This window comes from Pseudomonas sp. LS-2, from assembly GCF_003605735.1.
Lineage (GTDB): Bacteria > Pseudomonadota > Gammaproteobacteria > Pseudomonadales > Pseudomonadaceae > Aquipseudomonas.
Window position 1 is genome coordinate 173,810 of record NZ_QXTJ01000022.1, and the last position, 54,106, is coordinate 227,915.

Genomic DNA, 54,106 nt, shown 5'->3' on the forward strand with positions numbered 1-54,106 from the left:
TATTGTTCATGTGCCGCGACACATCGACGACGATGCCGTCGGTCAACGACTGGCCGTTGGTCCCGGTCCCGCCGCCGCGAGGGGTCAGCTTGATCTGCTGGAAACGCGGCTCGGCCATCAGGGTAGCGATGCGCGCCACGTCGTCGGCGTCCAGCGGAAACACCGCCGCCTGGGGCAGTCGCTGGTAGATGGAGTTATCGGTCGCCAGCACGGTGCGCGTGGCGTAGTCGGCACTGAGCTGGCCGCGGAAACCGCTGGCGCGCAGGGCGTCGAGAAAATCGGGGTACTGTGCCGCAGGTTTAACGGTAGGCAGTTGGGCGATCATCGTGGGATGGCCTCTTGTCGGTCTGATCACGGAGAACAGCAAAATACTTGTCGCCCGGGCATTAATCGGTCAGCCTCGGGTCGTTGTTTGCGCCAATGATCCCGCAGGTTCTGGCGCGGTACAAACAGATATTCCTGCCGCTATCGATGACTTTTCCGAATGAATTACCGACACCTCACGCCCTCCATGTCATTGCTGCTGGCTTTTGAAGCCGCGGCACGCCATGAGAGCTACACCCGCGCGGCCGTCGAGCTGTCCCTGACCCAGAGTGCAGTGAGTCGACAGGTTCAGGCGCTGGAACAGCAATTGGGCCTGACGCTGTTTCGTCGCGAGGGGCGACAAGTGCAACTGACCGATGTCGGGCGCCTGTATCAACGAGAAATGAGCGACGCCCTCGGACGCATCCGCAGCGCCACGTTGCAGGCGATGGCCTATCAATCCGGCGGCGGAACGCTGCGTCTGGCCACGCTGCCGACCTTTGGTTCGAAATGGCTGCTGCCGCGCCTGCACGACTTTTACAAGACCCATCCCGGCATGCTGGTGCACATCAATTCGCGGATTGACGCCATCGATTTCGAAACCAGTGGCATCGATGCGGCCATCGTCGTCGGCCGCAGCGATCTGCCGGGGCTGATCAGCCATCGCCTGCACGCCGAAGAACTGGTGGTGGTGATCTCACCGCAAACGGCGGGGACCCGTGCCGACTGGACCCCGGAACTCATCGCTGGAGAAATGCTGCTCAACGTGGCGAATAACCCCAATGTCTGGGGTGACTGGTTCAGCCATCATCGCCTGCCGCACCGAATGATGCGGCTGGGGGCAAGTTTCGAACTGACGTCGCACTTGATCCAGGCGGTCAGGGCCGGCATCGGCATCGGCCTGGTGCCACGGATTCTGGTGGCAGACGAACTGGCGAACGGCGAGTTGCTCAGCCTCGATCTTCCGTTCGCCAGCCAGCGCAGTTATTACCTGACCTATCCGCCGCGCAACGAGATGCTGCCTTCGTTGCAGGCGTTTCGCGCCTGGTTGCTGGAGCAGATCTGAGCGTTGGGGGCGTGTTCAGGACAGCCGCGAACTGGAGCGGCGAATGATCTTGATCGAGTGTTTGACGTTCGGCTTGCGGGTCACGCTGATGGCTCGCTGGGTCACGGTGTCGATGGTGATGTTCCAGAAGCCAGTGCTCGGGACGACGATTTTCGCTGGAAAACGATCGAAGGCGCCGCCGTGGTACGTGTGGCGTCCGCCATTCTTGAAGCTGCGAAAGTTGGCATCGCTCATGAGGCGGATATTGCAGGTGTTCGAACACTCGATCACCACGATATCGTCTTCGTTGAGGTGCTCGCGCTGGTGGATGAATTTCACTGAGGTTCCATAGGGGTCATGGCTAAAGCGCAAGGATATCACTCAAGCGCGCTAGACCGGAGGCGGCACGTCCTGTTCAGACCGACCGTCTACCTTGCGACCGTTCTGACGGCCGCAAAAAAGCCTGATCGGCAGAGGCGATCAGGCTCAGGGTTTCAGTCTTCCTCTTTGACGGTTGCCACCTCATCGGCGCGGACCTTCACGGTCTTGCCGGAGATGTCCTGAAACTCGTAGAAACCGTCCTTGCTCTTGGTCTTCGGTGCGTCCTTGGTCACATACTGCGTGCCGTTCTGCAATGTCACCACTGTGGACGTCGAGCACCCGACCAATACAGCGCTGCACGCCAAGGCGGCAAGCAGCCCCAACCCTTTGATGTTCATGCCGACTCCTCCATTTATTTCCGGTCACCGCAAACTCAATCGCCAACACAGCATCAGATTCACCTGATCGATTTTGGTTCGCTGGCCGGATTTCGCTCGCCGAAATTTGTCGGACGCACTTCGCTCGCTAGACAAGGGTATGAAAAATCTTCTAGCTGACATACCAGCCAAGTTTGTCCTACGCCAGTGTTGCGAAACGTCCCACACTGAAATACTGTATGCGCATACAGCAAAAACAAGGGATCACTTTCGTGTCTACATCCGCCGCTTCAGCCCCTGCGCTACCTGGCCCTTACGAACGTCTGGGCATTCGCATTCAGAAGATCATCAATTCTCCCACCGCGCAGAAATCCCGCTCGGCGTTGATCTTTCGTCTCGCTGACGAACTGGAAGACGACTGGAATCAGTTGCTGGAAGAAATTGCCGAAAACGATAACGTCACGCTCGCTTATAGAGACGATGGCGGCGTGCAGATCTTCTGGACCGTACCCAAGGAAGATTGAGCCAACGCCCTCGATTCCCCTCCCCGCATTCGAATTCGTAATCCGCCTCACTGGCGAGACGTGTCCGTCTCGCCTTCGCGTCAATCAGCCCGTCGTTGGAAAACCATGTTCAGATTTCTCGTTCCATTCCTGTTGGCCCTTTCTTTCCTGCAAAACGCTTACGCCGACGTCACTATCGGCACCTGGAACCTGGAGCACCTCAGCGTGCGACCCAACAAGGATTTTCAAGGCATCGCCAAGGTCGCTCAGAAAGCCGACTTCCTCGCCGTGCAGGAGTTGATGAACGAAGACGCGCTTGAAGCGCTGGCCAAGGAATTGACCAGACAGACCGGCAAGCACTGGAGCGCCATGGCTTCCCACGCGGTGGGTCGAAAGTCTTATAAGGAAATGTATGGATTTGTCTGGCGTGACGATGTGGTCGCCTACGAAGACGGCGCGGTGACCTATCTGGACCGCCACGACACTTTCGAGCGCGAGCCCTATTCTGCGCGGTTCAAGTCGCTCAAGGACGGCACAACGTTCGTGGTCGCAACCGTGCACATTCTGTACGGCAAGAGCCAGGCTGACCGCGCCTCGGAAATCACTGCGCTGTCCGACTACTGGAGCTGGCTGAAGGACACATACCCCGGCAACAACCAAATCATGCTGATGGGCGACTTCAACACACCACCGACCTCGCCCGCCTGGGACAATCTGGATGCCAGCGCCAAGCCGTTGGTACTCAACGGGGCCAGCACGCTATCGACCACTGACGGCAAGTTCGCCAATCTCTACGACAACATTTTCGTCAGCAAGAACACGGCGATTCGGGTGAACGACGTCCAGGTGTTCAACTACCCGAAGTTTCTGGGGATGACCCATGCCAAAGGGCGAGACAGCGTCTCAGATCATGCGCCAATCTTTCTCAAGGCCAGTCTCAGCGGTGGCAGCCCTTCGACAGCTTCCGCACAGCCACGAACGGCCCTGACCAATCCCATGAAGCCTGCTGCCGCGCCAAGTGGCAGCGGGAAGAACCTGACCGTGGCGATTCGAGGCAACAAGAAAACCATGATTTACCATCGCCCGGATTGCCCTTCGTATAACGCGATCTCCGAGAAGAACCGGGTCGAATTCGATACGGCGGCAGCCGCCGAAGCCCAACACTACCACCTGGCTGGCAATTGCCACTAACCCGCAAGCAGGATGCGTCTTGAGGAAACTCAGGGCCTCGATACGTTCTGTAGCAGCCCGGCTCGCCGGCGGCAGGGATCTCAACAACATCTCACCGACGAGCCGGACGGCTAAACCGTTTTTACTTGCGCGCCAGATCATGCTGAACACAGCCCTCGTAGTAGGTCTGTTTCACCGCCGCAGGCTTGAGACGTGAGGGGCTCTGGTAAGTTTGTTCGGTGATTCCAACTGCCATCTTGCGCATCCATGGCTTGGAGAATTTTCTGCCCTGCAGTTTCTTCCGTGCGCTGTACAGCGTAGTGCCCGAGAGTTTGGACTGCTGGGCCGCGCCTGCCATACCAGCGCCCCACTTGCACACTTCCAGGTCATTCTTGCTGATGCTTCGGGCCTGAGCAGGTAACGCTGCCGCCATCACGATCAATGCCAATACCCCTAACCCCACTCTGCGCATACGCCCTCGTCCCGGAATCGCCTGAAAAGAAAGGATTTTTCCAGAAAACCAGACGTTCGCGGGCCATCAGATTGCCTCTTTCCACAAAAGGTTTTTTCATTGCAACCTGTCACAGCGTGAGGAAAGGGACAGAGCCATCACCAACCCCCAAAAACGGGTATTTCACTGACGCTCCACCGCTCTGGAGAGGTGGGCTCACTCAAACAGATATGGCACATCGCCGCTGATCGGGAGGCGATTCAAAAGGTCATCAAACAGTGCAATTCTCTCGCTGTCGGTGGCCCGCGCAGCATGCGCAGGCCACTCGTCTCAGGCAGAGAAAACGCATCACGATCCCAGGCCCATGATGTATCAAGCATGCCTGTATCGGTCTCGAAATGAAGTGACGGCACCGCTGATTCACTGGGCGGTCATCCTGTCAGGTACATGGGGAAGTACTCAATTTCAGAGCGGCGTGCACGACGCCCAACAGGCCAGATGACAATGAATGAAGCTAAGGGTTTTGAAATTCATTACCGGTTTTTAGGCGAACCTAGGCACTTTTCTCACCATGCCAATCACCTGTGCGAGAGCGAAGCCTTGCATTTCGCAACCCTGCACGCAGGTGTCGGCAGTCTCGAAGGCAGCGTGGCCGCCGGTCCTCTCAGACTGGCCATGCTTCAAGCGGAGGGACTGGGCGTGACTCAGGTCAAGTGGAAACGGACCTGAGACGATAAAACTTCAAACAAACCCCTCACCTCGTGGTCGGTATTTACATGCAGCGCTCATGAACCAGCAAAGCGAGGTAAATATGACCATTGATAACGCGCTCAAGAAAGAAGTCCTGACCCGACTGTTGCACGCTCACCCGACCGGTCTCGGGAAAGAGGTGCTGGACAATTACAGAGGGGGCAATGCTGTGGCTGACACCCTCGAGCATTTGCAGAAAGCGGGGTTGATCCATGACGGCTGTGTCGACACCCCGGCCAAGGGCGAACGGCTGCTGAAATACCCGGTCAAGCTGAGTTCAGCCGGCGTCGATGCGGCGAAGCAATTGCAAGACTGAATGTGCGCACACAAAAAAACCGGCTTCGGCCGGTTTTTTCATGAAGAGGGGTTGGTGTTCTCCCCAAGTGCTGCCGATCTGATCATCCATGAGCCGGTCAGGCAGCAGCACTACAGGGGAACGAGAAGGAGCCTACAAGGTGCGTCGCTGTTCCGTCACTTACCCAATTGTGACTTTATTCGTCCAAATGTGAATTCGCCTTACACCGTCGGGTAGTCACCGGTGCCGTCCGGCCAGGGTGTCAGCAGTTCAAAGCCAGTGTGCGTCACTGCTACCATGTGCTCCCACTGTGCAGAGAGCGACTGATCTCGTGTGAGCACGGTCCAGCCGTCATCCAGCACGTGCGTCCCGGGTTTGCCAGCGTTGATCATCGGCTCGATGGTGAAGACCATTCCGGGCTTGAGCCTGAGGCCCTTGCCTGCGGCGCCATAGTGCAGCACCTGCGGTTCTTCATGGTATTTGCGACCGATGCCGTGGCCGCAGTATTCGCGCACCACGCTGAAGCCTTCCCGATAAGCCACCGTCTGTATCGCGTTGCCGATGTCGCCCAGCGTGGCGCCGGGCTTGACGGCATGGATGCCTGCCAGGGTGGCCTCGTAGGTGGTTTCCACCAGACGCCGGGCCAGCGGGCTGACTTCACCGACGTAGTACATGCGACTGGTGTCGCCATACCAGCCGTCCTTGATCACCGCGACATCGATATTGATGATGTCGCCATCCTTGAGAATATCGTCCGCCGACGGGATGCCATGGCAGACCACCGGGTTCGGCGAAATACAGGTGGNGTTCGTTGACGATGTAAGCGTTGCAGATATCATCCAGCGCTTCAGTGCTGATACCGGCCTTCACATACGGACCGATCATCGCCAATACATCGGCAGCCAAGCGCCCCGCCACTCGAAGCCCGACCAGATCGGCTTCGCTCTTGATACTGATGCTCATCGCGCCACCGCCCTGACTGGAACTTCGTTGGAGACAGCCTCGTCTGGCTGCGCGCTCAGCGACACATCGCCCGCTGCTTCGGCGCGGATCAGCAATTGGCAGATATCGCTATAATTCAAACCGGGATTGAGCTCGGCGAGCATTCCGACGCGCATCCAGTGCTCGGCCTGAGCGTTGATGGAACGGCTCAACGCTGCGCTGGCCGAGCGGATATTGTCGTGCATCTGTTCTGAAATCTTGACCAGCCCCATACGTTTGACCTCGCGAATAATATACGAAGCATATACATCTCATATATTCGTTCGCAAGGGGGCGGTCGCAGCGCCAAGCAGGCCATTCACGCGGAGGGCGACGCGGAACCCTCCATCGCGCATTCGGACAGCGAAGTGGCCAATTGCGAAATCGCTTCCCGATCATCCTCGCTGAGCGCCCGATAATGGGTGATGATCGCCCGCTCGGCGTCATTCAGGGTATCGGTGGAAATGGGTGTTCGCTTTCCGGAGAGCACATAGAGGACGTCGACCCCCTTCTTGCCCAACGCCGCAAGGTAGTCGGAACGCGGGATGCGCTCACCGCTTTCGTACTTGCCCTGGGCATTGGCCTCCACCCCGCCAATCGCACCAAACTCCTGTTGCGACAGTCCGAGGCTTTTACGTTCTTCCTTAAGGCGTGAACCAAGATCTTTCATAAACATGGGCCTCGAATTTGACTATGTTTAATGCAAGACCCCATTGGTCCGGGGGAGTTGCGGTCTACCCGACATTTGTTCAAGCTGCGCGCTTTTCGGCCTCAGGATATGCCTGGGGTGGCCGATAGACTCGATGGACAGCTTGTCATTTTTTCATGGCAACCCGATTTCTGCAGTTCGGAGAACCAGACGTGATTACATTTTTGCTCGGTTGGTGCGTTCTATCGGTCATCGGGACTCTGATTGCCCTGAGCCTGATCAGAACCGGCAAACAGCGCCAGCCTGAAGCCGACAGCCTCCCGGCTCAGGAAGGCGCGGTGACCTCAGCCTCGCCTTGCAAGTCTTGAGTGAACATTAGAGGTTCTTCACCCTAAGCCTGTTGAGTCCTCGAGGGTGAAATCATTCCGCTGCGTACGGTCCAGCCTCGGTGGCAGCGGGCGCTCCCATGGAGACCGATGACAGGTCGACTTGAGTCGCGCTGAACTGGCGCACGCCGGCGGCCAGCGCGAGAAAATCCTCTCGCTGCATTTCGTTGCCCCATACGCTGCTGAAGGTGGGCTCTGCGGTCCGAACGGCCGCCTGAACGGTGAAGGCAAAGCGGGTGTCGGCTTGATTCATCTGCATGATCGGTCCCTTTCTCACTGGATACTGTTTGGATATACAGTATTTTTATCAGCTTCCAAACGCAAGCCTCGAATCGACGAGTGGTCATTCCTTTGCCTGATGTCCGGGATAAGCAGAGGGCGTGCGCATTCCATCAGTGCATGGACCTGAAGCAGCATCAGGCAAGAACCGTGCAGTATTCGAATACCGCTTGCACCGTCCTCGCCAGTAGCCTGCAACAGATGACCGGCCGCCCTGCTGATCCCAGCCCCCTCGCCGGTCCGGGAGGCACGACCATGAAAACCCTCATCGCGTTTGTCGTAACGCTGATGCTCGCCGCCGTCAGCGCCAGCGCCCTGGCAATGCCATGCGGCAAAGCAAGCAGATCATCTGGAGAAGTACTCGACAGCCAGCACCTGATGCCGCTGCACGTGGCCCAGCAAGGCCCGGTTGCGCTGAAGCGCCCGGGCAGGTTGCCCAAGCTTGCGAGCTAGACACTGGCCAGCGCTTTGAGACGCGCCAGATCATCCGCTGACAGAACGATGCCCTCGGCCAGGCATTTTTCCCGCTGGCGATAGCGACGATCACCTGGCATGCGTTGTTGACCGACGCCATGCATCTGCCTGACCAGCGATTCGCTGCGCTGGGCGAAAGCCTGGCCGCTGCCCTTGTCGGGGTCGATGACGATGATCGTCTGTCCGGTCCATGGCGTCTGCGCACCGGGTTTGCTGGACATGTCGAATTCAAACGAGAAATTGCCCCCCGTCAGTGCAGCCGACAGCAGTTCGACCATCATCGACAGCGCCGAGCCTTTGTACCCTCCGAACGGCAACAACGCTCCGCCGTCGAGAATCGCCTTGGGGTCTTCGGTCGGCTGACCGTCGCGATCCACCCCCATGCCCGGGGGTAACAGGCGCCCTTCCCTGGCTGCGATCTGCACATCACCGTGGGCGATGGCGCTGGTGGCCATGTCAAACACGATGGGCTGCCCGTCGGCCCTTGGGGCGGCAAAGGCGATGGGGTTGGTGCCGAACAGCGGCTTGTGGGCATCGTGGGGCACCACGCAGGTCATGCTGTTGACCACACTCAAGGCGACCAGGCCTTGCTGGGCAAACGGTTCGACGTCTGGCCACAAGGCTGCAAAGTGGTGGGAGTTGCGGATCGCCAGAATCGCGATCCCTGCCGTTCTGGCCTTTTCGATCAACAGACTCTTGGCCGCCTGCATCGCCGGTTGAGCGAATCCGCCACCCGCGTCCACCCGTACGAAACCGGCACCGACGTCTTCGATCACCGGCACTGCCTGACCGTCAACCCAGCCCGCCGCCAGCGACGACAGATACCCTTTGATGCGAAAGATCCCGTGACTGTGCGAACCGTCGCGCTCGGCACTGGCGCAGTTCTCGGCGAGCACGGCCGCCACGTCTGCCGAGGTGCCATGGCGCAGGAAGATCTGGCGCAGCAGCTCGGTCAAGTCGTTGAAAGCGATCGTCTGGGTTGCATCGGGTTCACGGGTTGAGGACATCTGAAGCTCCGGTGTGATTATTGGAAGTGGAAGCCAAACAGAACGCAAACAGGCGCTCGGAGATTACTGCTCCCCAGGCGTCGGGTAAACCGCATCCGTTGTGTGCCCACCCACGCCTGTGGCGTTGCGGGGCGCTACGAGCCCCTTGCCTTGCGCTCGGGTGTGTCTGGCAATTATTCCGATTTCACCTGCAAGCCTCAGGCCAGAGGGTTCGCCCAGGGGCTCCTGATTCCGATCACCCAAGACGCTTCTGGAAAAACAGCCGCTGATGCCCCGGCGGGTAGTCGGTCAGATGACCGAACGCCTCATAGCCGTGTTTGCGATAGAAGTCAGGGGCCTGGAAGTCGAAGGTGTCGAGCCAGATACCCACGCAGTTGCGCTCGCGGGCGAAGTCTTCAGCCATCTCCATCAGTTGGCTACCCAGGCGTTGGCCACGTACCTGCTCGGGCACCACCAGCAGTTCGATGAACAACCAGCGATAGAGGATTCGCCCGTGGAGGCCGCCGAGCACTGCATCGGTGAGTTCGTCGCGTACGAAGAACGCGAACTTCTCCGACAGCCCGTCGCCCGCCATTGCGGCGTTGTAAGCCCTCAGGGGTTCAAGGATCTGTAGACGTTCGTCTTCGCTGGGGTTGCTCTTGAATTCAATCCGGGCACGCATGCGTCGCTTCCTGCTGACGGGGAATGGGAACGCAAGGGTGTCGGATTCGCAGAAGCGCGTAAAGGGAGAGCAGTGGGAGTCACCGGGCGGTGCTCCCACGCGGGGATCGGGACGCAGGTAAATCAGTCCTTTTGATCGCGCACGATGTTGCCGGAGGTGCCATCGATGCGGAATTCGTAGGTCAGGCTGTCGGCCTTGCGACCCTCACCTTCCCAGTAGCCATTGTCATCGGCTTCGATCTTGTAGATCTCGGTATAACCCGACGACTTGGCTTTTTCGATCGCTTTCTCGATGGTGATCCAGCCTGGGCCTGGTTTATCGGCCAGCGCGAACGGGGCAGTGGCCAGAGCGGCGGTGGCAAGGACGGCAGCGGCGACGCTTTTCAAGTTGATGGTCTTGATCATTTTTGAACTCCATTTCCCTTTGCGGGCTTTATGACATGCGATTTTTTGGGGTTCAGGGGGCAAAAAATAGTTCAGGCGAGGTTGTGTAACGGCGTGATGCAAATGCGCCACCGAAGACCGAGTCAAAGCGGCCCTCTCAACACAACCCCGCACAAACGAACTATCAGTGCTTGACCTTGCGACGCAGAATGCCGTTCAACACGACCACGACCACCGCGACGAAGATAGCGATGTATTGAAAGGTCTTCTCGTCGAGCACGCCGATGCTCTGCAAGTGCGACAGGCCGAGCATGATTACCAGCACGCTCAAGGCAATGATGATCGAGTAAATCAGACGCTGTTTGTTGGTCATTACGGGTTTCCTGAAAACGGGTCGAGATCAATTGCACGGCGCAAACGCGCCCGACATGTTACGCCGTCACGGCGCCGCTGGCACGTCGTCGCACTCGGGGCAACCTGCGGCGAAGCGTCTCGGTCGAGGTTCGTTGTCACCTTGGCGTGGTTTAATACGCGCATCTTGTGAGAAATTACCCAGTTTTGTAAGGAGTTCCCAATGCCCCATGAAGGCAGCCTGTTGCAGGCCGCAGTCGTGTTTTTGCTCGCCGCCGTCGTGACCGTCCCCTTGGCCAAGCGCCTGCAACTGGGCGCCGTGATCGGTTATCTGATCGCAGGCGTGATCATCGGCCCCGCAGGTCTGGGTCTGATCGGTAACCCCGAAAGCGTCGCGCACTTTTCTGAACTCGGCGTGGTGTTGCTGCTGTTCATCATCGGCCTGGAGCTGTCGCCCAAGCGTTTGTGGGTCATGCGCAAGTCCGTGTTTGGCGTCGGCCTGGCACAGGTGCTGCTCACCGGGGTGGTGATCGGCACTGTCGCCCTCCTCGGTTTCGGCCAGCCGCTGAACACGTCGGTGGTGCTGGGTCTGGGCCTGGCGCTGTCGTCCACCGCATTCGGCCTGCAGAGCCTGGCCGAGCGCAAGGAATTGAACGCCCCACATGGCAGGCTGGCCTTCGCCATTCTGCTGTTTCAGGACATCGCCGCCATTCCGCTGATCGCACTGGTTCCGATGCTTGCGGGCGGTGAACACAACCCCACTTCCGCCGACTCGCTGCGTCACGGCCTGGAAGTCCTCGGCGGCATCGCGGTGGTGGTGATCGGCGGGCGGTATCTGCTGCGACCGGTCTTTCGCATCGTCGCCAAGACCGGCCTGCAGGAAGTGTCCACCGCCACCGCGTTGCTGGTGGTGATCGGCACCGCGTGGCTGATGGATCTGGTGGGCGTTTCCATGGCCCTTGGCGCCTTCCTCGCCGGCTTGCTGCTGGCTGATTCGGAATACCGCCACGAGCTGGAATCGCAGATCGAACCCTTCAAGGGACTTCTGCTGGGGCTGTTCTTTATCAGCGTCGGCATGGGCGCCAACCTCAGTTTGCTGTTCGATTCGCCAGTCACGGTACTGGCCTTGACCCTGCTGTTGATCGCGCTCAAATTCCCGCTGCTGTTCTTCGTCGGGCGTCTGGCGGGAGGGCTGGGTAAGCAGAGCGCGCTGCGCTTGGGGCTGGTACTCGCGGCGGGGGGTGAATTCGCCTTCGTGGTCTTCAGCATCGGCCGCGATAAAGGGCTGTTCGATGCCAACCTCTACGACACGCTGGTGCTGACCATTACCCTGTCGATGGCCCTCACTCCGCTGCTGTTGCTGGTGATGGCGCGCTGGCTCAAGCCCAAGCCGGTGGTCAAGGAAGTGCCCGAGGCGTACCGGGAAATCGAGTCCGACGACCCGCGTGTGGTCATCGCCGGCATGGGCCGGATGGGCCAGATCGTGGCGCGTATCCTGCGCGCCCAGAACATCCCGTTCGTTGCGCTGGACACGTCGGTGGAAACCATCGAATTCACCCGCAGTTTCGGCAATGTCCCGGTGTTCTACGGCGACCCGCTGCGCCCTGAAATCCTGCGTGCAGCCAAGGTCGATCAGGCGGAATTCTTCGTGATCGCCACCGACGATCCCGACACCAACATCAAGACCGCCGAACTGGTGCGCAAGCTCTATCCGCACCTGAAGATCATTGCCCGGGCCCGTAACCGTCAGCACGTTCACCGTCTGCTGGACCTGGACGCCCAGGCCGTGCGGGAAACCTTCTACTCAAGCCTCGAGATGACCCGCCGTACGTTGATCGGTCTGGGGCTGAGCGAGGCTCAGGCAGCGGCGCGGATCAACCGCTTCAAGCGTCACGACGAACAGGTGCTCAACCGTCAGCACCTGATCTACGACGACGCAGCGAAGGTCATGCAGAGCGCACTGGAAGCAAGAACCGAACTGGCGCAACTGTTCGAGTCCGACCGCATGGACGAGGAAGCCGAAGCCGCTAAACACTAGAGCGGCTCAGCGGCTCAGCGCGACCACGAATTCGAGAAAGGCGCGCACCTTGGCCGGGGGCAAGTGCCGCGACGGGTACAACGCATACAGCGGAAAGTACTCGTCCGGCCAGTCCGGGAACAGCTCGATCAATCGGCCCTCGCGCACCGCCGATTCCACTCCCAGTTCCAGCACCTGCGCCACTGCCTGGCCTTCCTCGCACACCCTGTGCATGGTTCCGACATCGTTGACCATCAAGCGCCTACGGGTGTTGACGAACAATCGCTCGGCCCCTCGATGAAACTCCCACGGATACGGTCGGCCGGTCTGTGAATCGCGAAAATCAATGCAGACATGCTCCGGGCTTTCCAGGTCGGTGGGATGCTGGGGTCTGCCGTGTTTCTTAAGATAGGCGGGGGACGCCACGGTCAATACACGGGTCTTGAGCAACTGCCGACCAATCAGCGAAGAAGACGGTTGCTCGCCGAAGCGCACCGCCAGATCAACGCCATCGGCTACCAGATCTCCCAACTGCTCGCGGGTGACCAGATCCAGCTCCAGCTCAGGATAGGTGGCCATGAAATCGCCCAGCGCCGGGGCCAGAATCAATCGCGAAAAGTACGGATCGACGTTCACCCGCAGGCGACCGCGAACCGCCGTAGCGCTGCCGGACGCCAGCGAAGCCGCCTCTTCAAGCCCCGCCAACAATGGCGCAATTTCTTCATAGAGGCGCCGACCTTCGTCGGTCAACTTGACCGAGCGCGTGGTCCGATCAAACAGGCGAATTCCCAGTCGGGTTTCGAGCCGGGCTATGGCGCGGCTGACGCCAGACTGAGTCATGTCCAGTACGTCAGCGGCCTTGACGAAGCTGCCGGTATCGACCACCGCCGACAACACACCCATGCCACTGGCCAAGCGTCCATCGAAGCTCATTAATGATTCCCCGGCATGTATTCAATGACATCCATGCTATCGGAGAACCAGGGCCCACGATGCAATAATTCTCGCAACGGCGGCGGTGCGTCGCCCTTCCTGAGGAGTTGGCATGTACACGATCATGGGCGTTACCGGGCAAGTGGGCAGTGTAGTGGCGAACCACCTGCTGGGCGCAGGCAAGCCGGTCCGGGCGGTGGTTCGCAGCGCTGAAAAAGGCCAGGCATGGGCCGCCAAGGGCTGTACAACGGCGATTGCGGATGTCGACGATGTGTCGGCCTTGACCCGCGCGTTTCAGAACAGCACAGCGGTGTTCGTCCTCTTGCCGCCCAACTTCTCACCCACAGAGGGCTTCCCGGAAACCCGCAAAGTCATCGCCAACATTCATGAGGCACTGGCCAACACCCAGCCTGGCAAAGTCGTGTGTATTTCCACCATCGGCGCTCAGGCCACGCAACCCAATCTGCTCAATCAGCTACAACTGCTGGAAAAAAGCTTGAGCATGCTGGAACTGCCGGTGACTTTTCTGCGCCCCGGCTGGTTCATGGAAAATTGCCTGTGGGACGTCGAACCGGCAATCCAGACCGGAGTGATCCCCAGTTTTCTGCAACCGTTGGACAAGCCGGTACCGATGATCGCCACCGCCGACGTCGGTCGGGTCGCGGCCGAGCTTCTGCAGGAGCAATGGTTCGGCAAACGGATTGTCGAGTTGGAGGGTGAAACACCGGTCACACCGAACCAGATCGCCGAGACCTTCAGCGAATTATTGGGCAAACCGGTCAAGATGCAGAGCGTGCCTCGTGAGACCTGGCAGGCGCTGTTCACCGCTCAGGGCATGAGCAATCCAGTGCCGCGCATGCAAATGCTTGACGGTTTCAACGAAGGCTGGATTCGTTTTGAGGGCCTGCCGCGTAAAGGCCGCGTCGATCTGACGAGCGTGCTGAAAGGGCTGCTCGCACGCCAGGCATGATCAAGCCTCGCGCGACGCCTTCACATGTTCGATGAAGCGCGTGACCGCCGGCGCTTTTTCGTAGCGCCGGTGGATCAGCGACAGGTATGAAGTCGGGTGACAGTCTTCGATGCGCCTGAACACTACGTTCGGCAAGTTGATGTGATCGACGACCGACTCTGGCACCACCGCCACGCCCTGCCCCAGGCTGACCAACGCGACCACCNCCGCCTTGGGCCGCGACGTCGAGCGTCCCGGAAATCTGCTCGGGGAGGATGAAGGTCTCGTTCTGCAAATGCATCGCGCTGATCGTCTTGAGCTTGCACAGCCAGGAGCTGTCCGGCAGTGCCAGGGCAAACCCTTCGGTCAACAGCTTCACCGCGCTGACAGAGTCTGGCAGGCTCATGGGTGAGCGAATGAAGCCCACGTCCAGCCGTCCTTCCTCGATCATCCGTGGCAAGGCCGGCATCAGGTATTCGGTGATATTGAAATCGACGTCGCTGTAGCGCTGACGAAACTCGCCCACCTGGCGTTGCAACACGCCCGAAAACACCGCCGAGGCCACGTACCCCAGTTCGATTTTCCCCGCCTCGCCACGCCCGGCGCGCTGCACGTTGTACTGCGCGGTTTCGAACTGACGCACCGCCAGCTCCGCTTCGATCTGCAAGGCGCGACCTGCGTCGGTCAGGCGCACCTCCCGTTGTTCGCGCACGAACAGGCGAGTGCCGAGGGCGCTTTCCAGATCCTGAATCTGCCGTGTCAGGGTCGGCGGCGCGATGCCCAGCTGTTCGGCGGCACGGGTGAAATGTCGATGCCGGGCAACGGCGAGAAAATAGCGAAAGTGACGGATTTCCATGAGTCGTTACCTGACAGGTAATGAAATTGCTGGATGCGGGTAACGAAGCATAAGCCATCCCGGAATATCCTGTGTGCAGCGCGCAACATCTAGCGCAGCCAGGGGTGACGGCCGCCGCATCAGTGACAACGCCGCCGGCCATGCGGGCTGCTACAGAACAAAGCGCACCGAGAGAGATCACGCCTGGATATTAGCTGAAACCTAACAGCTGTCGGAGTTACCGCTATGCCTGCTCACAAACCCAGCCCACGCATGACGTTGCTGACCGCCTCCGGCGTGTGCGCGCTGATCGTGCTCGACACCAACATCGTCGCCGTCACCCTGCCGAGCATCGCCCGCGATCTGGGTGCCGGGTTTGCCGACATCGAATGGGTGGTCAGTGCCTACATGCTGGCGTTCGCCGCGCTGTTGTTGCCAGCGGGCAGTCTGGCGGACCGCTTCGGCCGCAAGAAGACGCTGCTCGCCGGGCTGACGCTGTTCATTCTCGCCTCGGTGGGCTGCGGCGCGGCACCGAATATCCTGTTTCTCGACATTGCCCGCGCCATCAAAGGTATTGGCGCGGCACTGCTGTTGACCTCGGCATTGGCGACGATCGGCCACGTTTTCCATGACGAAGTCGAACGGGCCAAGGCCTGGGCGTTCTGGGGCGCGTGCATGGGGGTGGCAATGACAGCCGCGCCCACCGTCGGCGGGCTGATCGCCGAACTAGTGGGCTGGCGCTGGATTTTCTACCTCAACCTGCCGGTCGGCCTGGTGCTGCTGGCCCTGGTGATGCGCAACATCGAAGAATCTCGCAACGAACAATCGGCGCGCCTCGATCCCTGGGGCAGCCTGTTTTTCAGTGCCAGTCTGCTGAGTCTGATCTGGGGCCTGATCGAGGCCAACCGGATCGGCTGGGACAGCCCGCTGACCTTTGCCCGCTTGTTGGGGGGTGGCCTGCTGCTGGCGCTGTTTTTACTGGCCGAACGTCTGCAACGGCGCCCGATGGTGGATTTGCAGCTGTTCAAGTACCCGCGTTTCATCGGCGCCTTGCTGGGCATGTTCGCCTACGCCTGCTGCGCCCAGGTCATGATGACGTTGTTGCCGTTCTACTTACAGAACGGCCTGGGTTTCAGTGCCATCGCTTCAGGGCTGGGCATGCTGCCTTTCGCGATCACAATGTTGCTGCTGCCGCGCATGGGGCCGAGGCTGTCTCGTCATCTTTCACCGGCGGCGATGATGGCGCTGGGGCTCACCCTGGTCAGCGTCGGCAATCTGTTGTGCGCATGGGCGACATCCATTGGCGGCTATCCTGTCTTCGCCTTGGCCATGGCTGTCACGGGGGCCGGCGCTGGCCTGCTCAATGGCGACACGCAGAAAAACATCATGGCCTGCGTACCTCGCGAGCGCACCGGCATGGCGTCGGGTATGAGCACCACCATGCGTTTCAGTGCGATCATGCTGGCGGTCGGCGTGTACGGCGCGCTGCTTGCCAGCCACACGCTGGACGCGCTCGACCTCAACCTGCGCAACACCGCGCCGGACTGGCTCGATCAGGCCCAATACATAGCGTCCCGAGTCGTGGCCGGTGATATGAACGCTGCCTTGCAAGGCGTCAACGCAGGGGCGCGGGAGGTGGTCCAGCCACTGGCGCAACAGGCCTTCGTCACAGGCTTCGGCTCGGTGTTGTGGGTCGCCGGATATGTCGGGTTGTTCGCCGCCGCGCTGGTGGGGACGCTGATGCGCAAACCGATTCCGGTGATGCAGCTTAAGGTGGCTTGATCCCACGGCCAATCTCCTGTGGGCGTGGCGTCGGTCATCGAGGATTGCGAATCTTTAGGTATCGGCGATGGAATAACCTTTCCCGTGCTTCGTCATACGGGCTCAAGAAAGTCATTCCAGCCGATATGAAGGAAGCCTCCATGAAAACCACGTTGATTGCCCTGACCCTGACCGCCGTGAGCGCATTCACCCTGACTGCCAACGCCGACATGAAGAACATGCCGCAGGTTCAGGAATACACCTACGGCACCAAGGTCGACATCGCCGAAGTGACCAAGACCCCCAACCTGAATTTCTGCGGCGTTCGCCCGGTGGATCTGGGTTACGTCGACCACATGGGCAAGGCGCACACGCTGCGCTACGAAACCAACGGCAATGCCTGCCTGGGGGATAATTGATACACCGCCTTCACCCCCTCACGAGACGGGCTGCTTGCGAGGCGGCATTGAAATCCCGACCTGGCGTGGACTGCGTCCGGACGATCACGCCTGGTCAGGTCAGGTACTTTTGTGCAGCATGGCAGACCGCATTCGCGACCCTCGTAACCTCGGATTGCTCCTACAGAGATCGCGGTGGCCCGCGATCAGCGCGCAGCCAAAGCCCATACCCGCGCCAGATCCCGTGCGCGATCATGCAGCAGGGTCGCGGCGTTGCGGCAGGCCTGTTCGAGGGTCATCGGGCCGCTGGTGAGGGCGAATGCGGCGCTGATGCCGTGCTCGTAGAGATCGGCATAACCGTCGCCCAAGGTCCCTGCCAGCACGATCACCGGCACATTTTTGCGCTGAGCGATCTTCGCCACCCCGAACGGCGTTTTGCCCCGCAGGGTCTGAGCGTCGAAACGGCCCTCCCCGGTGATCACCAGATCCGCCGCTTCCAGCGCCTCGGCCAGCCCTGTGAGGTCGGCCACCACTTCCACGCCCGGGCGGAACGAGGCATTGAGATACGCCTTGGCCGCAAAGCCCATGCCGCCTGCCGCGCCACTCCCAGGGTGTTCGCTTTCGTCCTTGCCCAGCACCTGCGCCGAGCGTTCGGCGAAATGTCCAAGCGCCGCGTCAAGCGCCAGCACCTGCTCAGGCGATGCGCCTTTCTGCGGACCAAAGATATGCGAAGCCCCCTGAGGGCCGCACAGCGGGTTGTTGACGTCGGCGGCGACTTCGAACTGCACGTCCTTGAGGCGCGAGTCCAGCCCGTCGATGTCGATTCGCTCCACCTTGCTCAGCGCCAGACCACCCGAAGGCAAAGGCTCATCGTTGCTGTCGAGAAAACGTGCGCCCAATGCGGCGAGCATGCCGGTGCCGGCGTCGTTAGTGGCGCTGCCGCCGATGGCCAGGATCACCCGTTGCGCCCCGGCTTGCAGCGCAGCGGCAATGAGTTCACCGGTGCCGTAGGACGTCGTGACGGTGGCGTCCCGTTGTTCGAGCGTCAGCAGTTGCAGACCGCTGGCCATGGCCATTTCGATGATCGCAGTACGGGTTTCGGCCACCCAGCCCCACTGAGCCTCGACGGGTTCGCCCAAAGGGCCGGTAACACGATTTTTCATCCATTGTCCGTCGCAGGCCGCCAGCACCGCCTCGATGGTGCCTTCACCGCCATCGGCCATCGGGCATTCGATCAGACGGGCATCCGGCCAGACTTCGCGCAGGCCGGTTGCGATGGCCTGGGCCACACCTTGAGCGCTGAGGCTGTCCTTGAAGGAATCCGGGGCGATGACGATTTTCATGTTGTTCTCCTTATCGATAGTCGCGATCTTCTCATCACTGCCTGAAATTTCCGCCAGCCCTTCGCACAATGGCTGAATCGGCGCGTTGTTCATACGAACAAAAATCCCGCGACCGCCCTCGCCGATGGACAGCCGTCAGGATATTGAGGCGTTGCTGCGCTCGGCGGACAAGGCGCTGGATCGCGCAAGCACATCACTCCTACAGTGGGTTTGGAGAGCAGACACTTGCGGGCAAGGCCATGGCGCTTACCTCGCCACCATCTGCATCCCCAAATACAGGCGCAGCACATCATCGGTGCGATAGGGATCGCAGCCGCTGACCTCGGCGATCTTTTCCAGACGATAACGCAGGCTGTTGCGGTGTATGCCCAACGCCTCAGCGCAGGCCTGACTTTCGCCGCTGTAATCGAACCAGGCGCGCAAGGTTTCGAGCAGTTGTCCGTTGCCTTGCAGCAGCCTCACGGGCTCGGCAACACCTTCGGCCAGCCAGTCGTGGCGATTGCGCCAGAACAGCACCGACAGCCGATGATTGGCCAGACGCAAAAGCTTGAGTTGGGGTTGAACATGGCGAGCGTAATCGAGCAGATCGCGAGCGGCGGCGCAGGCATTGCGCAAGGCTTCGAGATCGCTGGAAGGCTCGACCGTCGCCATTCGCCGCGCCGGCCAGCCCTGCTCTTCGAATTGCTCCAGCAGCAAGGCGTCGTCGCGGTCCTTGCCCGCCGCCCGACACCAATAGACCAGACTCGGCTCGCAGGACACGCACCAACTGTTGGCGTAACGGCCGTTGAGCCAGGCGGCAAGTTGCCCGGCGTAAGTCGTGTCGGCAGGTAGCTCGATCAATACCGCCTGACGCGGCAACTGCGGCTGCAAACCCAGCTGCTCGGCCTCCTCCACAAGATGCTCCGCGCTGTCGCCCAGCAGCAAGCGCGACAGCAAATCCTCACTGCGCTGATGCCGCCACTGCTGATCGGCCTGCTGACGCCGGTGTTCCATCAACATCTCGGCGGTCATCTTCACCAGCTCGGCGTAAACCCGCACCTCGTCAGGTTCGCCGGTGATGCCCAGCACACCCACCAGTTTCCGATCGAGCATCAAGGGCAGATTCACACCGGGCCGCACACCGCTCAACTGCCTGGCGGTATGGGAGTCGATCTCCACCACCCGGCTGTTCGCGAGCACCAGCTGCGCGCCCTCATGCCGCGTATACAACCGCTCCGCCTCACCGCTGCCAATGATGATCCCCAGGTAATCCATCACATTGACGTTGCACGGCAAGATCGCCATCGCCCGATCAACGATGTCCTGGGCCAGGGCATGATCAAGGGCAAACATAAGGCACCTCCGGCGAGCGCGGGGATTGAAGGTTCATACACATCACGACTTGTTTTTGTTGGTGGGGGGAGTCTGCCTGATTATTGGAGCGAGTGCGATTGACCGCTAGCATGGTCAGCTCACTATAAGTAATATCCAGAAAAGGCTTATTGAATCCTTATAGGGACGCATGAACAAAATCGCCTGGACAAGGAAGGCCGTGAAGCAACTGCTGAAATTGCACGCACAGCATCAGGTTCAGATTCGGGATGCCGTGACCCGACTGGAAACAATGCCAGATGTCATCAACGTCAAGAAATTGATCAACCACAGTCACGGTTACCGGTTGCGAGTTGGGGATTATCGGGTGCTGTTCGATTGGGAATCAGGTATCAAAATCGTCAGTGTTCAGGAGGTAAAGAAACGTGATGAGCGTACCTACTCATAATGTTCAGATCATTAACGGTCCCGACGGCAAGCCTGCCTTCGTGGTCATCCCCTATGACGAATACGTCAACCAGCATGGTGGAAATGACCTGATCCCCCACGAAGTTGTCAGCCAGATGGTCGACGGTGCAACACCCATTCGCGCCTGGCGCGAGTATCTGCATCTGACTCAGGAAGAAGTCGCTCGGCGGTTGGGAATTTCGCAACCGGCTTACGCACAGCAGGAATCCGTCGCAAAGCCACGTAAGCTGACTCGCGAGAAAATCGCGAAAGCATTCGGAATACGTGCCGACCAGCTGGATATCTGAAACGACTTTTAATTCTCACTATTGGCTAGCGGACCTCAACTTGCGCCTTCTCCACCTCGCCCTACTGCTGTCGCTGTCGACCCTGCAAGCCTGCGCGTCCGGCGATGCGCCGCTGGGGCAGGCGAGTTTTGTCGAGTATCGCCAGCAGACGCTCGCCTGGATGCAGGCAAACCGGACCTTTCAGACCGACGACCATGGCGCCGAGCTTGAATGGAATGCACCGCGGGAATGGCGACCGAATGGGGTTGCCAAGCGAGGCATTTTGCTGGTCCACGGCCTCGGAGATTCGCCGTTTTCGTTCAACGATGTCGGGCAGAGGCTGGCTGATCAGGGGTTTCTGGTGCGCACGGTGCTGCTGCCGGGACATGGCAGCAAGCCTTCGGACATGCTCGATGTGACCCTCAGGCAATGGCAGGAAGTCGTGCGCGAGCAGTCGCAGATCCTGCAGCGCGAGGTGCCGGAGGTTTATCTGGGCGGGTTCTCGACCGGGGCGAACCTGGTGCTGGACTACGCCTATGAGCATTCTGACATCGCCGGTCTCGTGCTGTTTTCGCCCGCATTCCGACCGGAAAACACCTACGCCTGGCTGACTCAATACATCGGCTGGTTTCGCCCTTGGCTGGCGAAGCCAGACGATGGTGTCCGGCCGATGCAGACGCCGGTTCGCTACCTGAATGTGCCCACCAATGGCTTTGCCCAGTTCTATCGCAGCGCGCTGCTGGCGCAGGACCACATCCAGCAGCGGCCTTACGACAAGCCGGTGTTCGTCGCCATCACTCAGCATGATTCGGTGCTCGACACCGCCTATGTGCTGGACACTTTCAACACCCGTTTCAGCCACCCGCGCAGTCGTCTGATCTGGTACGGCGACACCCCGGCGCCCGCCGCCAGGACGCCTCGGGTGCTGGTGCGCAATGACTATCTGCCGGAGTACCGAGTCGCCCAGTTCTCGCACATGGGGCTGATGTTCTCGCCCGACGACGCGCTGTACGGCAAGGATGGCAAGCAGCGCATCTGCTGGAACGGGCAGCAGGCCGAGGACATGCGCAAGTGCCTGAACGGCGAGCCGGTGTGGTATTCGGACTGGGGCCATCGCGAACCGGGGAAGGTGTTTGCACGGTTGACGTTCAATCCGTATTTCGAGTGGCAGATGGGGGTGATGATGGGGGTTTTGGGGCCGGCCAACTGACCCGCCATGACGCAACGATTTGAGATGTTCGCCAGTCTGCTTCTGGCCGAAAGGCGTGGGCTGATCATCAAATCATCATGCCCTCTGGTAGACCTGCTTTTGATTCTTGATCGTTCCCACGCTCCGCGTGGTAACGCTGCGATTGAGGCTCCGCGTCAACGGGGACGCGGAGCGTCCTGCGAGGCATTCCCACGCTGGAGCGTGGGAACGATCATCAATCTGACACACCGCCTTCGCCAGCAAGCAGGCTCTCACACCTTTGGTGTTGTACCGAGCCGCTCACTCTACCGGCGCCAGCCGCTCGCGGCTGTTGCTCAGATGCGTCCACATGGCTGCGCGGGCAGCGTCCGGGTCTTGTCGGCGAATTGCGGCCAGGATCGCCTCGTGTTCGAGGTTCGCCAGATAGGCGTGATGGGTAAGACTGCTCCCCGCCCTTTCGCTTGATGCAATGCGACTGCGGGGAATGACGGCAGTGCCCAGGTTCTGCAGGATTTCGACGAAGTAGGGATTGCCCGTCGCCTCAGCGATCAGCAGATGAAAGCGCCGGTCGGCCTCCACGCAACTGTCCTCTTTGGCGAGCAGGTCCTGATAGTCGTCCAGCGCCAGACGCATGGCCGTCAGTTGTGCCTGCGTCCTGCGCTGGGCTGCCAGCGCCACGGCCTGCGTTTCAAGACCCATGCGCAGTTCGATGATGTGCCGCACGCTGAACGCCGTCTCCACTTTCAGGCTCAGGCCACTCTGTTCCGAGCGTTGCAGCACGAAGGTGCCCTTGCCCTGATGGGTTTCCACCAGTCCTGACGCCTGTAACTTGGAAATCGCCTCGCGCACCACGGTTCGGCTGACACCGTGCTCGCGGACGATCTCGCTTTCAGAGGGCAACTTGTCACCCGGTGCAATGGAGCCCATCAAGATGCGCTGACTGAGATCGGTCACCAGATCCGTCGCCAGGTTGTGTTGCCGTCGTTTGGGTAGCGTTCGTTCAGGGGCCTGCATGGGAAGTTGTCCGATCAGTGACAGGATCAAGGCCGAAAACAGCGTCGGCCCACTTGTATTTTTTCAACCTGACAGGCTTGAACAAGCGTTCACCCGTTATCGTGAAAAACGGCACTGGCTGTGTGCTAACCCCTCATAAATCCAAGGCCAAACGCCTGCCAACCCACTTATCCAACTTGTCAGACAGGCAAGAATATTCCGTCGAAAAATTTCCCACAAGCCCCGCAAAATCGCTTGCGGAGCGCAGCCGGACTTGTATGATGACTGGCAACAAGGCGCACACACCTTGTCACACACATTAGAAGTGACAACCCGCATAAAAATAATCAGTGGGAGTTAATCAGAGTGAACACATCCTCATCACGGGTGGGTGACGCCCCGGATTCCGCGTTGCAGTCGGCGGTCTCCAAGGTCAAACGTCACATCCTGCCGCTGTTCGTCATCATGTTCATCGTCAACTACATCGACCGGGTCAACATCGGGTTCGTCCGTAGTCACATGGAGCATGACCTGGGTATTGGCGCTGCCGCCTACGGCTTCGGTGCCGGCCTGTTCTTCATCGCTTACGCGCTGTTCGAAGTCCCCTCCAACATCCTGCTGCAAAAAGTCGGCGCCCGTATCTGGCTGACCCGGATCATGTTCACCTGGGGTCTGGTTGCCTGCGGCATGGCTTTTATTCAGACCGAAACCCACTTCTATATCCTGCGTTTCCTGCTGGGTGTGGCCGAAGCCGGTTTCTTTCCGGGCGTGATCTACTACTTCACCCGCTGGCTGCCTGGCGTCGAACGCGGCAAGGCCATCGCTATCTTCCTCAGTGGCTCGGCCTTCGCGTCGCTGATCTCCGGCCCCCTCTCCGGCCTGCTGTTGCAGATCGAAGGTCTGGGGTTCCACGGCTGGCAGTGGATGTACTTCATCGAAGGCATGTTCTCGGTGNCGATGCCAAATGGCTGAGCGCTGCCGAGAAGGACGCACTGGTCAACGCCATCGATGCCGAGCAGAAGGCACGTGAAGCCGCGAACCCGGTCAAGCTGACCATCGGCAAGCTGCTCAAGGATCCGCAAATCATCCTGTTCTGCCTGATGTACTTCTTCATTCAGTTGACGATCTACGCCGCCACCTTCTGGCTGCCGAGCATCATCAAGAAAATGGGCGACCTGAGCGACTTCCAGGTCGGCCTGTTCAACTCGATCCCCTGGTTCATCGCCATCGTCTGCATGTACGGTTTCGCCGCCCTGTCAGCGAAATGGAAGCACCAGCAAGCCTGGGTCGCCACCGCGCTGTTGATCGCCGCCGCCGGCATGTTCATGTCCACCACGGGCGGTCCGGTGTTCGCCTTCGTCGCCATCTGCTTTGCAGCCATGGGGTTCAAATCGGCTTCCTCGCTGTTCTGGCCAATTCCCCAGGGTTATCTGGATGCACGGATCGCGGCAGGCGTCATTGCTCTGATCAACTCGGTGGGCAACCTGGGCGGCTTCGTCGCGCCGACTACCTTCGGCATCCTCGAACAGCAGACCGGCTCGATCCAGGGGGGTCTGTACGGCCTCACCGCCACCTCGATCATCGCGGCGATTCTGGTCTTCACCGTCCGCACCACGCCCAAACCCGGCGCGGTCCCAGTGGCCAAGGTCGATGCCGCACACAGCCATTCCTGACGCTCTGAACCTCAACGCCCTGAACCTCGTTTTGACGGCGCCCTTGTGGCGCCCTGTAAACCCAAGGATTTAGCCATGACCACACAGCACAACGGCAGCACTCCAGTCATCACCGAGATGCACGTCATCCCGGTTGCCGGCCACGACGACATGCTGCTCAACCTGAGCGGCGCTCACGGCCCGTATTTCACCCGCAACATCGTGATTCTGAAGGACAACGCAGGCCACACCGGTGTCGGCGAAATCCCAGGCGGCGAGAAGATCCGTCAGACGCTGGAAGATGCTCGCTCGCTGGTGGTCGGCAGCACCATCGGCAACTACCAGAAGATCCTCAATGACGTGCGCCGCACCTTCGCCGAGCGCGACTCGGGCGGTCGTGGCCTGCAGACCTTCGACCTGCGCATCACCATCCATGCGGTGACCGGCATCGAGGCCGCCGTGCTCGACCTGCTCGGTCAGCATCTGGAAGTGCCGGTCGCGGCCCTGCTCGGCGAAGGCCAGCAGCGTGACGAAGTGAAGATGCTGGGCTATCTGTTCTACGTCGGAGACCAGAAGAAGACCAACCTGCCGTACCGCACCGAGAACGATGCCGACAACGAGTGGTTCCGCGTGCGTCACGAAGAGGCGCTGACCCCTGAAGGTGTGGTGCGTCTGGCCGAAGCGGCCTTCGCGCAATACGGTTTTGAAGACTTCAAACTCAAGGGCGGCGTGCTCAGCGGTGATGCCGAGATCGAAGCCGTCACTGCGCTGGCCGAACGCTTCCCGAAAGCGCGCATCACTCTCGATCCGAACGGCGCCTGGTCGCTGAAGGAAGCCATCCGTCTGTGCCGCGATCAGCACAAGGTGCTGGCTTACGCCGAAGACCCGTGCGGCGCTGAAAACGGCTATTCGGGCCGCGAAGTCATGGCCGAATTCCGCCGTGCCACCGGCCTGCGCACCGCCACCAACATGATCGCCACCGACTGGCGTGAAATGGGTCACGCGATCCAGCTGCAATCGGTGGACATCCCGCTGGCCGACCCGCACTTCTGGACCATGCAGGGTTCGGTGCGCGTGGCGCAGATGTGCAACGAGTGGGGCCTGACCTGGGGTTCGCATTCCAACAACCACTTCGACATCTCGCTGGCGATGTTCACCCACGCCGCCGCCGCTGCACCGGGCAACATCACCGCCATCGACACCCACTGGATCTGGCAGGACGGTCAGCGCCTGACCAAAGCGCCGCTGCAGATCGTCGGCGGCAACGTGCAGGTGCCGAAGAAGCCGGGCCTGGGCGTCGAAATCGACATGGACCAGGTGGCCAAGGCCCACGAGCTGTACAAAGGCATGGGGCTGGGTGCGCGCGATGACAGCGTCGCCATGCAGTTCCTGGTGCCGAACTGGAGTTTCAATAACAAGCAGCCTTGCCTGGTGCGCTAAGCGCCGGGGCTGTTTGCAAACCGATCCACGTTAACTGCCATATGGCGACCGGCGCGTAACCCCTTGCGCGCCGTTTTTCTTCCCCCGCTCCTTCGACTTCGGCGTGCTAAGGTTCGCGCATATCGCTGCCGTGAAGTCCTCCAATGTCCCACCTGACTCAGACTCACCCTCGCCTGACCATCGCCATCGGCTTTGGCTTCGTTGCCGGTATCGCCTGCGCCTTCATCGCACCGGGCATCACCGTGACCAGCAAATGCCTGATCGCCTGGAACGTCGCAGTGTGGATCTATATGGCGCTGATCATGGTGCGCACTTTCAAGTCCAATGCCGAGGATGTGCGGCGCATCGCCGAAGTCGAGGATGAAAACGCCGGACTGGTGCTGGTGGTGGTGTGCGTCGCGGCGATTGCCAGCCTGGCCGCCATCGTCCTTGAGCTGCAAGGCATCCAGGGAATGTCGTCCAGCGACAAGGCCACTCATTACGCGTTCACCGGCTTCACCATCATCGGTTCATGGCTGGTCACCGGGGTGATTTTCAGCCTGCATTACGCCCGGTTGTTCTACACCTGGAATGGCGACGACGCGGCCCTGCGCTTTGCCGATGGCGAGCAGAACCCGGATTACTGGGACTTCCTCTACTTTTCTTTCACCATCAGCGTGGCCGTGCAGACCTCTGACGTGGGGGTCGCGACGCGGGATCTGCGCAAAGTGGTGCTGGCGCAGTCGCTGATCGGGTTTGTGTTCAATACCTCGATTCTGGGTTTCTCGATCAATATCGCGGCGGGTTTGTTTAACTGATGTGAAGCACGGACGCTGATACCCCTGTACCAGCACGGCTTGCCGGCGGTGGCGATTCCACTGCCGCCACTGCCGGCAAGCCGTGCTGCTACGGAGGTATCTCGCCCGGTCAGTCACCTTCAGGGATTCCACTCAAAGACGCTCAGGCGTACTGTGAGCGCCACAAAACCAATGTGTTCCTTGAAACGAGGCCTACTGAAATGACTCAGGGTTCCGCGCTGAGAATCGCCGTGCTCGATGACTGGCAATCCGTTGCCCAGGACGTGGTGGACTGGACTGTCTTGAACACCATCGGCGAAGTCAGCTTTCTGCATGACTATCCCGCCGACACTGCGACCATGGTCGCTCGCCTCAAAGGCTTCAACGTGATCTGCGTGATGCGCGAACGCACGATCTTCGATGAGGCCCTCCTCAGCCAGTTGCCCGACCTCAAACTGCTGGTCACCGGCGGCATGCGCAATGCCGCCCTGGATCTGCAAGCCGCTGCGCGTCTGGGCATTACCGTCGTCGGCACCGAAAGCTATAAATACGCCGCCCCCGAGCTGACCTGGGCGCTGATCATGGGCGTCACCCGCAATATCGTCGAGGAAGCCAATTCGCTGCGCGCCGGCAATTGGCAGATCGGTATTGGCAGCGATCTGTATGGCAAGACGCTGGGGATCGTCGGCCTGGGCAGCATTGGCCAGAAGATCGCTCGTTACGCCCTGGCCTTCGACATGAAGGTGATCGCCTGGAGCGAAAACCTCACCGCCGAACGCGCGGCTGAACATGGCGTGACCTGCGTCAGCAAGCAAGAACTGTTCGAGCAGTCGGACGTGATTTCGGTGAATCTGGTGCTCAGTGATCGCAGCCGAGGGCTGGTGGACGCCGACGCTTTGAATCGCATGAAGCCGACGGCGTATCTGGTCAACACTGCACGCGGGCCGATTGTCGACGAGGATGCGCTGGTCGAGGTGCTCCGGCAGAAGAAAATCGCGGGGGCTGCACTGGACGTCTACAGCGTCGAGCCACTGCCTGCCGATCATCCATTCCGCAGCCTGCCGAACCTGCTGGCCACGCCCCATGTCGGTTACGTCACGGAGAACAACTACCGGATGTTCTTCAGTCAGATGATTGAAGATATCCAGGCCTGGCACGCGGGCGAGCCGATTCGGGTGTTTGCGTAGTCGCTGAAATCCATCAAAGGAACACGATGATGACCCACTCCCTCGACCTGTTGCCCTCCGATCCGCGCTGCGCACTGCTGGTCATCGACATGCAATATGACTTCATGCCTGGCGGTGCGTTGGCGGTGGCGGAAGGCGATGCGCTGGTGCCGCTGATCAATCGTCTCGGCGCGCTGTTTCACAATGTGGTGATCACCCAGGACTGGCACCCGGCCGGGCATATCTCGTTTGCCGCCAGCCACGCCGGTCGTGCGCCGTTCGACAGCATCACCCTGCCCTACGGCCCCCAGACGCTGTGGCCTGACCATTGCGTGCAAGGCACACACGGTGCGCAACTGCACAGCGAGCTGAACATTGCTCATGCGCAGTTGATCCTGCGCAAAGGCTGCAACGCCGGGATCGACAGCTACTCGGCGTTCGTCGAAGCCGACCGCACGACCCAGACCGGCCTTGCGGGGTATCTCAAGGAACGCGGTATCGACAGCGTGTTCGTGGTCGGCCTGGCCCTGGATTTCTGCGTCGCCTGGTCGGCGCTGGATGCACGGGCTGCCGGGTTCAACACCTGGATCATTGCCGATGCGTGCAAGGCCATCGACTTGAACGGTTCGCTGGACAGGGCGTGGCAGGATTTGCAAGCGGCGGGTGTCGTGCGGATTGAGAGTGCGGATTTGACTGGTTTAACTGATCAGGCACAAGCTCTGTAGCAGCCCGGCCGGGCGGCGTTCCGTTTACCGGCGGAGGCATCCTCATGGGCGCCATTTCCTGTAGCAGCACGGCTTGCCGGCGGTAGCGATTCAACGGACGTCACCGCCGGCAAGCCTGACTGCTACAGGTCATGCGGTGCTCTGTGGCTATTCGTTACCTAACGCAAACCGCTTCAACCTTTCCCCTTCCATCCGGTACCGCACCCACTCATCCTGCGGCTCAGCCCCGATGGATTTGTAGAAATCGATTGCTGGCTGGTTCCAGTCCAGCACGCTCCACTCGAAACGACCGCATCCAGTGTCATGAGCGATTTTCGCCAAGTGGCGCAGCAGCTGTTTCCCCGCACCGATGCCGCGCTGGGTCGCCGAAACGAACAGGTCTTCCAGGTACAGCCCCTTGCTCCCCTGCCACGTCGAGTAGCTGAGGAAGTACACGGCAAAACCAATCGGTTTGTCGTCCAGCAGGCAGATCAGCGCCTTGGCCGGCGACGGCTCGTCGAACAGGCTGCGCTCGATGTCGGCGACGTTGGCCTTGACCTCGTGCTCGGCTTTTTCGTAGATCGCAAGCTCGGTGATGAAGCCCAGAATCACGGCGGCATCGGCGCGGGTGGCGTCTCGAATATGAAGGGTCACAGTGGGGTCTCCCGGATCAGTAAAAAGGCCGCCGCACAGTGGCGAACGACGGGGAGCGGATTGTGTCTCAACCAACAGCGGTGCGCAGCCTGCAAATCGAAAACAATCACCTGCCCGCCCTTCTTGAACAGCAGGAACACCCCAGACCATCCCAGAGAACCCGCATGGACACTGAACACGACGGCAAGACCCCGGGCCTTACGCCCGAAGAAGAGCGCGACATCGACGAAAACCAACCGCCCCGTGCAGCCGTCCTGCACGAGACGATCCGCATGCAGGGCGATCAGGAACTGGAGCGCAATGTTGCGGCGCTGTTCTGGTCGGCGCTGGCAGCGGGGCTGACCATGGGCTTGTCGCTGATGGCCATGGGGCTGCTCAACTCTAGGCTGCCGGAGGGCGAGGCCTTCAAGGTGATCGCCAGCGTCGGCTACAGCGCGGGGTTTCTTGCGGTGATCCTTGCTCGCCAGCAGCTGTTCACGGAAAACACCCTGACCGCTGTCCTGCCAGTCATGACCAAACCCACGCTCAACAACTTCGGCCGCCTGCTGCGCCTGTGGAGCGTGGTGCTGGTCGGCAACCTGTGCGGCACGTTGCTGGTGGCGTACGTCATGCTGGAACTGCCGATCTTCGACAGCAAGACCGACGAGGCCTTTCTCGAGATCGGCCGCAAGGTCATGGAAAACGGCCCCACCCAGATGTTCGCCAAGGGCATCATTTCCGGGTGGATGATCGCGACCATGGTGTGGATGATCCCGTCCATGGAAAACGCCAAGGTGTGGATCATCCTGATGATCACCTACCTCATGGCGCTGGGGGACTTCACCCACATCGTGGTCGGCTCGGCGGAAGTGTCCTATCTGGTGTTCGCCGGCGAGCTGTCGTGGAAGGAGTTCTGGCTGGTGTTCGCCGGACCGACGCTGGGGGGCAACATTATTGGCGGAAGTTTTATCTTTGCGCTGATCAGCCATGCGCAGATCAGGAGTGAAAGTGGTACGCCGAAGAAACAGCCATCCCGCAACGAGAACCAGCCCGCGCAGGGTCGCAAAGCCAACCCCGAACGCGAAGGTTCATGAGAACTCTGTAGGAGCGCGCTTGCCCGCGACAGCGGTTTGTCAGTCAATACCTGGAACACCGGCAGCCTGCAATCGCGGGCAAGCGCGCTCCTGCATGGAGCCTGCGGGCTGAACTTAAATTATTTTTAAGAAATACCGACTACGTTTAAAGGCAAAATACAGCCTTCAGTCACTACGTGGTTCAGACATCCCAATGACCCGAATCCTGACAATCGAAGACGATGCCGTCACTGCCAAGGAAATCGTTGCCGAACTCAGCAGCCATGGCCTTCTTGTGGATTGGGTCGACAATGGCCGCGAAGGTCTGGTGCGTGCGGTGAGCGGCGATTACGACCTGATTACCCTGGATCGCATGCTCCCCGAGGTCGACGGACTGGCGATTGTCACCACCATGCGCGCCCTGGGCATCGCCACGCCGATCCTGATGATCAGCGCCCTGTCCGATGTTGACGAACGCGTCCGCGGACTGCGCGCCGGGGGCGACGACTACCTGTCAAAACCCTTCGCGTCCGACGAAATGGCCGCCCGTGTCGAGGTTCTGCTGCGCCGCAGCAACCCGGTGACCCAGGCCGAAACCATGCTCAGGGTCGCCGACCTTGAACTGAACCTGATCACCCGCGAAGCCAGCCGCGCCGGCCAGCCGCTGAACCTGCTGCCGACCGAATACAAGCTGCTGGAATTCCTGATGCGCAACAGCGGCCAGATCATCACCCGCATGATGATTTTCGAAGAAGTCTGGGGTTATCACTTCGACCCCGGCACCAACCTGATCGACGTTCACATCGGTCGCTTGCGCAAGAAAATCGATCCCCCTACCCTGACGCCGCTGATACGTACCGTTCGAGGCTCAGGTTATGTCATTGCCGAACCCGTCTAAGGGCTGGCGCTCCTCCAGCAGCCGTCTGCTGGCGCTTTACAGTTTCCTGTTCGTGGCCTGGAGCAGCATCCTCATGGGGGTGCTGTATTGGGAAGTCACCAGTTACCTGAACACCCTCGCCCGCCACTCGCTGATGCAGCGCCAGCAACTGTTTTCGCGCTTCGAAGGCGCACAACTGGACGACGCGCTGCGCACCAGCGACAAGTTCGACATCCGTTCGGTGGACGCCTACGGCCTGTTCGACAACGACCTGGCACCCATCAGCGGGCCGATACGCGAGATTCCGAAAGGGCTGAAACTGACGGGCGAGATCCAGGAGCTGGACACCTGCATCGACTCCGACGACCCCGACCTGCCGCGTGCCAGCTGCGATGCCGTGGCGATTCACACCCTGGACAATCGCTGGCTGATCCTGGTGCGCGACAACGGCTCGCTGTTCGCCGTGACCACGCTGATCCTGCGTGCGCTGTTGTGGGGCATCTCGCTGACGATCATCCCCGGCGCCCTGGGCTGGCATCTGTTGCGTCAGCGCCCGTTGCGGCGTATCGGTGCGATCCAGGCCAGCGCCGAAGCGATCGTCACGGGCGACCTGACCAAGCGCTTGCCGGTCTCGAACCGGCGCGACGAACTGGACATGCTGGCGGACATCGTCAACGCCATGCTCGATCGCATCGAGCGGTTGATGAACGAGGTCAAAGGGGTCTGCGACAACATCGCCCACGACCTGCGCACCCCGCTCACCCGACTGCGCGCGCAGTTGTACCGGATTCAGCAGCAATCCGCGGAAGACTCGCCGCAAGGTGAACAGATGGCTCAGGTCATCGCCGACGCAGACACCCTGATGGCGCGTTTCCGCGGGCTGCTCCGTATTTCAGAACTTGAAGATCATCAGCGGCGGTCGGCGTTCGGGCAGCTCGATCCGGTGACGTTGCTGCAAGAACTGCACGACTTTTACCTGCCATTGGCCGAAGAGGGTCGGGTCTCGCTGCAGCTGAAAGTGGCGCAGGACCTGCCGCTGGTGATCGGCGATCGGGCATTGTTGTTCGAAGCCCTGTCGAACCTGTTGAGCAATTCGATCAAATTCACCCCGCCCGGCGGTCAGGTGCTGATGATCGCCCGTGCCGAAGGCGACACCACCTTTCTCGAAGTCCAGGACACCGGCCCCGGCATCCCCGACGCCGAGCGCGAAGCGGTGTTCAAGCGCTTCTATCGCAGCGAGACCGGCAATCAGCAAAGCGGGTTCGGCCTGGGGCTGTCCATCGTCGCCGCCATCGTCAACCTGCATGGGTTCAAACTGCGCATCGGCAACAGCCCGTCCGGCGGCGCGAGCCTGGTACTGGAGTGTCGGCAGGTATTGGCGTTAGGGTGACCTGAACGACAAAGCCGCCCTGAGGGCGGCTTTGCTTGATCGGATTCACATCACATGTTGCGGGCTTTCTCGATGATTCGATCCTGCCGCTCCCACGCCTTCTTCATGACCTCCTGATAGACACGTTCCTTTTCTTCGGAGGTGGCGTTGCGCACGAAGTCGGAGAACGGCGTCGATTTCACCGTTTTGAGCTTCTCACTGGTTGCCATCATTCGATCCTCTTCTGGCTCAGCTTTCGTGCAAGCGTGTCCCGATCATAGGTTTCGGGAATATGGGTGTCAATTTGCTGAATATTTTCGCGGTAGGCCTTAGTCGACCCGTCTTCGTTTTTGATAAAAATGTCGACAGTTACGGAATGACCAAAGTTGAACTTCAGCTGGTTAACGACCTCCCTTGCAGCAAAATATTGGTGCACAAAGCCGTCAACTGGAATATTTCGCCCCTCAACCTTCTCGCGTGCCTGGACAAATTCCCATGCGCGCTCCGGATTTTGATAGACATACAGGACCAGCACAAACCGACTCCTATTCAGGGAGCGCTGGATATTGCGTGCGACAGTTTCGTAATTGGAAGAAGTACCATCCAGCAGAAACGATTGCTGTAGCCGCAAGGCCTCATCATGAACAGCCGAAACCAATACAGAAACAGCACGTTGAAAAAGAGAAGAGTTGCTCCCGGTATAACCTGGCAGCTCTGAACGATAGTTGTCGGGATCAATCCTCAAAACGCCTCCGCCAAATCGTGACAGAAACTCCAATGAGGCCTCCGTTTTACCTGCGCCCGGCGATCCAGCCATGAATACCGATACCGGCGAATCTTCAGACAGGAAGATCGATGGATCGGTCAACCTTCTCGCGATCTTTTTTCGATTGGCCTTGGCGAATACCACCGCCTCATCAGCAATACTTTGATCATCTGACTTCATGTCTCCAGCGTCCGTTTTTCGAGTTCATCAGAAGCGCGAATTATTCTTCACTACGCCAGTGATGACTATCCGACGCAACAAAACGAAACAGGACGCGTTGGAGACCATTCACAATAAAAACCATGACATTCCCGCCATGGGCTCAATAAAAACCATTGATGAAGGAAACGTCTGTTCACCCCGGCATACAGGTGAAATCCTTGCTATGCCCGATCTGGTGCCCCTGCGAGTCCTCAAGCTTGACCCGATACTCCTCACCCAGACTCGACTCCACCAGCTTGTAATGCTCGCCCGCCTTGAACTGGCTGTAATCGATCCCCGTCTCGCAATTCACCTGCCCGTCGTCACCATTGCCCTCCACGATCAGCTCCAGCTCAAGCGTGTGCGCCCCCGGCTTGACCTCGAAATAGCGACCGTCATTCAGGCGCTTGCCGTCCAGATCCTCGGCCATCAACACCCCGGAAGGCTCCTCCTGCAGCCCGATCCACGCCTCGCTCGGATCGGCCTTGGGCATCGGCCCGGCGCACGCCGACAGCACCGCAACGACACTCAACAGGGGAACAAGCAACAACGATCTGGCTTTCATGACGCACACCTCAGGCAGTGAAAAAGGAAGTGAAAAGAAGCCTTACAGACAGGCTGGACTTCGATGCGGCAAGGCTGCGCGCCGCCCCGATGAACAACAAATGAATCCCCCATGAAAGCTCCTTGTGCGCCGGACTAACGATTTGTTCATTTGGCTGAAAGCTGCCTGTTAGGCGCTCGCACCAAGACTGCGCTGATTCGAAATGGGAGGTTTGCGGCATGCTCGGGCTGGTCAAGACTGCATTGCTAAAGCCGTACACGTTCATCGTGTTGGCGATATTCATCTGTATTGTCGGGCCCATGGCGGCCCTCAAAACGCCTACCGACGTCTTCCCCGACATCGGCATTCCGGTGGCCGCCGTGGTCTGGCAGTACGCCGGGCTTTCACCGGACGCAATGGCCGGTCGCGTCATCTACACCTACGAGCGCTCGCTGAGCACCACGGTCAACGACATCGAGCACATCGAATCGCAGTCGTTGCCGGGCATGGGCATCGTCAAGATTTTCTTCCAGCCGGGGGTCGACATCCGCACCGCCAACGCGCAGGTGACAGCGGTTTCTCAAACCGTGCTCAAGCAAATGCCCGCCGGGATCACCCCGCCGCTGATCCTCAATTACAGCGCTTCGACCGTGCCTATCCTGCAAATGGCGTTCTCCAGCCCGACGCTGTCCGAAGCGCGCATTCGCGACCTGGTGCAGAACAGCATTCGCCTCCCCCTCAGCGCCGTGCCGGGACTGGCGATGCCAACACCCATGGGCGGCAAGCAACGGCAGATCACCCTCGACCTCGACCCCCAGGCGCTGGCAGCCAAGGGCCTATCGGCGCAGGACGTGGGTAACGCATTGGCCGCTGGCAACCAGATCATTCCGGTGGGCACCGCGAAGATGGGCACCGACGAATACACGGTGCTGCTGAACAACAGCCCCAAAGCCATCGATGAACTCAACGACCTGCCGATCAAGACCGTGAACGGCGCGTTGATCACCATCGGCCAGGTGGCGCACGTGCGCGACGGCTCGCCGCCGCAGACCAACATCGTGCGGGTCGATGGCCGCCGGGCAGTGCTGATGCCAGCGCTGAAGAACGGCAACATCTCTACCCTGTGCATCGTTGACGACATCCGCAACATGCTGCCGCTGATCAACGAGACCCTGCCGCCGGCGCTGAAGACCTCGCTGCTGGGTGATGCCTCGGTGTTCGTCAAGGAATCGGTGGGCAGCGTCGCTCGCGAAGGCATCATTGCCGCGCTGCTGACCAGCGTGATGATCCTGCTGTTCCTCGGCAGTTGGCGATCAACCGTGATCATTGCCGCGTCGATTCCGCTGGCGGTGCTGTCGGCCATCGCGCTGCTCTCCATCAGCGGCCAGACCCTCAACGTCATGACCCTTGGCGGGCTGGCACTGGCAGTGGGGATTCTGGTGGACGACGCCACGGTGACCATCGAAAACATCAACTGGCACCTGGAGCAAGGCAAGGCGGTCAAGGACGCGATCATGGACGGCGCACGACAGATCGTCGGCCCTGCGTTCGTCTCGTTGCTGTGCATCTGCATCGTGTTCGTGCCGATGTTCATGCTGCAAGGCATTGCCGGTTACCTGTTCCGGCCGATGGCGCTGGCGGTGATCTTCGCCATGGGCAGCTCGTTCCTGCTGTCGCGCACCCTGGTGCCGACCCTGGCGATGTTTTTGCTCAAGCCCCACGTGCTGGAAGCCGGCCCTGGCCATCACCCGGAAGACGCGTTCATCAATCACCACGAGGGTGATCAGCATGGCCGTCAGCGCAATGTTTTCCTGCGCAGCGCGCTGAGCTTTCAACAGGGTTTCGAGCGTCGCTTCTCGGCCATTCGCGATGTCTATCACGGCCTGCTGGGGGTGGCGCTGAAACGCCGCAAAGCCTTCCTTCTGGGTTTCCTGGCCTGCGTGCTGGCGAGCTTCGCGCTGTTGCCGAGTCTGGGCGAAGACTTCTTCCCCGCCACCGACGCCGGTGCCCTGTCGATGCATGTGCGCTTGCCGCTGGGCACGCGCATCGAGGAAAGCGCCGCCGCTTTTGACCGCATCGAACAGCGCATTCGCGAGATCATTCCGGCCAACCAACTGGACACCGTGATCGACAACATCGGCATCCCGCTCAGCGGCATCGACATGGCCTACAGCAGCAGCGGCACCATCGGCCCGCAGGATGGCGATATTCAGGTCACGCTCAAAGCCGATCACGCGCCTACCGCCGATTACGTCAAACGTCTGCGCGAAGCCCTGCCGCTAAGCTTCCCCGGCAGCCAGTTCGCGTTCATGCCAGCGGACATCAGCAGCCAGATCCTCAACTTCGGCGCCCCTGCTCCGCTGGACGTGAAAATCTCCGGGCCCAACGGTGACGCCAACCGCGCCTACGCGCTGGAATTGCAACGCCGCCTGCAGCACGTTCCCGGCATCGCGGACCTGCGCATTCAGCAGTCCACCGGTTATCCGTCGCTGCAAGTGGACGTTGATCGCCTGCGGGCGAAGCAACTGGGGATCACCGAAAAAGACGTGACCACCAGCCTCGGCGCGTCGCTGGCCGGCACCTCGCAAGTGGCGCCGACCTACTGGCTGAACCCGAAAAACGGCGTGTCGTACTCAGTGGTCGCAGCGACTCCGCAATACCGCCTGGACAGCCTGCCCACGCTGGAAGCCTTGCCGATAACCGGCAGCGACGGCCAGGCGCAGATTCTCGGCGGTCTGGCGACGATCAAGCGCGTCGACAGCCCTGCGGTGGTCACCCACTACAACATCCAGCCGACCCTGGACCTGTTCGCCAACGTGCAGGGCCGGGATCTGGGTGGCGTCGCCAAGGACGTGCAGAACGTCATCGACGACATGGCACATCTGCGTCCCAAAGGGGCGACGGTCAGCCTGCACGGCCAGATTGATGCGCTACATGAAGCCTTCAGTGGCCTGAGTCTCGGACTGCTGGGTGCAGTGGTGCTGATCTACCTGCTGATCGTGGTCAACTTCCAGTCCTGGATCGATCCGTTTGTGATCATCACTGCCCTGCCCGCTGCGCTCGCCGGGATTGTCTGGATGCTGTTCCTCAGCGGCACGTCACTGTCGGTGCCGGCATTGACCGGGGCCATCCTGTGCATGGGCGTGGCGACCGCCAACTCGATTCTGGTGGTGAGCTTCTGCCGCGAGCGCCTGGCCGAACACGGTGACGCGCTACTGGCCGCACTGGAAGCCGGTTACACACGCTTTCGCCCGGTGTGCATGACCGCGCTGGCGATGATCATCGGCATGCTGCCACTGGCGATCTCCCAGGAACAGAACGCCCCGCTCGGCCGTGCGGTGATCGGCGGATTGATCCTCGCCACCACCGCCACGCTGTTGTTCGTGCCGGTCGTCTTCAGCCTCGTGCACCGCCATTCGCAACCCAAATCAGCTGCCACCCAGGCAAACGCTACTGATGGAGAAACACCCCATGTCGTCTGAAAACGCGCCTTCGCGCAAACGCCTGATGCTGATCGGTGTCAGCGGCCTGACCCTGGCGGCGCTGTTGGTCGCCAACGGGCTGGCCGCGCGTACTCGCCATGAACGCGCCGTCGCCGCGTGGACCGAAACCCAGTCGGTGCCGGTGGTGAGCGTGGTCTCGCCTTCGCAGAATGCCCGAGGTGACACGCTGCAACTGCCTGCACGGCTGGAGGCCTGGAGCACGGCGTCGATCAACGCCCGGGTCAGTGGCTACCTGAAAGACTGGAGCGCGGACATCGGCAAACAGGTGCAAGCCGGTCAGGTGCTGGCGCAGATTGACAGCCCCGAACTGGATCAGCAACTGGCGCAGACCCGCGCCCATCTCGCGCAGCAACAAGCCACCGCACGCATCGCCGAAACCACTGCCGCGCGCTGGCAACACCTGCTGGCCACGCATTCAGTGTCGCAACAGGAAGTGGACGAAAAGGTCTCTGCCGCCGTCGCCGCGAAGGCCGACATGCAGGCCGCTGTCGCCGATTATCAGCGCCTGTCGGACCTGGCTGCCTACAAGACCATTCGCGCGCCGTTCAGCGGCACCATCACCGCGCGCAACACCGACATCGGCCAGTTGATCAAGGCCGACGATGGCGGCGGCACACCGTTGTTCAGCATGGCTGACACCCATCGCCTGCGACTGTACGTGCCGATTCCACAGAACTACGCCAGCGTGATTCGCCCCGGCATGCAGGTACAGCTGAGCGTGCCCGAGCACCCCGGAAAGACCTACAAGGCAACGCTGATGGGCGACTCCACCGCGGTCGATCCTCGCTCGGGCACGCTGCTCGCGCAGTTCGTGGCTGACAACCCCGATGGCGCGCTGTTACCCGGCGATTACGCCGACGCGACGCTGCCCATTTCAGCGGGTAGCCATGGCGTGAGCATCCCCGCCAGCGCGCTGATCTTCCGTGCCAAGGGCACGCAGGTGGCGACCATGGACAGCGGCGGTCATGTGCACCTGCGCAACATCCACATTGCCATGGACCTGGGGGACCGGCTGGTGATCGACCAAGGGCTTCAGGTCTCCGACAAGGTGATCGACAACCCGCCTGATGCGCTGCGCGAGAACGACGCCGTGCAACTGGCCGACGCCGGAGGTGAGCATGCGCCCAAGGCTTGAAGGTCTGGCCCTGATCATTGCGATGACGCTGCAAGGTTGTTCGTTGGCGCCGACTTATCACGCACCGACCGTTACAATGCCCGAGCATTACAAGGAGGCCGCAGGCCCTTGGCATCCGGCTCAACCTGCGGACCGGCAGCAAGCCCAGTGGTGGCAGGTGTTTCAGGACAGGCAACTCAATGACCTACAACAGCAACTGCTCAAGGCCAACCCCGATCTGGCGGCCGCCCTGGCCCATTACGATGCCTCGCAAGCTTACGCCAGCCAGTTGCATGCCGGACTGTTCCCGCAGGTCAACGCCAGCGTCGCACCGTTGCGCCAGCGTCAGTCGGATCGCCGGCCCCTGCGCGGCGACACCCAACCCTCGGTCTACAACAGCGACGCGGCCGGATTCAGCCTGAGTTTCGACCCGGACCTGTGGGGCAAGATCCGCAATCAGGTGGCCGCCGGTGACGCACAGGCCCAAGCCTCCGCCGACGATCTGGCGGTGGCCCGCCTGAGTCTGCAACGCCAGTTGGCCACCCTTTACGTGCAGGCCCGGGGGCTGGACGCGCAGAGCCGAATTCTCAAGAACTCGCTGGATGACTACACCCAGGCCCTGCAACTGACCCGTGATCGCTACGAAGGCAAGATCGCCTCGGAACTGGACCTGACCCGCGCCCAGAGCCAACTGGCCGAAGCCCAGGCGCAACTCGATGACGTGAAGGCCCAGAGCAACCTCAGCGAACACGCCATCGCCGAATTGGTGGGCATGCTCCCCAGTGACTTCGCGCTGATCCACGACGCGCAACCGCTGAAGCTGCCCGACATCCCGCAGGCTCTTCCCGGCGGTCTGTTGCAGCAGCGCCCGGACATCGCGGCGGCCGAGCGAAGGGTGTTCGCTGCCAACGCCAACATCGGCGTAGCGAAGGCTGCGTGGTACCCGGATTTCAGCCTGACCGGCTTGCTTGGTGGGCAGACTCAGGGCAGCGGCAATCTGCTTGCCGCCGCCAACCGTTACTGGGCGCTGGGGCCGCTGGTGAACCTGCCGATCTTCGACGGCGGCCGGCGCAACGCCAACGAACGCCAGGCCAAGGCCGAGTTCGAAGAAGCCGCCGCGCAGTACCACAGCCAAGTGCTCAAGGCGGTGCGCGAGGTGGAAGACAATCTGGGGCAGTTGCGGGACTTGCAGCAGGAGTCGCAGGATCAACAGGCCGCGGTCGATGCCGCGCAAAGTGCCGAACGCATGGCGATGAGCAGTTATGAAGCCGGGGCGGTCAATTATCTGGACGTGGTCACCGCCCAGACCACCGCCTTGCAGGCACAACGCCGATTGCAGGTGGTCGACACCAGCCGCTTGCAGGCCAGTGTCGGATTGTCGGTGGCGTTGGGTGGGGGGTGGAAATCCGGCAGCGAGTGACCCACGGTTTCCAGTCATCCGCACATCCTTATGGGAGACGCCGGGGTCACTACGGCGTCTCCCACAGAAATCGCGGTGTTGCAGGGCCTGGAACTTCCCCTCAGATATTTCGGGGCGGTGTCTGTAGGAAAACTCCCTGTCGAAATCAAAAATATCCTACGTCCTGCGACGCCTCAGGCAGCTACGCAACGCCTTGTTTTGACTGAACACTCCAGTCCCGAACCGTTTCGGGAAACCGCACTGGAGAATAAATATGGCGTTAGGCGCATTCATCAAAATCGACGGCTATCACTTCGGCAATCATCAACGTACGACCGCCACAGCTAGCTCAGCAGACGGCAACGTCGCGGGTGGCTGGGAGCGAATCGGCAACAAGAAATACGCCTGAGGAATCCCATGGCCACTCCTTACAGCTTCATCAACCCGCGCATGCAAACCTACCAGGGCCTGAAATCCAGCGTTTCACTCGCCGGTAAATCGCTGGCCAAGTTCGACACCCTCAACGCGCATATCCGCGACAGCGTGGTGCTCGCCGGCGAGCTGGTCATCATTGGCGACTACTCGACCAAATCGTGCACCGCTCAAGAAGCCTACCTGATGAGAAAGGCCACTGAAGTGCATCACATGCTGCTCATCAACGGCATGGAAGGCGACAGTTACGTCCTTGATAACTACGACTTCCTCCAGGACATCCTCGACAGAACCTCGATAGCGACCGGCGTCGCTTCCGATGGCTGGAGCCGACACCTTAAAAATATCGAACGCAGCCTGCAAGACATCAACGCGTTGTACAAAACCCACCTCGCTTCAGGGAAGCTCGAGAACAAGGAAATGTTCTTCCAGAAACGCGCACTGCTCGAAGCCAACATCCAGAAGCAACTGAACAGCTACGCCAGCACCGGCTCGGGACTGGGTCGAAACACCCGCATCAAGGACATGTTGGGGCTGTCGACCAAGAGCTATTCGAAGCAACGCGAAATCGCCCGTTACGCCGACACCGTTGCTGGCGTGGCGAAAGCGGCAACTATCGTTAAACGAGGTGGATACATCGGCGTCGCGCTTGATGTGGCGTCAACTTCGCTGGAGATCAGAGAAGCTTGCCTTGCCGGGGATGAGCGACAGTGCAGGAAGGCGCGGTATGTAGAGGGAGGGAAGTTGATTGGGAGTTTGGGTGGGGGTGCGATTGGAGCACATGGAGGAACCGCTGTTTCGAAACAGTTGTGTTTAGTGATTCTGGGGGCCGCCACGAGGGGGTTTGGCGCTACAGCCTGCGTTGCCTTGGGCGCTGGTTTAGGTGGCTGGGCGGGAGGTGAAATCGGCAGTGATCAAGGTGGAGTTTTAGGGGACGTCATTTACGGCGAGAACGATGAGTAAGTTGACGGTCGAACAGCTAGTTTCGGTAGTGGTTGTTGTGCCTCTACCTTTTATTTTGATGTGGACTGCCATTGCCTCCCATTTACTAGTGAGCAGACTGGAGCAAATATTTGCCCATAGCCTGTTCATGCGGCACGACCGGAAACTCATGGAAAAATTGGGGCTGTTTGGCAAAATTGTTACCTGTGGAAGTGTGGTTCTAGTGTGTTGGCTGCCTCGATTACATATCTGGAGAGGCGTGGCGCTTGAGAGCGAAATTGCGAGCATGCCCAAGCGACTCAAGCTTTGGTTGTACCCGCCATTTATTGCTTCTCATCTATGGTTTTCCGGGTTGTTGGTGTCTGGCTATGTTTTTGGATAGTCACCCTGTAGTCGGGACTATGGGTCAACCTGCCCATGCCCAGGACAACTGACGTTGCATGTAGGCGCGTTGTGTGAAAGCAAAGTTATCAAAGAGTCTGGGTGTGGCGGGGGGCCGGAGTAGAGTCCACGGCCGGACTGATCATGGAGAAGCGCTCGGTGAAATAATGGATGAGAGTCTTTATGACTAGATCGGTGATAGAGAAAGTCGTGACACTGGTGTGTGATGTTGCCCCTTCCGATGATTGTAATCTGGACAGCTGTGACATCACATATTTTGTCGAATAGACTGCAGCAGATATTTGAGAACAGTCTGATCATACGTCAAAATCGCGACCTGCATAGGAGGCTTGGAGTCGCTGGGGAGATTATCATATGCGGACATGTCTGCCTTGTTTGTTTGATGCCCAGGTTATATATCTGGAGAGGGGTAGCGCTTCGTAGCGAAATAGAGGCGCTACCCAACGACCTCAAAATGCGGCTGTATCCACCCTTCATTGCGTCCTTTGTTTGGTGCTCCGCTTTGTTAATCAGCGGTTTGATTTTTTAGGCAAGTGAAATGCTATGCGCCGCCGTGTCCTGAGTACGTAATAATTGGGTCGCATGCGCTGCGGCAGAATACTGTAAATGTGCGCCCCCCCCCTATAGCGGAGGTGGAATTGTTGCATAGATCGAATAAGTTCTTTATTTAGAATACTCACTATGATCGAGATAGGAATCTACGAGGTCGCCACAATTTGCACGATTGCTGCTCAACCTGTAGTGCTCATCTGGGTAGCCATTGTGACGCATAGAAATTTAGAAAACCTGGAGGCCGTTTTTTCGAGGAGCGCATTAGTTGAATACAATCAGATAATGTTTGGGCGATGGGGTTTTCCTGGCAGGGTTGTACGGTGCGGAGCAATATTTATGGCGTGCATAAGGCCAAATTGGCACATGGCAAAGGGATTTCTGGAAAGAGATGATTTATGCGGCATGACCAAAAGAATGAAGCTCACGCTTTACCCTCCATTTATAGCGATGTTTGTTGTCGTTATCGGGACAATTGTGTGCGGCGGTGTTATCCGCTGGAGCCATAGGTAGTCCTGCAGATTCACGTCGTCCTGGATGTGAGGAGCTTCGAGGAAGGGTGGGGAAGAACTGCACAATGGAAGAATTTATATCGATTGGGCAAGGGCGCCATGATTCGACTTCAGTCATCTGCACATCCTTGCAGGAGCGCGCTTGCCCGCGATGGCGTCAACGCTGACGCTGCAATGTCGAGTGATTAACCGCCATCGCGGGCAAGGGCGCGCCTACAGGGCATCCCCCATGGAAAGTGCGCCTCAGGCCTCAACGATCGCAAAATCGAACAGCACCTGGGGCGCTTCGATCAGCAGCGAACGCATCAACTGCGGCGAGCATTCCAGGGCCTGCAACTGCTCGACCACGGAGCCGTAATTCACGCGGCTCTCATGTTGGGTATGGGGCCAGTCGCTGCCCCACACCAAACGTTGAGCGCCGAAGCTCTGCACCAGCAGCGGCAGCGCGGCGCGGGCGAAGTCGAGGTTTTCCTGTTCGCTGCCTTCCAGTCGATAAATGCCCGAGACCTTCATCCACAACTGCCCGCTCAGGGCCAGTTCCAGCATCTCGCGAAAGCCCGGCTGATCCAGCCCCAGTCGTGCATCCGGCCGGCCGAAATGATCGATCACCAGCTTCACGCCGAAGGGCATCAATGCCCGGACCAAGCCCGGCAGATCGGACACATGGCGGTGCAGTTCCACATGCCAGTCCAGCTCGGCGATGTGCGCGAGCAGGGTCTTCCACTGCGGTTCGGAAAAGTCCGGCAGCGTCTTGCCGATCAGGTTCAGACGAATGCCGACCACGCCCAGGCGATCCATCTCGTTTAGCTCAGGGCGGCTGATCTCGCGATCGACCACTACCACGCCGCGCAACTGGGCAGGCGCCTGGCGCAGGGCATCGAGCAGGTAGCTGTTGTCGGTACCGAGGAAACTCGGCTGTACCAGCACGCCATGACTCAGACCGTGGGCCTGCAGGTTATCTCGATACATCGCCAGACTGGCGTCGTAGTCAGGTGAATAGCGTCTTGCCGATGTCAGATCCAGCTCCCTGCTGAATACGTGTGCGTGGCCGTCGATGCCAAGAATCGACGCGGGAAAGGTATCGGACATGGATCTCATCTATCGAAGAAATGCGCGATGCGAAAGGCATCGCGCAGGAAAGGCATCAAGCGCTGGCGGTTTCGTTGCGGCCGGTCGAGCCCTGAGCGGGGGCAGCGCTGGCTTCCAGGCTGCGACCACGGGTTTCCGGCAGGCACAGCGCGGCGATGACGGCAACGCCGTAAGCAATGCCGGCGTCGATGCCGATGGCTGAACCCAGTGACATGGACTCGCTCATGTGACCGACCAGGAACGGGAACACCGAGGACAGCACGCGGCCGAAGTTGTAGCAGAAGCCCACCCCCGCTCCGCGCACGTCAGCCGGGTACAGCTCGTTGAACAGTGCGCCGAGGCTGGCCGGAATACCGGCGGCGAAGAAGCCCAGCGGGAAGCCGAGAAACAGCATCTGGGTGTTGGTCAGCGGCAGGAACACGTAGCACTGCACGGTGATCACGCAGCACAGGGCGAACAGCACGATGTTCATGCGCCGGCCGATGCGGTCGATCAGGAACCCACTGGCCACGCAACCACACCAGAAGGCGAAGATGATCACTGCCAGGTAGCCACCGGAGTTGAGCACCGACAGGTTGCGTTCGGTTTTCAGGAAGGTCGGCAGCCAGGTCATGACCGCGTGGTAACCGCCGTGGGCACCCAGGCCCAGCAGGCCGCCGAGCAAGGTTACGCGCAACAGTTCAGGGCGGAAGATACCGGCCAGCGATTTGAAGAAACTCTGCGGGATGGCCTGCTCTTTTTGCAGACGCTGGAAGCTGTCCGGCTCTTGGACGTTGCGGCGCACCCAGATGATCAGCAGCGATGGCAGCAGGCCGACCAGGAACATCACCCGCCAGGCGATATCCGCCGGCACGAACGAATAGATCAGCGTGAAGACGCCCACCGCCAGGCCCCAGCCTACGGCCCAGGCGCTCTGCACGGTGCCCATGACTTTGCCGCGGTATTTGGGGTTGATCGTTTCGGCCATCAGCACCGCGCCCGCTGCCCACTCACCGCCGATGCCGAAGCCTTGCAGGGCCTTGACCACCAGCAGCGAGCTGAAGCCGGTGACGAACGCGGACAGAAAGGTAAAGAACGAGAACCAGAGGATCATCCACTGCAAAGTGCGCACGCGCCCATAACGGTCAGACAACGTGCCGCCGACCCAACCACCGAGGGCCGAGGTGATCAGCGTCACGCCGCTGATCAGGCCCGCATCGCCCTTGCTCAAGGCAAATGCGGCGATCAGTGCCGGAATGGCCAGACCGAACATCTGAACTTCAAGGGCGTCCAGCGACCACCCGCCGAAGCAGGCCCAGAACGTCTTGCGCTCCCGAGGGGTGACCTGGCGATACCAATTGAACATGGTTCTTGTCCTTATATGTGTGTGAAGCGGCAGTGGTTGTGGAGCCCGTTCTCGATGACAGGCTTGAGGAAAATCTCTGTAGGAGCGCGCTTGCCCGCGATTGCGGTGTTAGCCGACCGGGATATCACCGCACACCGCAATCGCGAGCCAGCACGCGCCTACAAGGTGTTTGGCGTTACCGAATGTCGACGCTGTAGCGGAAGTGGCTGGCGTGCCCACGGGAACGACGCCATTCCAGCGGTTGACCGGCGTAGTTGCGGGCCAGACGCTCGATCACCACAACCGGGCTGTGGGTCGGCACCTGGAGCAGACGCGCATGCACCTCGCTGATGGCCTCGGCGGTCAGGGTCTCTTCGGCGTAAGCGACGACCTGTCCGCACAAGTCTTCATAGATGGGATAAAGCAGCGGGCCCTGCTTGCTCAGGTCGATTTCCAGCAGCGTCTGGAACTGCACCTGTGGCAGCCAGATTTCCTCGGCAAGAACCGGTTGCGCGTCCAGCAGTCGAAGGCGGATCATGCGAATCACCGGGGCATCCAGCGGTAAGCCCAAGGCATGGGAAACGGCGGATGGCGCGCTTACCGGCTCAATGGACAGAATGCGACTCTCCGGCACCTGACGCTCACCGGAGACACTTTGAAAGCGGAAGAAGCGGAACAGCGAAGACTGGAACTGCGGCCGACGAATGAAGGTGCCACGGCCCTGCTGGCGTTCGAGGATGTTTTCATTGACCAGCATGTCGATGGCCTTGCGCACCGTGCCGGTTGACAGGCAATACTCGCTCGACAAGGCGGCTTCAGTCGGGATCGCTTCACCCGGACGCCAGCGGTTGTTGGCGATCTGCTCGGCCAATTGATCACGCAGACGTTGGTAAAGCGGCAGGCGGACATCACTGGACAGTCGGTTCATGGAGGCGCTTCGCTCTTGTATTTATGTAGTCATCTATATGAATTTGAGCAAAGTATTGTCCCGTTACAAATTATCGTCAAGGGGAGAAGACGCGGTTGCCTGATGAGCGGTGAGTTGCCGCAGAAGCGTGGTTGCCCGTGATTGCGCGCTTCCAGGCGCCGCACGCTTGAATGCCATGCCGCAATCGCGGGCAAACGCGCACCTACTGTTCATCCTGCGGCGGCTTTGCGCCCAGATGCCGCCCCGACAATATGTTCCACCACATATTCCGCGTCCCGCGCCACCCCCGAGAACCGCCCCGAACCCCAGGTGTAGAGCCAAGGCAGCCCGAGGAAATACAGCCCCGCTTGCGCCGTGACCCCGCGCTCATGGCCCGGATGCCCACGACCGTTGAACACCGGCGCTTCGACCCAGGTGAAGTCCGGTGTGAAACCGATGCACCAGATGATGCTGGTGATGCCCTGCTCCAACAGATTCAACTCGCCGCGTTCCTCGGACGGCGTCCACACAGGCTCGTAACGTTCGCCCGCCGGGGCGTCGATGCCCTGCTCGGCGATGTATTTGTCGATGGAGCCGTTAATCCGGTTATAGACCGCGTCGGCGCTGTTCAGGCTGTCGCTCAGGTTGCTTGCGAACTGCAACGTCTGGCCCTGCAACCCTTCCAGACGGCCGAACAACTCCATGCCCTCCAAGGCGAATTTGCGAAGATCGATGTCCCGCCCGCCATCGCGGCCGGTCACGTAATGGTTGGTGTTGTCGCGCACCCCTTCGCGCAGCGGATGGGTGTCGACGCCGATCCGGTAGTAGCCCATTTGCGCGAGCCAGTCGACCACGTCCTTGCCGCGATAGAAGCGTGCGCAACGGGGCGCATCACCAACGGCAAGAAAGACTTTGCGACCGGCCAGATGCAGGTCTTCGGCGATCTGCGCGCCGGACTGCCCGGATCCGACGACCAGCACGTTGCCTTCCGGCAGCGCCTGAGGATTGCGGTACTGCTCGGAATGAATCTGGGTAATACCGTCTGGCAGACGCTCGGCCAGACGCGGAATGATCGGCGTGTGATACCCGCCCGAGGCGCAGATTACCTGATCGGCGGTGAAATCGCCTTGCGAGGTATGCACGTCAAAGCCACCTGCCGCACGGGGCACCACGCGTCTGACCGCGACGCCTTCGCGCACCGGCGCGTTGACGGCGTTGACGAAGCCTGCAAGGTACTCGTTGATCTCGTCTTTCTTCATGAAACCGTGGGGGTCGGTGCCGCCGTGCTCCTCGCTGTAGCGATAACCCGGCAGCGCGCATTGCCAGTTCGGCGTGACCAGACTGAACGCATCCCAGCGCTGGTTGCGCCAGGTGTGGGTCAGGCTGTGTTTCTCCAGCACCAGATGGTCGACGCCCTGTTGTTGCAGGTAGTAACTGGCGGACAAACCGGCCTGCCCACCGCCGACGATGATGACGCTGTGGTGAGGCACTTTGAGGGAAGTGATCGAGCTGGGCATGGTCGGGGTCTCCGTCGTTGAAGTGGAACTGGTGAGTTTGAAACCTGTAGCAGTCCGGCTTGCCGGCGGTGGCTAACGTGCGGACGTCACCGCCGGCGAGCCGGAGTGCTACAGAGGGTCCGCATTGCAATGTTGTGATCAGGGTTAACGCCGGGCAGTCAAAAAGAACTCCAGCCGGCCCCGGTCACCCGACCGCCGCCTTCGGTTCTCATGCTGAGGACTTCCACCTGCCCTTCTTCCTGACCATGGGCTTGACCCTTGAGGCTGCCGAGGGTGTCCATGGCCGAGCTGCAATAGAACCCCTTGACCTGCTTCACGCGCTCGGACGCGTTGTTCAGACCGCCCTCGATCCGTTGCAGAAAATCCGCCAGCGGGTAACTGGCGCCTTCCTGCAAATGCTCGTAAATCACCGTGGAAGGCGAATAACCGGCGGCTTCTTTGCCGTTGGGCCAGCGAATCCTGAAATTGACGGCGGGCATGTCAGTGCTCCTGTTTTGCGGACAAGGGGGAAAGATCGAGATGGGGGTAGCTGAACCCGGTGAACGGCTGTTCATTCAGGTTCCAGAAGGTGCGACGCTGAAGGCCGTGCTGGACGGTAAGTTCGGCGCTGTCGGTGACCCTGCCGATGGGTTCGCAACGCAGCCCCTCGAAGGCGAATGCGGTCTGAACGCTCGGCCAGTCGGCCTCATCCAGCGTCATGAGAAAGCCATAGCTGGGGAACACTTGCAGCCAACGCAGCAAATCGGCATCGGCGGGGCATGGCAGACGTTGCAGATCGATGTCGCCACCGCACCCGGTGGTCTCCAGCAGCATCAACAGACTGCCCAGGACCCCGGCATTGCTGATGTCCTTGGCGGCATGCAGCAGTTGCGCTTCGGCCAGACGCGGCAGCACTTCCAGCTTGCTGCGCAAACGCTCGGCGGGCACACCCTCGAAGGCTTTCCAGTACGTGCTGTCGGCGTGCCAATAGCCTTCGAGGTCCACCGCCATGGCGATGACCTGACCGGGTTTGACGTGCAGGGTCGACAGCAGCTTGCTGGCGATGCCGGTGATCGCCACGGCCAGCGCGGTGGGGTTGTGTTCGGCGAGGCTGGTGTGCCCGCCCGCCAGCATCAGCCCGTAGGCTTCGCAGGCTGCGCGAATCCCCGCGAGGATTTCCTGCGCGGCGCCATCGTCGTGATGCCAGTAGGCGTTGACCACCGCCGTCGCCCGGCCGCCCATGGCGGTGATGTCGCTGACGTTGGCCATCACCGCCGACCATCCGGCAAACCACGGTGCGGCTCTGACGAAACCGGGCAACATGCCTTCGATGGCCAACAGTTGAAAGTGATCGCCGCAGGCAATGGCGGCGGTGTCGTCGCCCGGCAACGCATAAAGTTGCGCGCGGGTCAGCTGTTTATCAATCGCGCCAATAACCCGCGCCGGTTGCTGGATCGCCTGTTTCGACACCATCGCAGGGGTGCTGCGCAAGGTGTTTAGCAGCGTATCCAGATCCATTGAGTCAGTCATGACGCGCCACCTTCAGCGAACGCAGCGACACCTGACGCGGCATCAAGGGGTAATTTGCCAGGTCCGCCTGCATCAGGCAGTGGGGCTGGCCGAGCAACTCCAGATGTTCGAGGGTCTGCCATTGCAGGCCGTGAAACCAGACTTCGTTGGGCGCCTGCACCGTGGCCCTGAACACCTCGCAGCCCAGGTCCTTGGCCCGGGACACCGCTTCGTTGACCAACGCCTTGCCAATCATGCTGTGCCGACGATACGCCTGCGCCACGCACAAGCGACCACCGAACCAAAGACCCGGCTCGGGTTGATAGATGCGAACGGCTCCAACCACCTGATCCGCCATGCCGCAACTGCCCGCCAGCGCAACGATGGCGATGGCCTGAAAGTCGTGGCTGTCCTTGTCCTGAGGCAGCAGTTGTTGCTCATCGGAAAACACCGAGCGCCGCAGCGCGAAGTACGCCTGTTTCTCCCAGTTCTCGGTGGCCGGTTTGACCACCAGTTCACCCGCCCGAAAGGGTTCGAAGGTGCTGTCGACAAGCGCAAAGGCCAGGTTGTGCATGATCCGTCTCCCGAGGCGCGAAAAGGCCTGATCGTGGTTCGCTATTCGTGATTTTTGAGGGCTGAACACGCGCCGCACTTGGCACACCCGGCGTTGATATTTTCCGAGTGCAGGCCGTGACGACGCAGGCTGGCGCCGATCTGTGGATACAGCCGGGCCATCATTGCGCTGTCGGGTTTCGGGTGACGGGCCAGCGGCGTGCCGTCGATAGGCACGAACGGCACCACGAACGGGTACACCCCCATGGCGCTCAACCGTTCGCTCATGTCGGTGATCGCGGTTTCGCTGTCGCCCAGCCCTGCGAGAATGTAGGTGCTGACCTGACCGCGACCGAACACCTTCACCGCCGCTTCGAAGGCGTCGAAGTACCGGCTCAGCGGCACCTCGGCCTTGCCCGGCATGATGCGTTGGCGCACCTCGTCGGTGACCGCCTCCAGGTGCATGCCCAGCGACACCACGCCGCTGTCGGCCAGGCGCTCGAACCAGATGTCGTCGTCCGGCGGCTCGCACTGCGCCTGGATCGGCAGGTTGACGGCGGCGGTCACGGCGGCGGCGGATTCACAGAGAATCGCGGCGCCCCGGTCCGGTGTCTGCGGCGTGCCCGTGGTCATCACCATGTGTTTGACGCCGTCCAGTTCCACGGCGGCTTTTGCCACTTCGGCCAGTTGCTGCGGGCGTTTGCGGGCGATGGTCTTGCCCGCCGCCAGGGACTGGCCGATGGCGCAGAACTGGCAGGAAGTGCTGCGATCGTTGAAGCGAATGCAATGCTGCAAGACGGTCGTCGCCAGCACATCGCTGCTGTGCAGGGTCGCGATTTTCCAGTACGGAATGCCGTCGGCGGTGCTGCGGCTGTAGAAGTTCGGCACGCCCGGCATCTTGACCTGACCGACCTGCAAGCCTTCGCGAAAGATCAGCGCCAGGCTGCCATCGGCGCTGGGCTGGGCCTGGTACGGAGAGCTTTGCGAGGCCTGATTGAGGATCGGCACCATCATGGTCCGCTCGCCAAAGGTCAGCGCCTTGTGATCGGAAGGTCCCGCGCCGCCCTGCCGCGACAGGCCGTTTTGCGCAGCAGGCCAGCGCACGCCATGGCATTGCAGCTCGGCGAGCAGTTCATTGGTCTGCATGATCGAGCTCCTTGCCCTGGAGGGTCATGTGATGCGCGCCGCGCTCGTGGACCTTGGCGGTCGGTGTGCGATCGATCAGCAGGCTGAGCAGTTCCGGGCGGCTGTAATGCCCGACGGAGTCCATCATCCGTTTGCGCTTGTCGATCAGCTTCAGGTCCAGATCGGCGACCACCCAGCCCTCGCCTTTGCGCAGGGGCTCGCCGAGCAATTTGCCTTCCGGCGAAACGATGGCGGTGAAGCAGCCACCGGAAATCGGGCCCAGGGCACAACCGGTGTCCTGCATGATCTGGCCTTGTTGATCGGCGTCGAGCCAGGCAGTGGCGTTGACCACAAAGCAGCCGGATTCCAGCGCGTGGTGGCGGATGGTGACTTCGATCTGTTCGGCAAAGATGTCGCCTACCAGGGAGCCGGGGAACATCGCGACGTGGATCTGTTCGCCGTCAGCCATCAAGGCGTAGCGCGCCAGCGGGTTGTAATGCTCCCAGCACGCCAGCGAGCCGATGCGGCCCACCGCGCTGTCGACGGCGCGCAGGCCGGAGCCATCGCCCTGCCCCCAGACCATGCGTTCGTGGTAGGTCGGGGTGATCTTGCGCCGGTGTTGAATCAGCGTGCCGTCGGCATCAAAAAGCAGCTGTGCGTTGTAAATCGTGCCGCCGGCGCGCTCGTTGACGCCGATGGAGGCGACGATCCCTGCTTCACGGCAGGCTTCGCCGATCTGGCGGGTGACGTCGGAAGGTACGATCACCGATTGTTCCAGCAGTTGCAGGTGTTCCTTGCCCATCGCGAACGGCGGCTGGACGAAGGAAAAATAGGGGTAGTACGGCACCACGGTTTCCGGGAAAACAGCGAATTGCACACCCTCGCGACCCAGCGTGAGCAAGGTCTCGCACAGCTTGGCGACGGTGGCTTCGCGGGCGTACAGCACGGGGCTGAACTGAACGGCGGCGGCGCGGATGGTGGTCATGTCGGGGCGTCCTGATTGTTTCGGCTAACGCATTGAGGGGCGGATACGGTGAACCCTCTGTAGCAGTCCGGCCGGGCGGACTGCTACAGATGACATGTAGCGCTCTGGCTACGGGTGTTTAAGCCGTCCAGGTATCGATGATCATCGCGCCCTCGCGACGCATCAGCAGCCGCAGGTCCATCACGTCCAGCGGATTGATCGGGCGAATGCCTTCGATCAGCGCCTTTTCGGTCTGGCCGTACAGCGCCTGCAGGGCGAAGCGGCAGGCGTAGACTTCGCCGCCTTCGGCCATGAACGCCTTGATCTGGTTGTTGACCGCCAGATGCCCCGGAAACGCTTCGGCACCCAGTGTCGGGAAGCCACGTTGCACACCCAGTTGCACACCTGGCCCGTAGAGCAGGACCTTGGTTTCGAACCCTTTGCGCAGCAGGCGCTTGGCCTGAAGCATGTTGACCAGGCCAATGGAACCTTCGAACGCGATGGTGTGGAAGGTCAGCAGGGCTTTTTCCCCTGGCTCGGCTTTGACGTCCTCGAAGACCTTCTCCTCGTAATTGACCAGGAAGTCGCCGTCTTGATAGTGGTTGATGTCTACGCTTGGCATGTCGTCGCTCCGTTCGTTCAGGTGTTGTCGGTGTTCTGGATCGTTCACCGGGTGACACCTTGGGTAGAGCGAACGCCGTGCCAGAAAATAAATGCTTGCTCAGGCATGGGATAACCGACTGATTTCGAAGAAGATCCTGATCTGATCCGGTGTTTTGCTTACGTTCTGATGCTTTCGGGAAATTACGCATTCCCGTAGAAATACGAATATTCGTACTGCTCCATCACGAGATTTCGTAATCATGAACGAACCAGACTCGCTGATCGGTTGGGCCGACCTCGCCTACTCGTCCCGGCATATGGTGTTCGAGCACTGTGCCGAGGCCATCGCCCTGCTCGACCCGTTCGCCGATCACTTTGGCGACCTCAACATCGCCGCCTGCAAGCTGCTCGGCTATCCGCGCCAGGAATTGCTGGCGCTGCCGGTGAGCAAGCTGTTCGGTCATCAACTGGCGGACCTGATCGTATTTACGCAAGCGGTGATGGACAAAGGCCGCGGCTGGACCGATGACTTGAGCTGCAACATCAAGACCGGCGAACGCATCGAACTGGAAATCTCGGCCACCACTTTGCAGATCAAGGGCAGTCCGCAGTTGATTCTGGTGATGCGCGAAGCCAGCCAGCAGAAGTATCAGCAGGATCAGGCCCTCACCGAACGCACCATGCGCGGCGGGCTGATCGAGTGGCGCAACATTCTCAACCTGTTTCAGGAGTCCGAGCGCGACAATCAGTTGCTGCTCAGCTCGGTCGGTGACGGCATCTACGCCATCGACAGCGAAGGCCTGGCGACCTTCGTCAATCCGGCCGGGGCACGCATGCTGGGTTGGGAGGTGAAGGACATGATCGGCAAGAACATCCACCGCATCCACCACCACAGCCATGAAGACGGTAGCCACTACCCGGTCGAGGATTGCCCGATCTACAAAGCGGTGCACGACGGCGTGGTGCACGAAGGTCGCCAGGAAGTGTTCTGGCGCCGGGATGGGAGTTGCTTTCCCGTGGAATTCACCAGCACCCCGGTGATCTCCGATGGACGCATTGCAGGCGCGGTGGTGGTGTTCCGCGACATCACCGAACGCCGTAGCACCGAGACCCAGCTGCAAACCGCACTGGATGAACTCAAACTCCTCAAGCAGCGGCTGGAAGATCAGAACGCCTACTTGCAGGAAGAGATTCACATCGAACACAACTTTCGCGAGATCGTCGGTCAGAGCGCGCCGATCCTGAAAATCATCAAGCAGATCGACGTCGTCGCACCGACCGACGCCAGCGTGTTGATCAATGGCGAATCCGGCACGGGCAAGGAGCTCATCGCTCGGGCCATTCACCAGGCCAGCCGCCGCAGCGCCCATCCGCTGATCCGGGTCAACTGCGCGGCGATTCCCACCGAGCTGTTCGAGAGTGAGTTTTTCGGCCACATTCGCGGTGCCTTTACCGGCGCGGTGCGCGATCGTGTCGGGCGCTTCGAGTTGGCCGATGGCGGTACGCTGTTTCTCGACGAGATCGGCGAAATCCCGCTGGAACTGCAAAGCAAACTGCTGCGGGTATTGCAGGAGGGGCAATTCGAGCGCGTCGGTGAAGAGCGCACGCGCAAAGTCGATGTGCGCATCATCGCC

The 54,106-nt window shown here is 60.4% G+C and carries 59 protein-coding genes and 4 pseudogenes (2 of these 63 cut by a window edge); 29 read left to right on the forward strand and 34 right to left on the reverse strand.

What is annotated here, in order from left to right; genetic code table 11:
* A pseudogene (locus D3M70_RS13445) lies at positions 1 to 325 on the reverse strand (FAD-binding and (Fe-S)-binding domain-containing protein); its annotated part reaches 1,752 nt to the left of the window's first position; the annotation flags it as partial.
* A gap of 159 nt (positions 326 to 484) precedes the next feature.
* Between D3M70_RS13445 and D3M70_RS13450 the strand changes: the two are divergent.
* Positions 485 to 1,369: a LysR substrate-binding domain-containing protein gene (locus D3M70_RS13450; protein ID WP_120126234.1), complete on the forward strand. Its 885-nt coding sequence runs from the start codon at positions 485 to 487 to the stop codon at positions 1,367 to 1,369.
* A gap of 15 nt (positions 1,370 to 1,384) precedes the next feature.
* On the opposite strand, the gene D3M70_RS13455 is transcribed toward D3M70_RS13450, so the two are convergent.
* Both D3M70_RS13455 and D3M70_RS13460 read right to left on the reverse strand, forming a co-directional pair.
* Positions 1,385 to 1,687, reverse strand: coding sequence for a DUF1883 domain-containing protein (locus D3M70_RS13455; RefSeq protein WP_120126235.1), 303 nt, complete (start codon positions 1,685 to 1,687; stop codon positions 1,385 to 1,387).
* Positions 1,688 to 1,842: 155 nt separating this feature from the next.
* Positions 1,843 to 2,067: a YgdI/YgdR family lipoprotein gene (locus D3M70_RS13460; protein ID WP_120126236.1), complete on the reverse strand. Its 225-nt coding sequence runs from the start codon at positions 2,065 to 2,067 to the stop codon at positions 1,843 to 1,845.
* 218 nt (positions 2,068 to 2,285) lie between these two features.
* On the opposite strand from D3M70_RS13460, the gene D3M70_RS13465 reads away from it, so the two are divergent.
* Positions 2,286 to 2,570, forward strand: a complete 285-nt coding sequence (locus D3M70_RS13465; protein WP_165869797.1) for a DUF1654 domain-containing protein — start codon at positions 2,286 to 2,288, stop codon at positions 2,568 to 2,570.
* A gap of 105 nt (positions 2,571 to 2,675) precedes the next feature.
* Positions 2,676 to 3,740, forward strand: a complete 1,065-nt coding sequence (locus D3M70_RS13470) for an endonuclease/exonuclease/phosphatase family protein (protein ID WP_120126237.1) — start codon at positions 2,676 to 2,678, stop codon at positions 3,738 to 3,740.
* Between the two features lie 121 nt (positions 3,741 to 3,861).
* Here the strand turns inward: D3M70_RS13470 and D3M70_RS13475 are convergent, their stop codons facing one another.
* Positions 3,862 to 4,191: a hypothetical protein gene (locus D3M70_RS13475; RefSeq protein WP_120126238.1), complete on the reverse strand. Its 330-nt coding sequence runs from the start codon at positions 4,189 to 4,191 to the stop codon at positions 3,862 to 3,864.
* A 483-nt stretch (positions 4,192 to 4,674) separates the two neighbouring features.
* On the opposite strand from D3M70_RS13475, the gene D3M70_RS13480 reads away from it, so the two are divergent.
* Both D3M70_RS13480 and D3M70_RS13485 read left to right on the forward strand, forming a co-directional pair.
* Positions 4,675 to 4,899, forward strand: coding sequence for a DUF6555 family protein (locus D3M70_RS13480; RefSeq protein ID WP_120126239.1), 225 nt, complete (start codon positions 4,675 to 4,677; stop codon positions 4,897 to 4,899).
* 82 nt (positions 4,900 to 4,981) lie between these two features.
* On the forward strand, positions 4,982 to 5,236 hold the full coding sequence (locus D3M70_RS13485) for a hypothetical protein (protein ID WP_120126298.1): 255 nt from the start codon (positions 4,982 to 4,984) through the stop codon (positions 5,234 to 5,236).
* 200 nt (positions 5,237 to 5,436) lie between these two features.
* Here the strand turns inward: D3M70_RS13485 and map are convergent.
* From map to D3M70_RS13510, 5 genes and pseudogenes are all read right to left on the reverse strand, one after another.
* On the reverse strand, positions 5,437 to 6,020 hold a 584-nt coding region (map, locus tag D3M70_RS13490), incomplete at its 5' end, for a type I methionyl aminopeptidase (RefSeq protein ID WP_256659835.1).
* 1 nt (position 6,021) lies between these two features.
* Positions 6,022 to 6,178 (reverse strand): annotated as a pseudogene (locus D3M70_RS33160) (type I methionyl aminopeptidase); the annotation flags it as partial.
* The gene (locus D3M70_RS13495; protein WP_120126240.1) at positions 6,175 to 6,429 is read right to left on the reverse strand and encodes a ParD-like family protein; all 255 of its coding nucleotides are present in this window, start codon (positions 6,427 to 6,429) and stop codon (positions 6,175 to 6,177) included. The gene D3M70_RS13495 and the pseudogene D3M70_RS33160, both read right to left, overlap by 4 nt.
* An 86-nt stretch (positions 6,430 to 6,515) precedes the next feature.
* The gene (locus D3M70_RS13500; RefSeq protein ID WP_120126241.1) at positions 6,516 to 6,866 is read right to left on the reverse strand and encodes a helix-turn-helix domain-containing protein; all 351 of its coding nucleotides are present in this window, start codon (positions 6,864 to 6,866) and stop codon (positions 6,516 to 6,518) included.
* A 399-nt stretch (positions 6,867 to 7,265) separates the two neighbouring features.
* Positions 7,266 to 7,490 (reverse strand): hypothetical protein, encoded by a 225-nt coding sequence (locus tag D3M70_RS13510; protein ID WP_120126243.1) that lies wholly within the window; start codon positions 7,488 to 7,490, stop codon positions 7,266 to 7,268.
* A gap of 275 nt (positions 7,491 to 7,765) precedes the next feature.
* On the opposite strand from D3M70_RS13510, the gene D3M70_RS31715 reads away from it, so the two are divergent.
* On the forward strand, positions 7,766 to 7,963 hold the full coding sequence (locus D3M70_RS31715; protein WP_133306468.1) for a hypothetical protein: 198 nt from the start codon (positions 7,766 to 7,768) through the stop codon (positions 7,961 to 7,963).
* Here the strand turns inward: D3M70_RS31715 and D3M70_RS13520 are convergent.
* The 4 genes from D3M70_RS13520 to D3M70_RS13535 form a co-directional block, all read right to left on the reverse strand.
* Positions 7,960 to 8,991: an Ldh family oxidoreductase gene (locus D3M70_RS13520; RefSeq protein ID WP_120126245.1), complete on the reverse strand. Its 1,032-nt coding sequence runs from the start codon at positions 8,989 to 8,991 to the stop codon at positions 7,960 to 7,962. The two genes, D3M70_RS31715 and D3M70_RS13520, sit on opposite strands and share 4 nt — an antisense overlap.
* Positions 8,992 to 9,226: 235 nt before the next feature.
* Complete coding sequence (locus D3M70_RS13525; RefSeq protein ID WP_120126246.1) at positions 9,227 to 9,652, reverse strand: GNAT family N-acetyltransferase; 426 nt, start codon at positions 9,650 to 9,652, stop codon at positions 9,227 to 9,229.
* Positions 9,653 to 9,774: 122 nt separating this feature from the next.
* Positions 9,775 to 10,056 carry a PepSY domain-containing protein gene (locus tag D3M70_RS13530; protein ID WP_120126247.1) on the reverse strand — a complete coding sequence of 94 codons (282 nt, stop codon included), beginning with the start codon at positions 10,054 to 10,056 and terminating at the stop codon, positions 9,775 to 9,777.
* Positions 10,057 to 10,219: 163 nt separating this feature from the next.
* The gene (locus D3M70_RS13535) at positions 10,220 to 10,408 is read right to left on the reverse strand and encodes a hypothetical protein (protein ID WP_120126248.1); all 189 of its coding nucleotides are present in this window, start codon (positions 10,406 to 10,408) and stop codon (positions 10,220 to 10,222) included.
* A gap of 201 nt (positions 10,409 to 10,609) precedes the next feature.
* On the opposite strand from D3M70_RS13535, the gene D3M70_RS13540 reads away from it, so the two are divergent.
* Positions 10,610 to 12,424 (forward strand): monovalent cation:proton antiporter-2 (CPA2) family protein, encoded by a 1,815-nt coding sequence (locus D3M70_RS13540; RefSeq protein ID WP_120126249.1) that lies wholly within the window; start codon positions 10,610 to 10,612, stop codon positions 12,422 to 12,424.
* A gap of 6 nt (positions 12,425 to 12,430) precedes the next feature.
* On the opposite strand, the gene D3M70_RS13545 is transcribed toward D3M70_RS13540, so the two are convergent.
* Positions 12,431 to 13,336, reverse strand: a complete 906-nt coding sequence (locus tag D3M70_RS13545) for a LysR family transcriptional regulator (RefSeq protein WP_120126250.1) — start codon at positions 13,334 to 13,336, stop codon at positions 12,431 to 12,433.
* 112 nt (positions 13,337 to 13,448) lie between these two features.
* Between D3M70_RS13545 and D3M70_RS13550 the strand changes: the two genes are divergently transcribed.
* Positions 13,449 to 14,306 carry an NmrA family NAD(P)-binding protein gene (locus D3M70_RS13550; RefSeq protein WP_120126251.1) on the forward strand — a complete coding sequence of 286 codons (858 nt, stop codon included), beginning with the start codon at positions 13,449 to 13,451 and terminating at the stop codon, positions 14,304 to 14,306.
* Here D3M70_RS13550 and D3M70_RS33165 read toward each other — a convergent pair.
* Both D3M70_RS33165 and D3M70_RS13555 read right to left on the reverse strand, forming a co-directional pair.
* The coding region (locus tag D3M70_RS33165) for a LysR substrate-binding domain-containing protein (protein WP_256659836.1) at positions 14,307 to 14,511 on the reverse strand (205 nt) is incomplete at its 5' end.
* Between the two features lies 1 nt (position 14,512).
* A pseudogene (locus D3M70_RS13555) lies at positions 14,513 to 15,141 on the reverse strand (LysR family transcriptional regulator); the annotation flags it as partial.
* Between the two features lie 225 nt (positions 15,142 to 15,366).
* On the opposite strand from D3M70_RS13555, the gene D3M70_RS13560 reads away from it, so the two are divergent.
* A complete protein-coding gene (locus tag D3M70_RS13560; RefSeq protein ID WP_120126252.1) occupies positions 15,367 to 16,902 on the forward strand; it encodes an MFS transporter in 1,536 nt (511 codons plus the stop codon).
* Between the two features lie 140 nt (positions 16,903 to 17,042).
* Complete coding sequence (locus D3M70_RS13565) at positions 17,043 to 17,300, forward strand: DUF2790 domain-containing protein (RefSeq protein ID WP_120126253.1); 258 nt, start codon at positions 17,043 to 17,045, stop codon at positions 17,298 to 17,300.
* Positions 17,301 to 17,485: 185 nt separating this feature from the next.
* On the opposite strand, the gene D3M70_RS13570 is transcribed toward D3M70_RS13565, so the two are convergent.
* Entirely contained in the window at positions 17,486 to 18,622 is a 1,137-nt protein-coding gene (locus D3M70_RS13570; protein WP_120126299.1) for a glycerate kinase, read from the reverse strand.
* A gap of 246 nt (positions 18,623 to 18,868) precedes the next feature.
* Positions 18,869 to 19,954 (reverse strand): sugar diacid recognition domain-containing protein, encoded by a 1,086-nt coding sequence (locus D3M70_RS13575; RefSeq protein WP_120126254.1) that lies wholly within the window; start codon positions 19,952 to 19,954, stop codon positions 18,869 to 18,871.
* Positions 19,955 to 20,123: 169 nt separating this feature from the next.
* On the opposite strand from D3M70_RS13575, the gene D3M70_RS13580 reads away from it, so the two are divergent.
* From D3M70_RS13580 to D3M70_RS13590, 3 genes are read left to right on the forward strand one after another with little or no spacing between them, the layout of a single operon-like run.
* Entirely contained in the window at positions 20,124 to 20,381 is a 258-nt protein-coding gene (locus D3M70_RS13580) for a type II toxin-antitoxin system RelE/ParE family toxin (RefSeq protein ID WP_120126255.1), read from the forward strand.
* Positions 20,362 to 20,688 (forward strand): helix-turn-helix domain-containing protein, encoded by a 327-nt coding sequence (locus tag D3M70_RS13585; protein WP_120126256.1) that lies wholly within the window; start codon positions 20,362 to 20,364, stop codon positions 20,686 to 20,688. The genes D3M70_RS13580 and D3M70_RS13585 overlap by 20 nt, the downstream gene beginning before the upstream one ends.
* Before the next feature lie 40 nt (positions 20,689 to 20,728).
* On the forward strand, positions 20,729 to 21,877 hold the full coding sequence (locus tag D3M70_RS13590) for a carboxylesterase (RefSeq protein WP_120126257.1): 1,149 nt from the start codon (positions 20,729 to 20,731) through the stop codon (positions 21,875 to 21,877).
* Positions 21,878 to 22,156: 279 nt separating this feature from the next.
* Here the strand turns inward: D3M70_RS13590 and D3M70_RS13595 are convergent, their stop codons facing one another.
* On the reverse strand, positions 22,157 to 22,870 hold the full coding sequence (locus D3M70_RS13595) for a FadR/GntR family transcriptional regulator (protein WP_120126258.1): 714 nt from the start codon (positions 22,868 to 22,870) through the stop codon (positions 22,157 to 22,159).
* 345 nt (positions 22,871 to 23,215) lie between these two features.
* On the opposite strand from D3M70_RS13595, the gene D3M70_RS33170 reads away from it, so the two are divergent.
* The 6 genes and pseudogenes from D3M70_RS33170 to pncA form a co-directional block, all read left to right on the forward strand.
* Positions 23,216 to 23,803, forward strand: a 588-nt coding sequence (locus tag D3M70_RS33170; RefSeq protein WP_256659837.1) for an MFS transporter, incomplete at its 3' end; no start/stop codon positions are given.
* Position 23,804: 1 nt separating this feature from the next.
* A pseudogene (locus D3M70_RS33175) lies at positions 23,805 to 24,522 on the forward strand (MFS transporter); the annotation flags it as partial.
* Positions 24,523 to 24,597: 75 nt separating this feature from the next.
* Positions 24,598 to 25,941 carry a glucarate dehydratase gene (gudD, locus tag D3M70_RS13605; RefSeq protein WP_120126259.1) on the forward strand — a complete coding sequence of 448 codons (1,344 nt, stop codon included), beginning with the start codon at positions 24,598 to 24,600 and terminating at the stop codon, positions 25,939 to 25,941.
* 143 nt (positions 25,942 to 26,084) lie between these two features.
* Complete coding sequence (locus D3M70_RS13610; protein ID WP_120126260.1) at positions 26,085 to 26,738, forward strand: DUF1345 domain-containing protein; 654 nt, start codon at positions 26,085 to 26,087, stop codon at positions 26,736 to 26,738.
* Positions 26,739 to 26,938: 200 nt separating this feature from the next.
* Positions 26,939 to 27,904 (forward strand): D-2-hydroxyacid dehydrogenase family protein, encoded by a 966-nt coding sequence (locus D3M70_RS13615; RefSeq protein WP_120126261.1) that lies wholly within the window; start codon positions 26,939 to 26,941, stop codon positions 27,902 to 27,904.
* A 29-nt stretch (positions 27,905 to 27,933) separates the two neighbouring features.
* Complete coding sequence (pncA, locus tag D3M70_RS13620; RefSeq protein WP_120126262.1) at positions 27,934 to 28,608, forward strand: bifunctional nicotinamidase/pyrazinamidase; 675 nt, start codon at positions 27,934 to 27,936, stop codon at positions 28,606 to 28,608.
* A gap of 147 nt (positions 28,609 to 28,755) precedes the next feature.
* On the opposite strand, the gene D3M70_RS13625 is transcribed toward pncA, so the two are convergent.
* Complete coding sequence (locus D3M70_RS13625) at positions 28,756 to 29,241, reverse strand: GNAT family N-acetyltransferase (RefSeq protein WP_120126263.1); 486 nt, start codon at positions 29,239 to 29,241, stop codon at positions 28,756 to 28,758.
* A 164-nt stretch (positions 29,242 to 29,405) separates the two neighbouring features.
* On the opposite strand from D3M70_RS13625, the gene D3M70_RS13630 reads away from it, so the two are divergent.
* The 3 genes from D3M70_RS13630 to D3M70_RS13640 all read left to right on the forward strand — a co-directional run bounded on the left by D3M70_RS13630 (position 29,406) and on the right by D3M70_RS13640 (position 32,560).
* Positions 29,406 to 30,314, forward strand: a complete 909-nt coding sequence (locus D3M70_RS13630; RefSeq protein WP_120126264.1) for a formate/nitrite transporter family protein — start codon at positions 29,406 to 29,408, stop codon at positions 30,312 to 30,314.
* A gap of 193 nt (positions 30,315 to 30,507) precedes the next feature.
* The gene (locus D3M70_RS13635) at positions 30,508 to 31,191 is read left to right on the forward strand and encodes a response regulator transcription factor (RefSeq protein ID WP_120126265.1); all 684 of its coding nucleotides are present in this window, start codon (positions 30,508 to 30,510) and stop codon (positions 31,189 to 31,191) included.
* Positions 31,169 to 32,560, forward strand: a complete 1,392-nt coding sequence (locus D3M70_RS13640) for a HAMP domain-containing sensor histidine kinase (protein WP_120126266.1) — start codon at positions 31,169 to 31,171, stop codon at positions 32,558 to 32,560. The genes D3M70_RS13635 and D3M70_RS13640 overlap by 23 nt, the downstream gene beginning before the upstream one ends.
* 50 nt (positions 32,561 to 32,610) lie before the next feature.
* On the opposite strand, the gene D3M70_RS31960 is transcribed toward D3M70_RS13640, so the two are convergent.
* The 4 genes from D3M70_RS31960 to D3M70_RS31965 all read right to left on the reverse strand — a co-directional run bounded on the left by D3M70_RS31960 (position 32,611) and on the right by D3M70_RS31965 (position 34,354).
* Entirely contained in the window at positions 32,611 to 32,772 is a 162-nt protein-coding gene (locus D3M70_RS31960) for a hypothetical protein (RefSeq protein ID WP_165869790.1), read from the reverse strand.
* The gene (locus D3M70_RS13645) at positions 32,769 to 33,485 is read right to left on the reverse strand and encodes a zeta toxin family protein (RefSeq protein ID WP_120126267.1); all 717 of its coding nucleotides are present in this window, start codon (positions 33,483 to 33,485) and stop codon (positions 32,769 to 32,771) included. Before D3M70_RS13645 ends, D3M70_RS31960 begins: the two co-directional genes overlap by 4 nt.
* Positions 33,486 to 33,660: 175 nt before the next feature.
* Complete coding sequence (locus D3M70_RS13650; protein WP_120126268.1) at positions 33,661 to 34,071, reverse strand: hypothetical protein; 411 nt, start codon at positions 34,069 to 34,071, stop codon at positions 33,661 to 33,663.
* 10 nt (positions 34,072 to 34,081) lie between these two features.
* Entirely contained in the window at positions 34,082 to 34,354 is a 273-nt protein-coding gene (locus D3M70_RS31965) for a hypothetical protein (RefSeq protein WP_165869791.1), read from the reverse strand.
* On the opposite strand from D3M70_RS31965, the gene D3M70_RS13655 reads away from it, so the two are divergent.
* From D3M70_RS13655 to D3M70_RS13675, 6 genes are all read left to right on the forward strand, one after another.
* Positions 34,290 to 37,532: an efflux RND transporter permease subunit gene (locus tag D3M70_RS13655; protein ID WP_120126269.1), complete on the forward strand. Its 3,243-nt coding sequence runs from the start codon at positions 34,290 to 34,292 to the stop codon at positions 37,530 to 37,532. The genes D3M70_RS31965 and D3M70_RS13655 overlap by 65 nt on opposite strands.
* Entirely contained in the window at positions 37,522 to 38,688 is a 1,167-nt protein-coding gene (locus D3M70_RS13660) for an efflux RND transporter periplasmic adaptor subunit (protein WP_120126270.1), read from the forward strand. The genes D3M70_RS13655 and D3M70_RS13660 overlap by 11 nt, the downstream gene beginning before the upstream one ends.
* Complete coding sequence (locus D3M70_RS13665) at positions 38,672 to 40,087, forward strand: efflux transporter outer membrane subunit (protein WP_120126271.1); 1,416 nt, start codon at positions 38,672 to 38,674, stop codon at positions 40,085 to 40,087. Before D3M70_RS13660 ends, D3M70_RS13665 begins: the two co-directional genes overlap by 17 nt.
* Positions 40,088 to 40,340: 253 nt before the next feature.
* Positions 40,341 to 40,475: a hypothetical protein gene (locus D3M70_RS33180; protein WP_256659838.1), complete on the forward strand. Its 135-nt coding sequence runs from the start codon at positions 40,341 to 40,343 to the stop codon at positions 40,473 to 40,475.
* Positions 40,476 to 40,516: 41 nt separating this feature from the next.
* Positions 40,517 to 41,461 carry a hypothetical protein gene (locus D3M70_RS13670; protein WP_256659839.1) on the forward strand — a complete coding sequence of 315 codons (945 nt, stop codon included), beginning with the start codon at positions 40,517 to 40,519 and terminating at the stop codon, positions 41,459 to 41,461.
* Positions 41,454 to 41,822, forward strand: coding sequence for a hypothetical protein (locus tag D3M70_RS13675; RefSeq protein ID WP_120126273.1), 369 nt, complete (start codon positions 41,454 to 41,456; stop codon positions 41,820 to 41,822). Before D3M70_RS13670 ends, D3M70_RS13675 begins: the two co-directional genes overlap by 8 nt.
* Positions 41,823 to 43,146: 1,324 nt before the next feature.
* Here the strand turns inward: D3M70_RS13675 and D3M70_RS13690 are convergent.
* The 10 genes from D3M70_RS13690 to D3M70_RS13735 all read right to left on the reverse strand — a co-directional run bounded on the left by D3M70_RS13690 (position 43,147) and on the right by D3M70_RS13735 (position 52,491).
* Entirely contained in the window at positions 43,147 to 43,992 is an 846-nt protein-coding gene (locus D3M70_RS13690; protein ID WP_120126276.1) for an amidohydrolase, read from the reverse strand.
* A 55-nt stretch (positions 43,993 to 44,047) separates the two neighbouring features.
* Complete coding sequence (locus D3M70_RS13695) at positions 44,048 to 45,337, reverse strand: MFS transporter (RefSeq protein WP_120126277.1); 1,290 nt, start codon at positions 45,335 to 45,337, stop codon at positions 44,048 to 44,050.
* A gap of 175 nt (positions 45,338 to 45,512) precedes the next feature.
* Positions 45,513 to 46,244, reverse strand: coding sequence for a GntR family transcriptional regulator (locus D3M70_RS13700; RefSeq protein ID WP_120126278.1), 732 nt, complete (start codon positions 46,242 to 46,244; stop codon positions 45,513 to 45,515).
* A 209-nt stretch (positions 46,245 to 46,453) separates the two neighbouring features.
* Positions 46,454 to 47,740 carry an MSMEG_0569 family flavin-dependent oxidoreductase gene (locus tag D3M70_RS13705; RefSeq protein WP_120126279.1) on the reverse strand — a complete coding sequence of 429 codons (1,287 nt, stop codon included), beginning with the start codon at positions 47,738 to 47,740 and terminating at the stop codon, positions 46,454 to 46,456.
* Positions 47,741 to 47,898: 158 nt separating this feature from the next.
* Positions 47,899 to 48,219 (reverse strand): MSMEG_0570 family nitrogen starvation response protein, encoded by a 321-nt coding sequence (locus tag D3M70_RS13710; RefSeq protein WP_120126280.1) that lies wholly within the window; start codon positions 48,217 to 48,219, stop codon positions 47,899 to 47,901.
* A 1-nt stretch (position 48,220) separates the two neighbouring features.
* Positions 48,221 to 49,249, reverse strand: a complete 1,029-nt coding sequence (locus D3M70_RS13715; protein WP_120126281.1) for a sll0787 family AIR synthase-like protein — start codon at positions 49,247 to 49,249, stop codon at positions 48,221 to 48,223.
* Positions 49,242 to 49,802 carry an MSMEG_0567/Sll0786 family nitrogen starvation N-acetyltransferase gene (locus D3M70_RS13720; protein WP_120126282.1) on the reverse strand — a complete coding sequence of 187 codons (561 nt, stop codon included), beginning with the start codon at positions 49,800 to 49,802 and terminating at the stop codon, positions 49,242 to 49,244. Before D3M70_RS13720 ends, D3M70_RS13715 begins: the two co-directional genes overlap by 8 nt.
* Positions 49,803 to 49,843: 41 nt before the next feature.
* Positions 49,844 to 50,926 carry an MSMEG_0568 family radical SAM protein gene (locus D3M70_RS13725; protein WP_120126283.1) on the reverse strand — a complete coding sequence of 361 codons (1,083 nt, stop codon included), beginning with the start codon at positions 50,924 to 50,926 and terminating at the stop codon, positions 49,844 to 49,846.
* Positions 50,913 to 51,890 carry a Nit6803 family nitrilase gene (locus tag D3M70_RS13730; protein ID WP_120126284.1) on the reverse strand — a complete coding sequence of 326 codons (978 nt, stop codon included), beginning with the start codon at positions 51,888 to 51,890 and terminating at the stop codon, positions 50,913 to 50,915. Before D3M70_RS13730 ends, D3M70_RS13725 begins: the two co-directional genes overlap by 14 nt.
* A gap of 118 nt (positions 51,891 to 52,008) precedes the next feature.
* A complete protein-coding gene (locus D3M70_RS13735; RefSeq protein WP_062387355.1) occupies positions 52,009 to 52,491 on the reverse strand; it encodes an MSMEG_0572/Sll0783 family nitrogen starvation response protein in 483 nt (160 codons plus the stop codon).
* A 241-nt stretch (positions 52,492 to 52,732) separates the two neighbouring features.
* On the opposite strand from D3M70_RS13735, the gene D3M70_RS13740 reads away from it, so the two are divergent.
* Positions 52,733 to 54,106: the 5' portion of a sigma 54-interacting transcriptional regulator gene (locus D3M70_RS13740; RefSeq protein WP_120126285.1), read on the forward strand. It continues 531 nt past the right edge of the window; the window shows 1,374 of its 1,905 coding nt (coding positions 1-1,374); its start codon is at positions 52,733 to 52,735; the stop codon falls past the right edge of the window.

Excerpts from the sequence above, each read along its gene's own strand:
- D3M70_RS13450 (WP_120126234.1), top strand. The coding sequence starts at position 485 with ATGAATTACCGACACCTCACGCCCTCCATGTCATTGCTGCTGGCTTTT.
- D3M70_RS13460 (WP_120126236.1), bottom strand. The coding sequence starts at position 2,067 with ATGAACATCAAAGGGTTGGGGCTGCTTGCCGCCTTGGCGTGCAGCGCT.
- D3M70_RS13465 (WP_165869797.1), top strand. The coding sequence starts at position 2,286 with ATGCGCATACAGCAAAAACAAGGGATCACTTTCGTGTCTACATCCGCC.
- D3M70_RS13470 (WP_120126237.1), top strand. The coding sequence starts at position 2,676 with ATGTTCAGATTTCTCGTTCCATTCCTGTTGGCCCTTTCTTTCCTGCAA.
- D3M70_RS13475 (WP_120126238.1), bottom strand. The coding sequence starts at position 4,191 with ATGCGCAGAGTGGGGTTAGGGGTATTGGCATTGATCGTGATGGCGGCA.
- D3M70_RS13480 (WP_120126239.1), top strand. The coding sequence starts at position 4,675 with ATGAATGAAGCTAAGGGTTTTGAAATTCATTACCGGTTTTTAGGCGAA.
- D3M70_RS13485 (WP_120126298.1), top strand. The coding sequence starts at position 4,982 with ATGACCATTGATAACGCGCTCAAGAAAGAAGTCCTGACCCGACTGTTG.
- D3M70_RS13495 (WP_120126240.1), bottom strand. The coding sequence starts at position 6,429 with ATGGGGCTGGTCAAGATTTCAGAACAGATGCACGACAATATCCGCTCG.
- D3M70_RS13500 (WP_120126241.1), bottom strand. The coding sequence starts at position 6,866 with ATGAAAGATCTTGGTTCACGCCTTAAGGAAGAACGTAAAAGCCTCGGA.
- D3M70_RS13510 (WP_120126243.1), bottom strand. The coding sequence starts at position 7,490 with ATGCAGATGAATCAAGCCGACACCCGCTTTGCCTTCACCGTTCAGGCG.
- D3M70_RS31715 (WP_133306468.1), top strand. The coding sequence starts at position 7,766 with ATGAAAACCCTCATCGCGTTTGTCGTAACGCTGATGCTCGCCGCCGTC.
- D3M70_RS13520 (WP_120126245.1), bottom strand. The coding sequence starts at position 8,991 with ATGTCCTCAACCCGTGAACCCGATGCAACCCAGACGATCGCTTTCAAC.
- D3M70_RS13525 (WP_120126246.1), bottom strand. The coding sequence starts at position 9,652 with ATGCGTGCCCGGATTGAATTCAAGAGCAACCCCAGCGAAGACGAACGT.
- D3M70_RS13530 (WP_120126247.1), bottom strand. The coding sequence starts at position 10,056 with ATGATCAAGACCATCAACTTGAAAAGCGTCGCCGCTGCCGTCCTTGCC.
- D3M70_RS13535 (WP_120126248.1), bottom strand. The coding sequence starts at position 10,408 with ATGACCAACAAACAGCGTCTGATTTACTCGATCATCATTGCCTTGAGC.
- D3M70_RS13540 (WP_120126249.1), top strand. The coding sequence starts at position 10,610 with ATGCCCCATGAAGGCAGCCTGTTGCAGGCCGCAGTCGTGTTTTTGCTC.
- D3M70_RS13545 (WP_120126250.1), bottom strand. The coding sequence starts at position 13,336 with ATGAGCTTCGATGGACGCTTGGCCAGTGGCATGGGTGTGTTGTCGGCG.
- D3M70_RS13550 (WP_120126251.1), top strand. The coding sequence starts at position 13,449 with ATGTACACGATCATGGGCGTTACCGGGCAAGTGGGCAGTGTAGTGGCG.
- D3M70_RS13560 (WP_120126252.1), top strand. The coding sequence starts at position 15,367 with ATGCCTGCTCACAAACCCAGCCCACGCATGACGTTGCTGACCGCCTCC.
- D3M70_RS13565 (WP_120126253.1), top strand. The coding sequence starts at position 17,043 with ATGAAAACCACGTTGATTGCCCTGACCCTGACCGCCGTGAGCGCATTC.
- D3M70_RS13570 (WP_120126299.1), bottom strand. The coding sequence starts at position 18,622 with ATGAAAATCGTCATCGCCCCGGATTCCTTCAAGGACAGCCTCAGCGCT.
- D3M70_RS13575 (WP_120126254.1), bottom strand. The coding sequence starts at position 19,954 with ATGTTTGCCCTTGATCATGCCCTGGCCCAGGACATCGTTGATCGGGCG.
- D3M70_RS13580 (WP_120126255.1), top strand. The coding sequence starts at position 20,124 with ATGAACAAAATCGCCTGGACAAGGAAGGCCGTGAAGCAACTGCTGAAA.
- D3M70_RS13585 (WP_120126256.1), top strand. The coding sequence starts at position 20,362 with ATGAGCGTACCTACTCATAATGTTCAGATCATTAACGGTCCCGACGGC.
- D3M70_RS13595 (WP_120126258.1), bottom strand. The coding sequence starts at position 22,870 with ATGCAGGCCCCTGAACGAACGCTACCCAAACGACGGCAACACAACCTG.
- gudD (WP_120126259.1), top strand. The coding sequence starts at position 24,598 with ATGACCACACAGCACAACGGCAGCACTCCAGTCATCACCGAGATGCAC.
- D3M70_RS13610 (WP_120126260.1), top strand. The coding sequence starts at position 26,085 with ATGTCCCACCTGACTCAGACTCACCCTCGCCTGACCATCGCCATCGGC.
- D3M70_RS13615 (WP_120126261.1), top strand. The coding sequence starts at position 26,939 with ATGACTCAGGGTTCCGCGCTGAGAATCGCCGTGCTCGATGACTGGCAA.
- pncA (WP_120126262.1), top strand. The coding sequence starts at position 27,934 with ATGACCCACTCCCTCGACCTGTTGCCCTCCGATCCGCGCTGCGCACTG.
- D3M70_RS13630 (WP_120126264.1), top strand. The coding sequence starts at position 29,406 with ATGGACACTGAACACGACGGCAAGACCCCGGGCCTTACGCCCGAAGAA.
- D3M70_RS13635 (WP_120126265.1), top strand. The coding sequence starts at position 30,508 with ATGACCCGAATCCTGACAATCGAAGACGATGCCGTCACTGCCAAGGAA.
- D3M70_RS13640 (WP_120126266.1), top strand. The coding sequence starts at position 31,169 with ATGTCATTGCCGAACCCGTCTAAGGGCTGGCGCTCCTCCAGCAGCCGT.
- D3M70_RS31960 (WP_165869790.1), bottom strand. The coding sequence starts at position 32,772 with ATGATGGCAACCAGTGAGAAGCTCAAAACGGTGAAATCGACGCCGTTC.
- D3M70_RS13645 (WP_120126267.1), bottom strand. The coding sequence starts at position 33,485 with ATGAAGTCAGATGATCAAAGTATTGCTGATGAGGCGGTGGTATTCGCC.
- D3M70_RS13650 (WP_120126268.1), bottom strand. The coding sequence starts at position 34,071 with ATGAAAGCCAGATCGTTGTTGCTTGTTCCCCTGTTGAGTGTCGTTGCG.
- D3M70_RS13655 (WP_120126269.1), top strand. The coding sequence starts at position 34,290 with ATGCTCGGGCTGGTCAAGACTGCATTGCTAAAGCCGTACACGTTCATC.
- D3M70_RS31965 (WP_165869791.1), bottom strand. The coding sequence starts at position 34,354 with ATGAATATCGCCAACACGATGAACGTGTACGGCTTTAGCAATGCAGTC.
- D3M70_RS13660 (WP_120126270.1), top strand. The coding sequence starts at position 37,522 with ATGTCGTCTGAAAACGCGCCTTCGCGCAAACGCCTGATGCTGATCGGT.
- D3M70_RS13665 (WP_120126271.1), top strand. The coding sequence starts at position 38,672 with ATGCGCCCAAGGCTTGAAGGTCTGGCCCTGATCATTGCGATGACGCTG.
- D3M70_RS33180 (WP_256659838.1), top strand. The coding sequence starts at position 40,341 with ATGGCGTTAGGCGCATTCATCAAAATCGACGGCTATCACTTCGGCAAT.
- D3M70_RS13670 (WP_256659839.1), top strand. The coding sequence starts at position 40,517 with ATGCAAACCTACCAGGGCCTGAAATCCAGCGTTTCACTCGCCGGTAAA.
- D3M70_RS13675 (WP_120126273.1), top strand. The coding sequence starts at position 41,454 with ATGAGTAAGTTGACGGTCGAACAGCTAGTTTCGGTAGTGGTTGTTGTG.
- D3M70_RS13690 (WP_120126276.1), bottom strand. The coding sequence starts at position 43,992 with ATGTCCGATACCTTTCCCGCGTCGATTCTTGGCATCGACGGCCACGCA.
- D3M70_RS13695 (WP_120126277.1), bottom strand. The coding sequence starts at position 45,337 with ATGTTCAATTGGTATCGCCAGGTCACCCCTCGGGAGCGCAAGACGTTC.
- D3M70_RS13700 (WP_120126278.1), bottom strand. The coding sequence starts at position 46,244 with ATGAACCGACTGTCCAGTGATGTCCGCCTGCCGCTTTACCAACGTCTG.
- D3M70_RS13705 (WP_120126279.1), bottom strand. The coding sequence starts at position 47,740 with ATGCCCAGCTCGATCACTTCCCTCAAAGTGCCTCACCACAGCGTCATC.
- D3M70_RS13710 (WP_120126280.1), bottom strand. The coding sequence starts at position 48,219 with ATGCCCGCCGTCAATTTCAGGATTCGCTGGCCCAACGGCAAAGAAGCC.
- D3M70_RS13715 (WP_120126281.1), bottom strand. The coding sequence starts at position 49,249 with ATGACTGACTCAATGGATCTGGATACGCTGCTAAACACCTTGCGCAGC.
- D3M70_RS13720 (WP_120126282.1), bottom strand. The coding sequence starts at position 49,802 with ATGCACAACCTGGCCTTTGCGCTTGTCGACAGCACCTTCGAACCCTTT.
- D3M70_RS13725 (WP_120126283.1), bottom strand. The coding sequence starts at position 50,926 with ATGCAGACCAATGAACTGCTCGCCGAGCTGCAATGCCATGGCGTGCGC.
- D3M70_RS13730 (WP_120126284.1), bottom strand. The coding sequence starts at position 51,890 with ATGACCACCATCCGCGCCGCCGCCGTTCAGTTCAGCCCCGTGCTGTAC.
- D3M70_RS13735 (WP_062387355.1), bottom strand. The coding sequence starts at position 52,491 with ATGCCAAGCGTAGACATCAACCACTATCAAGACGGCGACTTCCTGGTC.